53 protein-coding genes, 1 pseudogene and 1 riboswitch are annotated in these 57,050 nt (G+C 46.3%); of the genes and pseudogenes, 26 read left to right on the top strand and 28 right to left on the bottom strand.

What is annotated here, in order from left to right; translation table 11 throughout:
- Window positions 1-77: 77 nt before the first annotated feature.
- Window positions 78-542 carry a type I restriction endonuclease subunit R gene (locus tag NDI48_29465; protein ID MEP0835294.1) on the bottom strand — a complete coding sequence of 155 codons (465 nt, stop codon included), beginning with the start codon at window positions 540-542 and terminating at the stop codon, window positions 78-80.
- A gap of 249 nt (window positions 543-791) precedes the next feature.
- Between NDI48_29465 and clpB the strand changes: the two genes are divergently transcribed.
- Window positions 792-3,419, top strand: a complete 2,628-nt coding sequence (gene clpB / locus NDI48_29460; protein ID MEP0835293.1) for an ATP-dependent chaperone ClpB — start codon at window positions 792-794, stop codon at window positions 3,417-3,419.
- A 326-nt stretch (window positions 3,420-3,745) separates the two neighbouring features.
- Window positions 3,746-4,159, top strand: a complete 414-nt coding sequence (locus NDI48_29455; GenBank protein ID MEP0835292.1) for a hypothetical protein — start codon at window positions 3,746-3,748, stop codon at window positions 4,157-4,159.
- Window positions 4,160-4,210: 51 nt separating this feature from the next.
- On the opposite strand, the gene NDI48_29450 is transcribed toward NDI48_29455, so the two are convergent.
- A complete protein-coding gene (locus NDI48_29450) occupies window positions 4,211-4,849 on the bottom strand; it encodes a hypothetical protein (GenBank protein MEP0835291.1) in 639 nt (212 codons plus the stop codon).
- A 585-nt stretch (window positions 4,850-5,434) separates the two neighbouring features.
- On the opposite strand from NDI48_29450, the gene NDI48_29445 reads away from it, so the two are divergent.
- Complete coding sequence (locus tag NDI48_29445) at window positions 5,435-6,628, top strand: low temperature requirement protein A (protein MEP0835290.1); 1,194 nt, start codon at window positions 5,435-5,437, stop codon at window positions 6,626-6,628.
- 142 nt (window positions 6,629-6,770) lie between these two features.
- On the top strand, window positions 6,771-7,604 hold the full coding sequence (locus NDI48_29440; GenBank protein ID MEP0835289.1) for a paraslipin: 834 nt from the start codon (window positions 6,771-6,773) through the stop codon (window positions 7,602-7,604).
- 84 nt (window positions 7,605-7,688) lie between these two features.
- Here the strand turns inward: NDI48_29440 and folP are convergent, their stop codons facing one another.
- Both folP and tpiA read right to left on the bottom strand, forming a co-directional pair.
- Window positions 7,689-8,543, bottom strand: a complete 855-nt coding sequence (gene folP, locus NDI48_29435; protein ID MEP0835288.1) for a dihydropteroate synthase — start codon at window positions 8,541-8,543, stop codon at window positions 7,689-7,691.
- Window positions 8,544-8,655: 112 nt separating this feature from the next.
- Window positions 8,656-9,381 carry a triose-phosphate isomerase gene (tpiA, locus tag NDI48_29430; protein MEP0835287.1) on the bottom strand — a complete coding sequence of 242 codons (726 nt, stop codon included), beginning with the start codon at window positions 9,379-9,381 and terminating at the stop codon, window positions 8,656-8,658.
- Window positions 9,382-9,632: 251 nt separating this feature from the next.
- Here tpiA and NDI48_29425 point away from each other — a divergent pair, with 251 nt between their 5' ends.
- Window positions 9,633-12,419, top strand: coding sequence for a WD40 repeat domain-containing protein (locus tag NDI48_29425; protein ID MEP0835286.1), 2,787 nt, complete (start codon window positions 9,633-9,635; stop codon window positions 12,417-12,419).
- Window positions 12,420-12,645: 226 nt separating this feature from the next.
- On the opposite strand, the gene NDI48_29420 is transcribed toward NDI48_29425, so the two are convergent.
- The gene (locus tag NDI48_29420) at window positions 12,646-13,038 is read right to left on the bottom strand and encodes a hypothetical protein (protein MEP0835285.1); all 393 of its coding nucleotides are present in this window, start codon (window positions 13,036-13,038) and stop codon (window positions 12,646-12,648) included.
- Between the two features lie 476 nt (window positions 13,039-13,514).
- Window positions 13,515-13,727: a helix-turn-helix domain-containing protein gene (locus tag NDI48_29415; protein ID MEP0835284.1), complete on the bottom strand. Its 213-nt coding sequence runs from the start codon at window positions 13,725-13,727 to the stop codon at window positions 13,515-13,517.
- Window positions 13,728-13,932: 205 nt separating this feature from the next.
- Between NDI48_29415 and NDI48_29410 the strand changes: the two genes are divergently transcribed.
- The 6 genes from NDI48_29410 to NDI48_29385 all read left to right on the top strand — a co-directional run bounded on the left by NDI48_29410 (window position 13,933) and on the right by NDI48_29385 (window position 19,116).
- Window positions 13,933-14,133 carry a hypothetical protein gene (locus tag NDI48_29410; GenBank protein MEP0835283.1) on the top strand — a complete coding sequence of 67 codons (201 nt, stop codon included), beginning with the start codon at window positions 13,933-13,935 and terminating at the stop codon, window positions 14,131-14,133.
- A gap of 153 nt (window positions 14,134-14,286) precedes the next feature.
- Window positions 14,287-15,564, top strand: a complete 1,278-nt coding sequence (locus NDI48_29405; GenBank protein ID MEP0835282.1) for an FGGY-family carbohydrate kinase — start codon at window positions 14,287-14,289, stop codon at window positions 15,562-15,564.
- 355 nt (window positions 15,565-15,919) lie between these two features.
- A complete protein-coding gene (locus NDI48_29400; protein MEP0835281.1) occupies window positions 15,920-16,987 on the top strand; it encodes a restriction endonuclease in 1,068 nt (355 codons plus the stop codon).
- Window positions 16,988-17,016: 29 nt separating this feature from the next.
- The gene (locus NDI48_29395) at window positions 17,017-17,418 is read left to right on the top strand and encodes a hypothetical protein (protein MEP0835280.1); all 402 of its coding nucleotides are present in this window, start codon (window positions 17,017-17,019) and stop codon (window positions 17,416-17,418) included.
- Between the two features lie 79 nt (window positions 17,419-17,497).
- A complete protein-coding gene (locus NDI48_29390; protein ID MEP0835279.1) occupies window positions 17,498-18,604 on the top strand; it encodes a hypothetical protein in 1,107 nt (368 codons plus the stop codon).
- The gene (locus NDI48_29385) at window positions 18,601-19,116 is read left to right on the top strand and encodes a hypothetical protein (GenBank protein ID MEP0835278.1); all 516 of its coding nucleotides are present in this window, start codon (window positions 18,601-18,603) and stop codon (window positions 19,114-19,116) included. Before NDI48_29390 ends, NDI48_29385 begins: the two co-directional genes overlap by 4 nt.
- 208 nt (window positions 19,117-19,324) lie before the next feature.
- Here NDI48_29385 and NDI48_29380 read toward each other — a convergent pair whose 3' ends face one another.
- From NDI48_29380 to NDI48_29370, 3 genes are all read right to left on the bottom strand, one after another.
- Window positions 19,325-20,743, bottom strand: coding sequence for a glycoside hydrolase 100 family protein (locus NDI48_29380; protein ID MEP0835277.1), 1,419 nt, complete (start codon window positions 20,741-20,743; stop codon window positions 19,325-19,327).
- A 157-nt stretch (window positions 20,744-20,900) separates the two neighbouring features.
- Window positions 20,901-21,542 (bottom strand): methylthioribulose 1-phosphate dehydratase, encoded by a 642-nt coding sequence (gene mtnB / locus NDI48_29375; GenBank protein ID MEP0835276.1) that lies wholly within the window; start codon window positions 21,540-21,542, stop codon window positions 20,901-20,903.
- A 722-nt stretch (window positions 21,543-22,264) separates the two neighbouring features.
- Entirely contained in the window at window positions 22,265-23,002 is a 738-nt protein-coding gene (locus NDI48_29370; GenBank protein MEP0835275.1) for an HAD-IB family phosphatase, read from the bottom strand.
- Between the two features lie 322 nt (window positions 23,003-23,324).
- Here NDI48_29370 and NDI48_29365 point away from each other — a divergent pair, with 322 nt between their 5' ends.
- Window positions 23,325-23,843: a DUF4388 domain-containing protein gene (locus tag NDI48_29365; GenBank protein MEP0835274.1), complete on the top strand. Its 519-nt coding sequence runs from the start codon at window positions 23,325-23,327 to the stop codon at window positions 23,841-23,843.
- 42 nt (window positions 23,844-23,885) lie between these two features.
- Here NDI48_29365 and NDI48_29360 read toward each other — a convergent pair whose 3' ends face one another.
- From NDI48_29360 to NDI48_29345, 4 genes are all read right to left on the bottom strand, one after another.
- Entirely contained in the window at window positions 23,886-25,046 is a 1,161-nt protein-coding gene (locus NDI48_29360) for a RuBisCO large subunit C-terminal-like domain-containing protein (protein MEP0835273.1), read from the bottom strand.
- 194 nt (window positions 25,047-25,240) lie between these two features.
- Window positions 25,241-25,513, bottom strand: coding sequence for a helix-turn-helix domain-containing protein (locus NDI48_29355; protein MEP0835272.1), 273 nt, complete (start codon window positions 25,511-25,513; stop codon window positions 25,241-25,243).
- A gap of 17 nt (window positions 25,514-25,530) precedes the next feature.
- Entirely contained in the window at window positions 25,531-25,809 is a 279-nt protein-coding gene (locus tag NDI48_29350) for a helix-turn-helix domain-containing protein (GenBank protein MEP0835271.1), read from the bottom strand.
- A gap of 263 nt (window positions 25,810-26,072) precedes the next feature.
- Window positions 26,073-26,348: a helix-turn-helix transcriptional regulator gene (locus NDI48_29345; GenBank protein MEP0835270.1), complete on the bottom strand. Its 276-nt coding sequence runs from the start codon at window positions 26,346-26,348 to the stop codon at window positions 26,073-26,075.
- Window positions 26,349-26,539: 191 nt separating this feature from the next.
- Between NDI48_29345 and NDI48_29340 the strand changes: the two genes are divergently transcribed.
- From NDI48_29340 to NDI48_29310, 7 genes and pseudogenes are all read left to right on the top strand, one after another.
- On the top strand, window positions 26,540-27,061 hold the full coding sequence (locus tag NDI48_29340; protein MEP0835269.1) for a hypothetical protein: 522 nt from the start codon (window positions 26,540-26,542) through the stop codon (window positions 27,059-27,061).
- Complete coding sequence (locus NDI48_29335; GenBank protein MEP0835268.1) at window positions 27,058-27,447, top strand: hypothetical protein; 390 nt, start codon at window positions 27,058-27,060, stop codon at window positions 27,445-27,447. The genes NDI48_29340 and NDI48_29335 overlap by 4 nt, the downstream gene beginning before the upstream one ends.
- Before the next feature lie 105 nt (window positions 27,448-27,552).
- Window positions 27,553-27,756: pseudogene (locus tag NDI48_29330) on the top strand (DnaJ domain-containing protein).
- Entirely contained in the window at window positions 27,736-28,866 is a 1,131-nt protein-coding gene (locus NDI48_29325; GenBank protein MEP0835267.1) for a tetratricopeptide repeat protein, read from the top strand. Before NDI48_29330 ends, NDI48_29325 begins: the two are co-directional and overlap by 21 nt.
- Window positions 28,867-29,104: 238 nt before the next feature.
- Window positions 29,105-30,088: a dienelactone hydrolase gene (locus tag NDI48_29320; protein ID MEP0835266.1), complete on the top strand. Its 984-nt coding sequence runs from the start codon at window positions 29,105-29,107 to the stop codon at window positions 30,086-30,088.
- A 210-nt stretch (window positions 30,089-30,298) separates the two neighbouring features.
- Window positions 30,299-31,048, top strand: coding sequence for a M15 family metallopeptidase (locus tag NDI48_29315; protein ID MEP0835265.1), 750 nt, complete (start codon window positions 30,299-30,301; stop codon window positions 31,046-31,048).
- A gap of 39 nt (window positions 31,049-31,087) precedes the next feature.
- A complete protein-coding gene (locus NDI48_29310) occupies window positions 31,088-31,693 on the top strand; it encodes a Uma2 family endonuclease (protein ID MEP0835264.1) in 606 nt (201 codons plus the stop codon).
- A gap of 94 nt (window positions 31,694-31,787) precedes the next feature.
- Here NDI48_29310 and NDI48_29305 read toward each other — a convergent pair whose 3' ends face one another.
- Window positions 31,788-31,991 carry a hypothetical protein gene (locus NDI48_29305; protein ID MEP0835263.1) on the bottom strand — a complete coding sequence of 68 codons (204 nt, stop codon included), beginning with the start codon at window positions 31,989-31,991 and terminating at the stop codon, window positions 31,788-31,790.
- Between the two features lie 116 nt (window positions 31,992-32,107).
- Between NDI48_29305 and NDI48_29300 the strand changes: the two genes are divergently transcribed.
- Entirely contained in the window at window positions 32,108-33,163 is a 1,056-nt protein-coding gene (locus tag NDI48_29300; GenBank protein ID MEP0835262.1) for a DNA cytosine methyltransferase, read from the top strand.
- On the opposite strand, the gene NDI48_29295 is transcribed toward NDI48_29300, so the two are convergent.
- Window positions 33,151-33,936, bottom strand: coding sequence for a TdeIII family type II restriction endonuclease (locus tag NDI48_29295; GenBank protein ID MEP0835261.1), 786 nt, complete (start codon window positions 33,934-33,936; stop codon window positions 33,151-33,153). The two genes, NDI48_29300 and NDI48_29295, sit on opposite strands and share 13 nt — an antisense overlap.
- A 190-nt stretch (window positions 33,937-34,126) precedes the next feature.
- A riboswitch (TPP riboswitch) is annotated at window positions 34,127-34,223 on the top strand.
- A 7-nt stretch (window positions 34,224-34,230) separates the two neighbouring features.
- On the opposite strand from NDI48_29295, the gene thiC reads away from it, so the two are divergent.
- Entirely contained in the window at window positions 34,231-35,604 is a 1,374-nt protein-coding gene (thiC, locus tag NDI48_29290) for a phosphomethylpyrimidine synthase (GenBank protein ID MEP0835260.1), read from the top strand.
- 133 nt (window positions 35,605-35,737) lie between these two features.
- Here the strand turns inward: thiC and NDI48_29285 are convergent, their stop codons facing one another.
- From NDI48_29285 to NDI48_29275, 3 genes are all read right to left on the bottom strand, one after another.
- Window positions 35,738-36,292, bottom strand: a complete 555-nt coding sequence (locus NDI48_29285) for a cupin domain-containing protein (protein ID MEP0835259.1) — start codon at window positions 36,290-36,292, stop codon at window positions 35,738-35,740.
- Between the two features lie 80 nt (window positions 36,293-36,372).
- On the bottom strand, window positions 36,373-37,356 hold the full coding sequence (locus NDI48_29280) for a 3'(2'),5'-bisphosphate nucleotidase (protein MEP0835258.1): 984 nt from the start codon (window positions 37,354-37,356) through the stop codon (window positions 36,373-36,375).
- Window positions 37,357-37,429: 73 nt separating this feature from the next.
- Window positions 37,430-38,611, bottom strand: a complete 1,182-nt coding sequence (locus tag NDI48_29275; protein MEP0835257.1) for an AI-2E family transporter — start codon at window positions 38,609-38,611, stop codon at window positions 37,430-37,432.
- A 253-nt stretch (window positions 38,612-38,864) separates the two neighbouring features.
- Here NDI48_29275 and NDI48_29270 point away from each other — a divergent pair, with 253 nt between their 5' ends.
- A complete protein-coding gene (locus NDI48_29270) occupies window positions 38,865-39,287 on the top strand; it encodes a peptidylprolyl isomerase (protein ID MEP0835256.1) in 423 nt (140 codons plus the stop codon).
- Between the two features lie 192 nt (window positions 39,288-39,479).
- Here the strand turns inward: NDI48_29270 and glmM are convergent, their stop codons facing one another.
- The 5 genes from glmM to NDI48_29245 form a co-directional block, all read right to left on the bottom strand.
- Complete coding sequence (gene glmM / locus NDI48_29265) at window positions 39,480-40,949, bottom strand: phosphoglucosamine mutase (protein MEP0835255.1); 1,470 nt, start codon at window positions 40,947-40,949, stop codon at window positions 39,480-39,482.
- A 460-nt stretch (window positions 40,950-41,409) separates the two neighbouring features.
- Window positions 41,410-41,640, bottom strand: a complete 231-nt coding sequence (locus NDI48_29260) for a hypothetical protein (protein ID MEP0835254.1) — start codon at window positions 41,638-41,640, stop codon at window positions 41,410-41,412.
- Window positions 41,641-41,811: 171 nt separating this feature from the next.
- Window positions 41,812-42,111, bottom strand: a complete 300-nt coding sequence (locus NDI48_29255; GenBank protein ID MEP0835253.1) for a hypothetical protein — start codon at window positions 42,109-42,111, stop codon at window positions 41,812-41,814.
- Window positions 42,112-42,139: 28 nt separating this feature from the next.
- Entirely contained in the window at window positions 42,140-42,733 is a 594-nt protein-coding gene (locus tag NDI48_29250; GenBank protein ID MEP0835252.1) for a DUF3177 family protein, read from the bottom strand.
- Between the two features lie 218 nt (window positions 42,734-42,951).
- Window positions 42,952-43,179, bottom strand: coding sequence for a Calvin cycle protein CP12 (locus tag NDI48_29245; protein MEP0835251.1), 228 nt, complete (start codon window positions 43,177-43,179; stop codon window positions 42,952-42,954).
- Window positions 43,180-43,553: 374 nt separating this feature from the next.
- Here NDI48_29245 and NDI48_29240 point away from each other — a divergent pair, with 374 nt between their 5' ends.
- A complete protein-coding gene (locus tag NDI48_29240; protein ID MEP0835250.1) occupies window positions 43,554-44,801 on the top strand; it encodes an FIST C-terminal domain-containing protein in 1,248 nt (415 codons plus the stop codon).
- Between the two features lie 85 nt (window positions 44,802-44,886).
- Here the strand turns inward: NDI48_29240 and NDI48_29235 are convergent, their stop codons facing one another.
- Window positions 44,887-45,990, bottom strand: coding sequence for a metallophosphoesterase (locus tag NDI48_29235; protein MEP0835249.1), 1,104 nt, complete (start codon window positions 45,988-45,990; stop codon window positions 44,887-44,889).
- Window positions 45,991-46,269: 279 nt separating this feature from the next.
- On the opposite strand from NDI48_29235, the gene trmB reads away from it, so the two are divergent.
- Complete coding sequence (gene trmB, locus NDI48_29230) at window positions 46,270-46,911, top strand: tRNA (guanosine(46)-N7)-methyltransferase TrmB (protein MEP0835248.1); 642 nt, start codon at window positions 46,270-46,272, stop codon at window positions 46,909-46,911.
- 370 nt (window positions 46,912-47,281) lie between these two features.
- On the opposite strand, the gene NDI48_29225 is transcribed toward trmB, so the two are convergent.
- Window positions 47,282-47,689 (bottom strand): hypothetical protein, encoded by a 408-nt coding sequence (locus NDI48_29225; GenBank protein ID MEP0835247.1) that lies wholly within the window; start codon window positions 47,687-47,689, stop codon window positions 47,282-47,284.
- A gap of 303 nt (window positions 47,690-47,992) precedes the next feature.
- Here NDI48_29225 and psbQ point away from each other — a divergent pair, with 303 nt between their 5' ends.
- Window positions 47,993-48,439 carry a photosystem II protein PsbQ gene (gene psbQ, locus NDI48_29220; GenBank protein ID MEP0835246.1) on the top strand — a complete coding sequence of 149 codons (447 nt, stop codon included), beginning with the start codon at window positions 47,993-47,995 and terminating at the stop codon, window positions 48,437-48,439.
- 5 nt (window positions 48,440-48,444) lie between these two features.
- A complete protein-coding gene (locus NDI48_29215) occupies window positions 48,445-49,551 on the top strand; it encodes an FAD-binding oxidoreductase (protein ID MEP0835245.1) in 1,107 nt (368 codons plus the stop codon).
- Window positions 49,552-49,827: 276 nt separating this feature from the next.
- On the opposite strand, the gene NDI48_29210 is transcribed toward NDI48_29215, so the two are convergent.
- The 3 genes from NDI48_29210 to NDI48_29200 all read right to left on the bottom strand — a co-directional run bounded on the left by NDI48_29210 (window position 49,828) and on the right by NDI48_29200 (window position 56,971).
- Window positions 49,828-53,190 (bottom strand): PAS domain S-box protein, encoded by a 3,363-nt coding sequence (locus NDI48_29210; GenBank protein MEP0835244.1) that lies wholly within the window; start codon window positions 53,188-53,190, stop codon window positions 49,828-49,830.
- 28 nt (window positions 53,191-53,218) lie between these two features.
- Entirely contained in the window at window positions 53,219-53,680 is a 462-nt protein-coding gene (locus tag NDI48_29205; GenBank protein MEP0835243.1) for a response regulator, read from the bottom strand.
- A 111-nt stretch (window positions 53,681-53,791) separates the two neighbouring features.
- Complete coding sequence (locus NDI48_29200; GenBank protein ID MEP0835242.1) at window positions 53,792-56,971, bottom strand: PAS domain S-box protein; 3,180 nt, start codon at window positions 56,969-56,971, stop codon at window positions 53,792-53,794.
- Window positions 56,972-57,050 lie beyond the last annotated feature (79 nt).

Below are 57,050 nucleotides of genomic sequence, written 5' to 3'. Positions count from 1 at the left end.
GGCTTAAGTTATCGTGACTCACACCAAGCCTGATGACACAGGCTATTCTAAAGTTTACCCCTAGTTGTCACCCCACTCTAGACTGGTGGGTTATTTCTGCCGCGCTGCACTAGTAACTGCGGCAAAGCTGCCGGAACTGGAATACTCGTCCGCTTTGACTCCACAACCAAAATCCAAAGTTGCTCCTGTACGACTAGCACATTGATAAAACCGCGAATTGTTTCTTCAGGATCGTCCAGTTCTAGTGCAATACCGTAAGGCGAACGAATGCGGAAGGGTGGATCGAGAAAACCTGCAAGTTCCAAGAGTGGCGAAACCACCACAAGGTTAATCGTACCCTCCAACAACAAACCATCGAAGCGATGGTAATCATAGCGTTGTTTAATGCGTTCGATGCCAGCCTGTTCCCGCTCATCGAGTTCAGGTAAATCTTCAACCCACTCCCTGAAAAAGCCCTCATTGTCAGCCTGACGCAAATTACAGCGAACTTGAAGATCGCTTAAGCTCTTGATAGCGTCAGTAATTCCTACACCAGTAACCATCTGCTGCTACCTACTTGCTGCCCTTAGTCTAGCAATGAGCGATCGCATCGCCGATGAGGCGATCCGTGTGAAGTGTGTCTATCAATTGCATACGATCATCTTAGAGTCCTGTGTGCAATGCTCATCCGAGGACGGCAATAACCCGTTAGGAAGGCGGGAACACCGATCCTGCGGTAGGCAAGTAACTTTTTACAATGGCGTTAGTTAAAGAAATTATCTATCTATTGAAGAGTAACCAGACAATTCATCATGCAACCCACTAATCCTAATCAATTTACAGAAAAAGCCTGGGAAGCCATAGCACGTACCCCAGATATTGCCAAAGCCACTCAACAACAACAGCTTGAAAGCGAACATTTGCTCAAAGCGCTGTTGGAGCAAGATGGACTTGCCAATAGCATTTTTAATAAACTTGAAGTGCCCGTGCAGCGAGTGCGTGAGGCAACGGAAAGCTTTATCCAGCGACAGCCTAAGGTTTCTGGCAGTAGTGGCTCCGTCTATCTCGGACGCAGCGTGGATACCCTCTTAGATCGAGCAGAGTCTTATCGCAAAGACTACAAAGATGAGTTCATCTCGATCGAGCATCTGATCCTGGCGTATCTTAAAGACGATCGCTTTGGTAAAGGCTTATTCCAAGAATTTAAACTAGATGAGAAAAAGCTCAAGAACGCGATTGACCAAATTCGAGGGAACCAAAAAGTGACCGACCAAAACCCAGAAGGCAAATACGAAGCACTGGAAAAATATGGACGTGACTTGACTCAAGCGGCTCGTGAAGGGAAACTTGACCCCGTGATTGGGCGGGATGATGAGATTCGCCGCACCATACAGATTCTCTCACGCCGCACCAAAAATAATCCAGTGCTGATTGGGGAACCTGGGGTTGGTAAAACTGCGATCGCAGAAGGGTTGGCGCAGCGGATTGTGGCTGGTGATGTGCCCGAATCTCTCAAAGACCGTAAATTAATTGCCCTAGATATGGGTGCACTCATTGCGGGTGCTAAGTTCCGGGGCGAATTTGAAGAACGTCTGAAAGCGGTACTCAAAGAAGTCACCGACTCTCGCGGTCAACTTATCCTATTTATTGATGAAATCCACACCGTTGTCGGTGCCGGTGCCACTCAAGGCGCGATGGATGCAGGCAACTTGCTCAAACCCATGTTGGCGCGAGGTGAGTTGCGATGTATTGGTGCCACCACCCTGGATGAGTACCGCAAGTACATCGAGAAAGATGCAGCATTGGAACGTCGATTCCAGCAGGTTTATGTGGATCAACCCAGTGTAGAAGATACGATCTCGATTCTGCGGGGACTCAAAGAGCGTTATGAACTGCACCACGGGGTGAAGATTTCGGATAGTTCGCTAGTTGCCGCCGCCACGTTATCGACTCGATATATTAGCGATCGCTTCCTCCCGGATAAAGCGATTGACTTAGTCGATGAAGCGGCAGCACGGCTGAAAATGGAGATTACCTCCAAGCCGGAAGAACTCGATGAAATTAACCGCAAAATCCTCCAGTTGGAAATGGAACGGTTATCGCTGCAAAAAGAAAGCGATCGCGCCTCTGTTGAACGCCTGGAACGATTGGAAAAAGAACTCGCCAACCTCAAAGAAGAGCAACGCACTTTAAATGCTCAGTGGCAGTCCGAAAAAGACGTGCTCAATCACATTCAGAGCATTAAAGAAGAGATTGACCGAGTCAATGTAGAAATAAGCCAAGCCGAGCGCGATTACGATCTAAACAAGGCGGCTGAGTTGAAATATAGCAAATTAGCCCAGTTGCAAAAATCCCTACAAGAGGCAGAGACGCAACTCGCTGCTACCCAAACCAGTGGCAAATCCCTGCTGCGGGAGGAAGTCACAGAATCCGACATTGCGGAAATTATCTCCAAGTGGACAGGGATTCCCATCAGCAAGCTGGTGGAATCGGAGAAAGAAAAGTTACTCCACCTCGAAGATGAGTTGCACGAGCGAGTTGTGGGACAGGATGAAGCGGTAACAGCCGTTGCCGATGCGATTCAGCGATCGCGTGCAGGTTTATCTGACCCCAATCGCCCCACTGCTAGCTTTATCTTCCTTGGCCCCACGGGTGTTGGCAAGACGGAACTGGCAAAAGCGCTAGCCTCTTACCTGTTCGACACGGAAGATGCTTTAGTGCGGATTGATATGTCGGAATATATGGAGAAGCACGCCGTCTCCCGCCTCATTGGTGCACCTCCGGGATATGTGGGTTACGAAGAAGGGGGGCAGTTGACCGAATCCATTCGTCGTCGTCCTTTTGCAGTGATTCTGTTTGACGAAATCGAGAAAGCTCACCCCGATGTGTTCAATGTGATGTTGCAAATCCTCGATGATGGTCGCGTTACGGATGCTCAAGGTCACACGGTAGACTTCAAGAATACTGTGATTATCATGACCAGCAACGTTGGTTCGCAGTACATTCTAGACCTTGCCACCGAGGACAGTCAGTACGATGAGATGCGGAGTCGAGTCATGGATGCGATGCGATCGAGCTTCCGTCCAGAGTTCCTGAATCGGATTGATGAAATTATTATCTTCCACTCCTTGCGAAAACATCAGTTGCGCCATATTGTTCAACTGCAAGTTAAGCGCTTAGAACAACGCCTAGCTGATCGCAAGATGTCTCTCAAGTTGTCGGAAAGTGCTCTCGACTTCTTGGCAGAGGTGGGTTATGACCCCGTTTTTGGTGCACGTCCTCTGAAGCGAGCGATTCAACGCGAACTAGAAACGCAAATTGCTAAGGCGATTCTGCGAGGTGAGTTTAATGATGGGGACACCATCTTTGTGGATGTGGAAAATGAACGGTTGGCGTTTAAGCGCTTGCCTGCTGAGTTGTTAACAGCTCAATCCACCTAATCTCAATGCTAAATACTAATTTGCAACAGGTTGCGCCACCACGTAGCCTGTTTTTTTTGATTCCAAACTCAGACATTGTGATATAGCAAAAGGCAGAAGGCACAAGGCAAAAGGCACAAGGCAGAAGATTTATTACTGGTACGTGGTCGCAAGAACCGTTAAATCTGTCCTAAACTTTATCGCGACAGCTATACTTTGAAGAAACCAAGATCGTTCTTGACAAATCTCTTACATTAACCTTGAACGATCTACAGATAAGTTGATGTGCATAAAACATTGCATAATCTTCTCCTCCAGCCTCCCCAGCTTCTCACCCTGCAACTTAAATGCTGATTAAATTATTTATGGGTGTATTGCCGTTAGGGCACGGGTTGCTAATTGCCACACTCGGCATGATTGATTATAGGCAGATAAAACGTGGGAAGAAATTTTTAATTGTAGAACTGATAAGCGGCGGTCTGCTAGTTTTGGCTTGGTTGCTGATTATTGCTACTGTTCGGTTAGAGTTGCCATCGATTGTGTCATTAGTCTGTGGGTTTTGGCTGGCGGCGGTCGCTACTCTTGTTCTAAATATCGTGGCAATTATCAAGGCCATCCAGGCATTTAAAAACCAAGGTAACTGGGTTTTGAGTACAGCTGGAGTATTACTGAATCTCCTTGCCCTAATCATTTACTTAATCTTCGCACTTTGGCTCTCCTGGTTCCTCTTGATGATGGGGCTAGGTGGTTCATATCGATAAGAGCCTGTTTCAAAAGCGGCTTTGTTTCCTCGCATGATAGAGGCGAGTTGTTTAACTCTTGACTTCACCGCCACAAGTGCCAAAGGAGTCCCATTGGAACACGGCTAACAGGACGCTACTGCCTCCCATGATGATGCCAGTGCCGAGAAATTGCATTGCGCCAACAGAGGGTAAAATCCCAATAGCCAGCAGGTGAACGAATCCTGTGATGATTAATGCGCGCGATCGCAACCCTAACCCAGTCCCCAGATAACCCAGCGCCACCAATCCTAACCATAGTGGACACAGATTGATTAATACTGCTCCCCAACCCAGGAAAATACCGAAGTCTGTCAGGGCAACTCCAAGCAACATCAAACAGACCCAACTATCGAGAACCCAGCCTAAGCCCTCTTCTCTCAACCAAGAGGGTGTCAAAACCAGCATGGCAAGCGACCCCATCAGGGAGAGGATTGACCACCAAATGGCTTGAGTCGTCCAACTCAGGGGACAAAATTGTGCTGTGCCAAAAATTGCGAGTGAGATGACGCCCCAGATTAAACAGACTTGATCGACTGCTGTATAAAACGTCGAAACAAGTGTAATACTTCCGACTTGCCAGTGACAGCGCCAAAGTCCAGGACTATCGGATAGGGTGAGGACATTGGGCTTTTGGCATAAAAGTGGTGCGTTGGGATTGAAGAATGTCATAGCGGTGTTACTGAAAATTCAAATAAATGAGGTGTTTTAATAGTTTGGTTTTAATGTTTTGTCCGAAATCAGACGAAACTTACAAACTAATAGTCTTTCAGCAGCACCATACTGGAACTCTATCGGCAGAAATGATTCAAACTTTTCAAAACTCTGCCTGTGGAGATAATCTTTAACAAAACTTCACAAATGGAAGACGAATAGGTTCTTGTTCCTGGAAGGAACGCAAAAAGACGCCACGTCTGATGACTAATGGCGTTGCAGGTAAGATGAGATCTTGCAAGAATTCAATCTTTCAATTCATTTCTTGCATCATAAATCTTATGTTCTAGAAATACGGTAATATACGAGCTATTTGCTTTTATGTCACCTATCTTTCGCTAGATTTTTCACTTCTAATGGATATCGCCAAGGGTGCCTCTAAGGCGGGCTACATGATCTAGGGCTTTACCCCCCAAAAGTTATGTACCCTAATTTTGGGTACCTACTTGTAGCCGTGATTGTATGACTGAGATGATGGCAACAACACTCCAGAACCAATAGAATTCAACAAATCAATAATCCTAGTTTTCAAGAGGTCGCAGGATGTCAAAAAGATTATGGGAACCACCTCGGTTACGTGTCAGTGCAGACAACGAAGAGGAACGACGCGCTACTTGGTTGGAACTATTTTTTGACCTAATTTTTGTGGTAGCAATCGCCGAATTAGCCCACTATCTGGACGGTCATGTTGGGTTATCCGGCTTTTTGGGTTTTGTTGCCCTGTTTGTACCCATCTGGTGGTGTTGGCTTGGCTCTACCTTTTACGCCACTCGCTTCGACACCGACGATTTAGGACATCGCCTGCTCACCTTACTCCAGATAGCACTCGTTGCTGCCTTAGCAGTGAATGTGCATCATGGTTTAGGCGAGTCTTCTACTGGCTTTGCCCTCTCCTATGCCGCCTTTCGTACCCTGCTAATTCTCCAGTATCTGAGTGCAGGATATTTTGTTCGCGCCGCCCGTCCGTTAATCAACTGGTACATCCGGGGGTTTGCGATCAGTGCATTTTTGTGGGTTGTCTCCGTCTGGGTACCCCTGCCTTGGCGTTTCGGACTATGGCTTGTTGGGTTAATTGTAGACTTTGCTACCCCCCTAACCGCTGGTCGCTTGGTGACTCAATTCCCGCCGAGTCTTTCCCACATAGCCGAACGGTTAGGACTATTTACCATTATCGTTCTGGGCGAATCAGTCGTCGCTGTGGTTAAAGGAGTTGCACAAAAGGAATGGGATGTTTCATCAGTGGTGGCGGCCCTACTTGGACTGAGCATTGCATTCAGCCTATGGTGGATTTATTTCGATAGTGTGGATGGTTCCCCTCTCAGGTCAGTAAAGGGGGGTAAGATACGTATCGCGATGACCTGGTTATATGCCCATCTTCCCTTAGCCATTGGCTTGGCCGCAACGGGTGTAGGAGTCGATCAAATTATCGCGAGTCAAGCTGGCGTTCTATCCAATGAAGCACGGTGGCTGTTTTGTGGTGCTGTGGCACTGTGCTTGAGTGTACTGGCACTCATCCATCTGATTACTTGTACGTTGGGGACAACCAGACAGCGCAAAATCCTGAGTGCCTATCGTCTGGGAGCAGCAATAATTGTTTTAATGCTCGCTGCGGCGGGTAGTGGGTTGTCATCTCTGGTTTTGGTGGCACTAGTAGCCTTTGCCTGCGTCCTCCAAGTTGTTTTGGATCTGCTATTACCTCGTAAAGCCAAAACCCTTACTGAGGAGGTTGGGGGTTAGTTCTGGTAAGGTGTAACAATTGAAATCAGAGCAAAACCTTGGTCTTTAGGTTTTTAACCACACTATTGTAGAGAGATTTAAGAGAAAATTAGAGCCGCAACCCTAGTTAATCTATTAACCTCCTAGCTGGAGCATACAAACTATGGAGTCCATACTGTCCATTCTGGCCCCCATGATATTAGTAGTCATTGGCTACAGTATCGGTTCGACAAAAATTATCACCCAGGGAAACCAAGCCCTGGTAGAACGATTGGGTAAGTTTCATAAAAAACTAGAACCTGGTCTCAACTACATCATTCCTTTTATTGACCGAGTTGCAGTAGAGGATACTATTCGTGAACAGGTTCTAGACATTCCAGCCCAGCAGGCCATCACCAAGGACAACATTTCTGTAGAAGTAGACGCGGTTGTCTTCTGGAAAGTCGAAGATTTGATGAAAGCCTATTACAACGTTGAAGATGTGGAGAGAGCGATTGAAGAGTTGGTGACAACGACACTGCGCTCCAGCATTGGGGAACTAGAACTCGACCAGACTTATTCCTCCAGAAGCGATATCAATCGGAATCTGCTAGTGCACCTCAATGAAGCGGCTAACGACTGGGGCGTTAAGGTGATTCGCGTCGAGGTACAAGAGCTGAAACCACCAGCCGATGTTTTGGAGTCCTTAGCCAAGGCACGAGCGGCTGAAACTCAGAAGCAAGCCGAGATTTTCAAAGCGCAAGGGACGGTAGAGTCCATTGAAATGCTCTCAAAAGCGCTGTTAGAGCAACCCAATAGCAAGGCCGTCTTGCAATACCTGATCGCTCAACGTTATGTAGACGCCAATCAAAAATTGGGTGAAAGCCCCAACTCTAAGGTGGTGTTCATGGACCCGAAAGCCTTGTCAGAAGCTATCACAGACTTGATCGGAACTGGTGATTCTCCCATTGATGGGGGTTATGCCAATGGTTCTTCGATTCGACCCCACGATCAATAAAAAATATGAAACAAAGTATGAAGTGTGAAGGATGAAGTGTATAGATTTTTCATCCTTTATCTTTCATCCTTCATCCTTGATGCTTTACCTGCGCCAGATCGCGTCGGCAACACGGCAGACATCACGCATTTCCAGAACATCATGAACTCTGAGGATGTCTGCTGCACCAGCGATCGCACCACAGCAAGCCGCCGCTGTTCCCCAGACTCTGCCTTTGGGGTCTGGTTGGTTGACGAGGCGACCAATGAAACTTTTACGAGACACCCCAACTAAAATCGGCACCCCTAAGGAACGAAACGTCGGCAGTTGCCGCAGGATTTCCAAGTTTTGCTCCAGGGTTTTGGCGAAGCCGATGCCTGGGTCAATGATTAGGCGCGATCGCGAAATTCCAGCACGTTCAGCCGCCGCGATTTGACCTTCGAGAAACCCATAGATGTCTCCAATTAAATCTTGATAATCAGTCAGTTGCTGCATCGTTTCGGGAGTTCCTCGCATATGCATTAACACAATGGGAACACCCAACTGAGCAACCGTGGACAACATATCCGGGTCAAAGGTGCCGCCGGATATGTCATTCACCATATCTGCACCCGCTTCAACGGCTCGTTGAGCGACAACCGCCCGTGTCGTATCCACCGAAATTGGCACCGACACATGCGATTCCCTGCGGGATAGCTTCGCTTCACGCACAACCTGCACCACCGACAGCACCCGATGGAGTTCTTCCTCAACAGAAACCTGCTGTGCACCCGGTCGAGTCGATTGTCCGCCAATATCAAGTACATCAGCCCCTGCCTCCACCAGACGTTGAGCTTGCGCCAAGGCGGCAGCTGGGGCATAAAATTCACCCCCATCACTAAAGCTATCTGGCGTCACGTTTAAGACGCCCATAAAATATGTTCGTTCTCCCCAATTAAAAGAACGTCCCCGCATTTCCATTTTGGATTTTGGATTCGAGCTATTCCCCAATCTCTCTAGTCGTAATCAGTACTCAAGCCTCGCCTTTGAGAGTGGGCGAGATCATTTTATACTTCATACTTGTTTTGAGGCTCTACTGATAATTCACGATTCGCGCAAAGCTAGCAGGCTCTAAGCTAGCTCCCCCAACCAAGACACCATCAATCTCTGATTGAGCCATAATTGCATCTATGTTGTTGGGTTTAACGGAGCCGCCATATTGAATCGGGACATCAGAAACCTTGAGCTGACTCCGAATCAAACCAATCACTCGATTGGCTTCCGATTCTTCGCAGGTATCGCCAGTACCAATGGCCCAGATCGGCTCGTAGGCGATAATAAGATTCCCTTGGTCAACATTCACCAGGTCTTTGGAGAGCTGAGTGGAAATGATCGATTCCGTTTCTCCAGCATCCCGTTGTTGCTTGGTTTCGCCTACACAAAGGATGGGCGTCAACCCATGACGCTGAGCTGCCAGGAGTCGTTGATTGACCGTTTCATCGGTTTCACCAAAATATTGACGCCGCTCACTGTGACCCACAATGACATAACGAACCCCAATTTCCGTCAGCATGGAACCGGAGATTTCGCCTGTAAAGGCACCCTCCTCCGCCCAATGAATATTCTGGGCACCCAATTGCACACGACTATTGTGCAAACTCTTAGACATCACGTCCAATGCTGTAAAAGGAGCGCACAGAATAATGTCCCGTGCTTCGGGAGTGTGCTCCAGTTCAGCCATAAATTTTTGCAAAAACTCAGAGGATTCCCTTTGAGTTTTGTACATTTTCCAGTTACCAGCAATGACAATTTTCCGCACAGCTTAACGAAACCATTTCCGAACCATAACGCACCCTTTAGTGTAAATCTTCCAGGAGCCATTTACTAAAAAACGATGAAGTATGAGGGATGAAGTATGAATTCTGATAGATGCCGGACTCGGCGATACCTCCCTGCACTAACCTTCTGCTACGCTAAGGCTCTCCTTGTGGCTAACCAGCCTCATCCTTTATCTTTGACGCTTTACTTAACCCCTCTACTCTGATGTAACAATCACAGGTGCTGTTGACTATGCCAAATTTTCCCAAGCCCAGTGGTGACCTACCAGAAATCTTGAGCCCGTTGAATCTGCGCCATTATTGGCTGATCGCTTATTGGGTCTACTTTCGTCCGACCGCGTTTCATCACTACCTCTACCAAGCTGCTCCCGATGTTTATCAATTGAGGGGTTACCGCAAATTTGTACAGTCGTGGAGAATCCCTGCCTATCGCAATATTTATCTCATGCTGCCGTTGGCGATCGCGTTAATGGCTCTACTCGTGGGGTTAGTGCTGTTCCTGTACAAATCGATCACAGTTGTCAACAATACCGCCTGGGTGAATGCGATCGCGGTGTCCTCGAATGGACAAATCGCCGTCACCGCTTCTGGCGATCGCGCCTTGAAAGTCAAAGTCCCCTCTGCTGACAGCACCCTGAAAGTGTGGAATTTGCAGTGGGGTTCTCAAATGCACACCCTGATCGGTCACGAACATGGTGTCACTGATGTAGCCATCACCTCAGATGGACACAAAGCCATCTCGGCGTCCCGCGATCGCACTCTGAAAGTGTGGGACATCCGGCGAGGTACTCAACTGCACGAACTCAAGGGTCACAAAGAATGGGTGAGCCGTGTAGTCATTACCCCCGATGGGCATCGAGCCATCTCCTCTTCGGGAGATAAAACCTTGATGGTTTGGGATATCGATCAAGGAACGCCGCTTCAAACCCTAACGGGTCATAATGATGTGATTTGGGCTGTAGCGGTCACACCCGATGGACGAAGGGCGGTTTCGGCTTCTGGCGATCGCACCCTGAAAGTTTGGGACATCGAGCAAGGAAAAGAACTCTACACCCTGACCGGCCATGGCGCTTGGGTCACAAAGGTCGTCCTCACCCCTGATGGCAAGCAGGCCATTTCGGCGTCATCGGATAAAACCTTAAAAGTTTGGGACATCGAGCAAGGGAAAGAACTCTACACCCTAACCGGTCATAATAACTCGGTCACCGATGTTGCCCTATCCCCCGACGGTACACAAGCCGTTTCTGCGTCAGCCGACCAAACGCTAAAAGTTTGGGATATCCAGCAAGGAAAATTGCTCAATACCCTGAGGGGTCATCGCGGCTGGGTGACGAGTGTAGCAATGGCCTCGGATGGCAAGCAAGCCGTTTCTGCTTCTTCTGACCAAACCCTGAAAGTTTGGGACTTAAGCAGCGCAATAGCGCTGCATACCTTCGCGGGTCATCATGCCTGGGTTACGGCGATTGCGATATTGCCAAAAACAGCACGCCTAATTTCCGCCTCCTTTGAAGGCCCCCCCAAACTCTGGAGCCTGAATCGTGGCCTAGAACAGCCAATGCTGGGCGTGATTGGCACGGGAATCGGCATGAACTTAGCCTTCGCCATAGGCTTGACTTTTATGGTGCTGGCTGGAGCTGTGAGTCTCGCTATCATTTTAGCCATTGCTGTCATTGCCTTGGGCATTATCGGCAATATTACTGCCAGCCTGCTCATTGGCCTGATCGGCAGCCTGGGATTTTGTGTCGGCTTTTTGATGGCGGATCGGATTGCTGCCGATCCAATGCTCGAAGTGGTTTACCAGGCGAGAAATATCAGCATCACCCTCACGATCATTTCTGGGATTCTCTTCGGCCTCCTCGTGGGCGTTGCCTTTGCACTTTCGAGCCGCGCAGCAACTGGGGTCTTTGCCAGCATCGTCTTTACTCTAGTTCTTGGTATAGGTGTCGGTATCGTTGTCGCTTGTGTGGTCACAGAAGCTCTGAGTTTCAATGGTCGCTTACGACCTGGAATTCGGGCAGGGGAAGCGGTCAGCATCGGCTTCAATCTGCTAGTTGCCATTGGGGCATTACGCCTCCCGATTTACCCCATTCAGTTCCTGATGGCGCTCTTGGGTCGGTTTAGGGAAAAATGGCATCCGGCTGCATGGGACGAATTACTGGTTTTGCCGGTTCCTAGAACCCAGGCATTCCTCCAAACGCACCTCCAAGCCTCGGAACCGGAAGGGCTGCGCCTTGTGGCAGATGTTGCTCGTAATCCGTTTCAGCGGGCTTGGGCACAGCGAGCCTTACAAACCCATCTACACAAGGTCTCTGCACCTCTGCATTTCCTCTATTACTTGCTGACTTCTGAGGATTTCAATACTTACCTTCTCGCACCTGTCAGGAGGGTTGATTGGCAGCTAATGCCTACAACCCGACAAGTCTTGTTAGGGGAACTGGCACATCAGCGAGTGGATGGCAGTGGTGCTGGCATGAATCAAATTGCAGAAAATCTGGTCTGGGGGTTGACCCGGTTCGTTCGCAATCGCCAGCGTTCACCTCTGACTCGCTTTGCCGATCTGATTTATGAGCTAACTTATACCAAGACTTTTGAAGCCAAGGATTTCAACCTATTCGCCTGGGAAAAAAGCTACGCTGGCTTAAGCCAGTATCCAGGTGGTGTAGAAATCGCCGACTCGTTTGAAGCGCTTGCTACGTTCTTGGCCTATGACCATCTGTCTGACTTGGCGGGGGCTAAAGATATGGTTTCGTGGCTGTCAGTTCAGGAATTTTCTATCCGTCCGACCGTGCTGAGGGCACTCCTACGCCTCGGAGACATTGGGACAAAGGTGAAGGCTTATCAGGCTGCCTCCACCACGGTTGAGCAACTGGCTACTCTGGCTCAGATCACTAGCGCCCTGGAAATTCTGGATGAGGATGTGGTGGAACAAGTCTTGGTGCCAGAACAGGTCATCTTGAGGCGGATTATTCGCCAATGGCGGTGGCTGGTGAGTCAAACTATGGCACAAGTGGGTCATTGAGATCGCTGCCTCTGAAGGCGTGAAAAGCTCGTTTGACCCAGCCTTCAGCTTGTTCGTCACCCCTTCAGCGTGGAAGCGATCGCCTCTCCTACTGAGTCAGTTCTCCAGAACAAACAGGACTGTCCTGAAGACAGCGGTCACAGTACCAGCGGTGAGGTTAAGGGGCGGAGTCCAGAGAGGCACGGCTTTAATTGGTATTAGCCTGATTCCTTCTGTTGTTTCTTACCTAACCCTTGCCAAAGAAGCGCTTGAGCGGGTTTGTGGCAATTTGCCCTAACCCTCGATTTTGGGAGCGTTGAGCGGCTTGAACCGGGTCTGAATCTGAGAAAATTTGGGCAGCGTGTTCGCTTATTTTGGCGCTGCCATCCTGATTCATAGAAACGAGTGTTGCGCCTTGGGAGCCTTTGTCCGTTTGTGTATTAGATAGAGCTACCTGGTAAGCCTGATTTAAACTCGGTACGCTGGCTGCGATGGTAGGTAGTTCCACAATCCGAGCTTCCAAATTCTGACCGATGGCATTGAGCTGCTTTTGTAGTCCCTGTGGCAAAGATTCATCTTGCTGAGCAAGGGCACTCACAAAAGCAGTAAGAATTTTTTCTTGTTGAGGGTTGAGAGACATGATTGTAAAAAGTATTTGAGTGAGGATAAAAAACGATTGTGAAAAATTGAAAGGCTATTCTTTGATACTAGAAAACTTTGTGGGCTTTGCTCTTGTTGGGTGGCATGAATCCTACTTTGGGAATAAAGCGATTTATGGCGGTTGCAGTTTTTTGGCTACGCCAGATTGCGTAAGTACTGTCTCAACACAGGCTAGGAATAGGCGAGGGATTGGCTTAGGGCGATCTCCCGTTCCGGTCTGGTCAGAGGTTGGTAGTCACGCAGGCTAATAGTAGGGAGGATCAAAAATTCTGAGTGACTACGGGGTGAAAATCTGGATGACTACCTAGCCACTGACTTACACCAAGCCTGATGACACAGGCTATTGTAAAGTTTCTCCCTAGTTGTCACCCCTTCAGGCGCTGCCGTTTACACAATCATGGTTAAAAATCCCTCTCTTTGGGGGATAAGGGGCTATCGAAACGGATTGGGTATCACCTAATCTTGCACGGTTTCAATTAAATCTTCCATCAATACATCAAACGTGCGAGCTAGTTTTTGCAGCGCCGTCACATCTACCGTTGCCATCCCCGCCGATCGCGCATATGTGGTCACTGTGCTGTAGGGAATTCCTGCCCGTGCAGCAACTTCTTTGAGCGTCCAACCCTTCTCGTCAGCCAGATCGCGTATTCGCAGCCTAACTAGACCCATCCTTTCCCTTGACGAAGAACGAGTTCTCGTTCTTTAATGTGGATAACTTCTACAGCTAAATAGAATCGCCCTCTGGACTGGAAACTAAAGGGCGATTCCAAGCAATCCTCACAAAATTGGAGGCAAATTACATGATATCAAGACCGCAGCCAATCGCAATGGCTGTACTTCGGTTGCGTCGGATTGCAGCGATAGGGAGGGACGTATGACTTACAAAGATCGACTGTCCCCTTGGTGCATTGTCCGTCACCTCCCGCAAGCACAAAGCCGTGTAGTAGCCTGCTCTCGTCGTCGAAATGATGCTGAAGAACATCTCCGGGTGCTGAGGAAAATGACACCAACTGCCGACTACAGCATTATCTTTGACCCCATGATGGAAAGTACTGACAAGATGGCAAATACTTAATAAGCTCTGGAAAACGTTCTATTCTCGTTCTCACGAATAGAGCGTGGAAACTGAGTAGCATTACGTTCGTGCAGCATCTGCGTAGCGGGAGACGGTTGCGTTTCCTGCTTTTTTATGCTTGAAAATAAACAAAGCTTTTTAATATCATTCGCGATGAATTTCTATCTGGGCATTGATTTTGGCACTTCTGGTGCCAGGGCTGTTGTGATTAACGCTGAAGGTGTGATTCAATCCGAAACGAAATATTCCTTTACAGAAGCATTATTAGCCCCAACAGCCGTTACATGGAAAGGGGCTTTGTTTGCCTTAATTGAGCAAATTTCCCAAGAAATACGCACAGAAATCAAAGCGATCGCCATTGATGGCACATCCTCCACTGTCATGCTATGCGATGCCACAGGACAACCAATAACTGAACCCCTAATGTACAACGATGATCGAGGGGTAGAAGTTATGGAGACGTTGAGAGCCATTGCACCTCCCAATCACACTGTCTTAAGTCCTACCTCCAGTCTCGCCAAACTTTTATGGTTAAAGCGAAAGGCAAAAGGTAAAAGACAAAATGACTATTTCCTGCATCAAGCGGATTGGTTGGCGTTTCTGTTGCATGGACAAGTGGGAATTAGTGATTATCACAATGCTTTAAAACTGGGATATGACCCTCAACAGTTGTGCTATCCCCATTGGATGGAACAGTTATCAGAGACATTAGTACTACCACAAGTTCTTGCCCCTGGAACACCCGTGGGTGAGGTAACAGCAGAGGTTGCCCACCGCTCAGGGTTGTCACAGGAGTGTGTAGTGTGTACAGGTACAACTGATAGTATTGCGGCTTTTCTCGCCAGTGGTGCCAAGTCTCCCGGTGAGGCGGTGACTTCTCTGGGTTCCACCTTAGTGCTGAAGCTGTTGAGTCGGACTCGTGTTGATGATGCCCGATACGGGATTTATAGCCACCGATTAGGTGATTTGTGGCTAACCGGTGGGGCATCGAATACAGGTGGGGCGGTGTTGCGACATTTCTTCAATGATGTCGAGTTAGAACGTCTCAGTTGCCAAATCAATCCGACCAAAGAAAGCCCTCTGGATTATTATCCCTTGCTTAAAGTCGGCGATCGCTTTCCCATTAATGACCCCAATCTCTCACCGCAATTAGAACCTCGCCCAAGAGACTCGGTAGAATTTCTGCATGGCTTACTGGAGGGCATGGCACGAATTGAAGCACGAGGATATCAATTATTACAACAACTTGGCGCAACTCAACTCACTCGTGTTTATACAGCCGGTGGTGGTGCCAAAAATCCAACTTGGACATCAATTCGAGAACGACATCTCAAGGTGCCTGTAGTGCCATCCAGACACACCGATGCTGCCTATGGCACAGCCTTATTGGCGAAGAGAGGAGTTTACCTGAGTTCGACATACTCAGATTAGATCACAGGCCATTTTCTGTTTACAGTGATTGAATTGAAGTAATGAGTATAGAAAAGTCTCTCTTTTTATAGATGCAATGAGTTAAGCTTCTGTCCACAGGAAAGTATCTGCCCAAAAAATAAGTTACTGCCCAATTTGCCCAATGATGGAAAGAAACACAAAGATAAGCATTCAGCGATGGTGCAATATCTGACTATTTTATTAGGTGGCACTATTAGAGAAGGATATGATAAGTTTTGAGTAATCGAAGGGTGACGTCAAGATATCGATCGCCTTTTAAAGGCAAGAAGCTTAAAATTTTTCTACAGATAATTCTTAAAAACTCAAAGAATAACTATTTTAGTTAATTACACTTATGACAAGTCCTATTCAAAAAATTATATTTGGTAGTCCCGGTACAGGAAAAAGCCGCAGTATTGACCATGAAATAATTCCTAACATTTTAGGTATTGTTCAAGAAAATTATCCAGAAAATGTTATTAAGACGGTATTTCATCCAGAATATACTTATGGTGATTTTATGGGTAAACTAATGCCTTTAACTAATAAAGATGGGAAAGTAGAGTATAAATTTTATGAAGGTCACTTTCTAAAAGCACTGGCACAAGCCTATAAAAATATTTTATCTCAGAAAGAAGATGAAGAGATCCAAAATGTAGCTTTGGTAATCGATGAAATAAATAGAGGTAATTCCTCAGGAATTTTTGGTACAGTATTTCAACTTTTAGATCGTGATGAAGATGGTTGGTCTGATTATGGCATTAATCTTTCTGATTTAGAATTAAGAACCTTAGTAGAGTTAATTGGTTTTGTTCCGGTGGGAGAAGAAAATAAGGTTCCGACGTATAAATATGAAAATAAAGGCTATGCAAAAACTCTTGAGAAGCATGAAGATACGTTTTCAAAAATAAAGATTAAATTTAAAAATGATAAAGTTATAGGAAGTTCTATTCGCATTCCTCCAAATTTATCTATTCTAGCTACTATGAACACATCAGATAATTCAATTTATTTCATGGATAGTGCTTTTAAACGTCGTTGGGATTGGGAGTTTGTAAATTGGGATGAAAGTAAACCACCAAAAGGAACATACGGGCAGGCTAAAAATGGAACGTTAAACGAGGGAGAATGGTTTAATTTTATTAATAAACTAAACACTTTTATCAAGAAGCATCATGCTTCTATTCGTGGAATTGAAGATAAACAGGTTGGCAAATATTTTATTAAAGCGACTAAAGGAAAATCAGTAACAGCACAGCAAATTCAAAATAAACTAATGTTTTTCTTATGGGATAGTGTATTTAATCGAGATAAAAAGCCTTTGGTAGAACTCTTGGAAATCAATAAAGATGAACTTGTGACTTTTGGGGATTTTATTAAGCTACATAATAAGTTGGTTGAGAAAATCATGACCAAGTATTAAATTTAATCTCTAATCTCATTTAATTAACAATGTTTGATTTTTCAGAAGTTAAGCTAATTAAAAATCCAAATGATAATTTTGTAGGGATTCGCAAGTCAGAATCAGATAATAGTTACGAATTTTTGCTACCCAATGGATTTGATAATTTTCCTGAAGGGGATTTTGATAAGGTGCGAGAACTATTTTTTAAAATGTATCGTACTTTTCGCAAATTTGAAAATGATAATAAACCTAACAGAATTAATATTAATAGACCTGATTATCAAGAAGATCAAGATCAGACAACCGTTTCTTCAGGTGGACTGTCTTTACAAACTGAAGAAGGAGAAGGTTGCCAATTATACAGCAAGCTGAGAATGATTGAGCGTGTATTAGAAGCTTATGATGATTTAGCTATTAACTCAATTCAAAAAAAAAATAAAACGAACTGATGACATTGATTATTCCCAGATTCATAAATACCTAGATCGAGCTATTTATTTAGACAATGATGTAATTTATGTTGAAACAATGGACTTACCTCGTCCAGTTTTACGTTATGAAAGTACAGATATTGTTAATCTTTATTGCTACATTCTGGATGAGATTGTTCAACAATTAGATGAAGATGTACTAGATAATGTTAAAACTAGTCTTCAGGATATACGGTTTCTTTCTCAACATTTTAAAGATGATTATTTAACTAGCGAACAATCCATTTTTGATAAAGATACTTTCCTAGAAACTACAAACATTCTCAAAGAAGCACTAGATAATATAGATAAACATAGCTATTACAAAGATGCTGATTATTGGGGACTTTATGAAGCTATTGAAACATTTTTATATGGCGAATTAAATCCTAACCTTGATGATGGCGAATACTGGGGAATTAAAGGATTTTCCTTGATTTGGGAAGATATGTGTAATACATATTTCTTCAGAAATCACAAAGATAAAATCTGCTTTGCAGATACAGATATAAGGTTATACGGTTATGTTAACCGTATAAGACAAGAAGAAGATATAAATAGAATCGGTAATTTGTCAAGAAATATCTCAGATGGGACTCATTTCTGGAAGCAATGGCTTTATTCTATTGAGTCTGATATATCAGAAGATAATAAACTATCAAAATTAAAATGGCATGAATTACTGGTTATTGAATTTGATCCAAATCCTTATAGATTAGTTTTGACAAGGGATCTCCTTAATAATAGTAATGTTATAAAACATCAAAATTTTCCAGAATTAGATTATATTGGTGATGCTGATTTAAAAATAATGCGTAAATTTTTGCGTCCTGATTTAGTATTAATTACAGGCAAATCAAGGGGTGATTATAAAATAGAAATAATTGATTATAAAGATGTTCCAATTGATGTGTACATGAATCCTTCTTCTCCTAGAGATTTTGAAAAATGTAGAAATGATATTATTAAACAACTTACTTATGAATTAGCTCTGCAACAAACACATACAATTTCAGCCAATAAATTTTTTCTTCCTCACTATTATGAAACCTCACTTCTCAATTCAGAACCTGGAAAAGTAAGTGAATCACTCAATAACGGAATTGTTATCTTTCAAGCTGATTTTCTCTTTCTTCAAAATCAATATCTTCAGGAAAACATATGAATAACATAGATATTTATTCCGAAAATCAGCAATTTGAAAGTGATTATCTTCCTTTAATATCTTTTAAAACACAGCAACAGCAAGCTAGGGCAGAAGAGTACATTTTCAATAAAGTTGATATTTTTTATGAGAAAATAATTAAGATTAAGACTGATATAAAAAAAACTCACATTGCTTATCCTAAGATAATCACCGAGAAAGACTTTACTGCAAAAGACATAAAATATTTTTATGAAAATATTTTGTTTGATTTAGGCAAACGCAATCATATAAATAATAAATTAGATTTTGCCCCTAAATGGGGAATTACATTTGATGAAAAATGCGCTCCTATTCTCATGAGTTGGTTATCCCCTAAATATAGAGTTTATGCAGACTCAAAACCAGGATATGGTATATTTCGTGAGGATGATATTCCTTATTATCGGTATGGAACAATAGATATTAACGGAACACCAATTTTTTATTATATATATTTCACATTGCAAGAGTTATTAGATGTAATTAAATAAAAAAATCTAGTAATTCTAAATTTATTATTGCCAATAGTACACTTTTCGTAGGGTGGGCATTAGTCAAAATATTTTATAAATAGGGATTTAAGTTTTCAGGGATATTTATGACAGATACCTTATATCGTTTAGAACAATGGTTGCTATAAAAACCATTTTAGTTACCCCCCTTATTAAGGGGGGTAATGGAGGTCAATACATAGATGAATTAGACCAAGTGAGAAGATGTCCAGTCAATCGACTCAAACTCTTCATCAAAACAGAATAGGCCCAAAGCCTCTGGATTAGCTATCAGGTGTTTAGCTAATAAGAACCCGGAAATAGTCCAAGTTTGATATTTCCGCGCTTGTTTGCCTACAAGTCTCCCATTTTTGCCATCATAATACTCCGGCCATTGGTCTTGACTTAAGCGTTTTTCTGCTAGTTCAATCGCAATCCGGGCAATATGGGGTCTACCCGTTTTCTGTGCCGCAGCCGCTAGCAGCCAGAGTAAAACAGGCCAATTGCCGCCATTATGATACGACCAAGGCACATTTTTGGGGTCGCAGCCAGTAAGAATCTTCCATTCCAGACCTTCTACAGCCGGAAAACAGATTTTCATCGGCATATTTCCGACCAAATCATCCCATCGTTGCTCGATCAAATCCATAATCCATTGGGATTCTTGCGGACTCGATAACGAACAAATGATTGCCATTAAGTTTCCTAGAGTAAAGAAACGGAAATCCATCCGTGCGGGGCCAAGATTCCCGGCGAGATAACCTCCTGTTTCTGGCATCCATTCCGTTAACCAGTAGGGAATTGAATCGGGATAAATATTGAACTTATTGACGGCTGTATCGCCAAATTCTTCGCCTTGATAGCGATAGATTTCGTTCAATCGCTTAATATCAAGCCAATAATATGTCCGAATATGGAAATTGAGAGTCCTCAAGCGCTGATCCACCACTAGGGTATAGATTTCACCTTGGCGATCAGGTGCTAGGAGTTCTCGCACGGCTCTCAATGCCCCATAAAATAAGGCTTGGATTTCCAGAGGATGCCCATACACTCCCATGCGACGATCAATCATAAAAGCGCCATCGGGAACCAACATCGTCGGGAACATATCAAACCGATCCGCCAAGCAAAGCTTAAGGATATGGATCAGTCCTTTTTGAAATTCTGGTTGATGAGCTAGCGCAATATCTCCGGTTTTTTTCACATAAGCCCGTAACAGAATAATCCACCAGAGACTGGAATCAACAGGTGTAACTCTGGCGATCGCATGTTCCCCAAAATCTGCTGTCAAAAATTGCTCCCCAAAGCTTGATGCCACCTTAAAACTGGCTGGCATCAAACCTTGGCCGGCATTAAAGTAATCCATCTGCTTGGTTTCGTCCTGAAGCGCCAGCGTCTCTATCAGGAAATTGCGAACAATCTCCGTTTTGCCGTTCACTAAAAATAGCAGCGCACAAGAAACAAAATCACGGACAAAACATTGATTGTAATTGAGAGGTTCTACATCGGGGTCGCGAGCCGCTACTGTGCCAACTGGGCGTCCGTAATAGTAGATAACAGAATCTTCAAGTGCTTTCCAAGCTTCTGCAAGTATATCGTCTTGCAGGATATCGCCTTCTGTTGTCATTGATTCCTCAGCATCCTCTTGCTTCACCGAAATGCTTAAACTAAAGTGTGAAGGAGCAAGCGTGAAGAATGAAGCATAAAATATGAAGTCTCAAAAACTTTACTGCCTTCATACTCTTCGCTTGTTCTCATTCTTCATCCCTCTACCTTCAGACTTTTTAATGTGTTTTTCCCAATGGCTCCTCGATGCCAACTTTTCGAGCCGCCACCATATATCGGAACATGTACTCTGCTATCTCCAAGTAGTTGCGCGCCCCTTCTGGGGAAGAAGCCCAAACCGTGACGCCATGATTGCGAATGAGCAAAGCATTGAGCGACGGCGGTACCACCTGAAATCGCTCATAGATATCACTTGCAATCTGCGGCACTTGTAAATGGTTCGCAAATACTGGCATTTCCACTTGAGGATTTTCTTCCCATACCCCGAAACCTTTGAGCATTTCCAAAGGCGGCAAAGGCAGGGAATCTCCAGTGGTAAAGTGAGAAACTAGATTAGCCTCAATAGAATGAACGTGATAGCAGGCTTGCGCCTCCGGGAATAGTGAGTAGATTGCCTGATGAATACTCGTCTCGGCTGAAGGGCGGACATCAGATGTGGGTTGCTCCAACACCTTGCCATTGGGCGCAATGCGAATGAAATCATCCATACATAGCTGCCCTTTATGGCGTCCACTGGCAGTAATCCAAAAGCTGCCATCGGGCAAGCGAGCGGAGAGATTACCCGCTGTGCCCACCATCCAGCCTAGCTGGTAAAAATGACCAGCTGCTGTCATTAAGATTGTTCTTGGATCGGTACTCATTCTAACCTCAAAAATTTTTTTAAGTAGGGTGTTGTGAGTCTGGACTTACACACTCTTTACAGAATTTCAGGGATTTTTGTGTTTTTGTATCCCTTTTTCCCTCTCCCGCTCATTTTTAACAAAAATCGCTTGGGTGCTTCTGAATTGGGTAAAAAGAGTTCAGTCAGTCCACTCAAAAAAACATTACTTCACCATCCCACCCCCAACCCCTCCCCGAAGCACAACAAGGGTGGTGACAGGAGCCTGGAGGTTTTATATCGGTGCTAAATGATTCATGAGAACCTCCCTTTGTCTCCTGGAGCACTCTCTGTGACTAGAGTGGTTGGTTAAAGAACTCTAATCTTACAAATCAGTTAGGCTTACTAAAGCTTTAATCTGGAATCCGTTTGCATTGGAATCATATTTTTTAACGATCCAGAGCGCTTTAGGGGACGCTGAGGGACGCCGAAGTTTTTGAAGAATTCGGATGCAAATGGAAATGATAGGGTTCGGTTGAGCTACTTAATCCAGCTAATTTTATGGGTGCCGTCACACCCAATCATCCCCTTACCAGAGAGAGGAGTTTGCAATTGGAGCGTAGTTTTGAATTGGTTGAAAAATGTGCAATTATAGCGAATTTTAATTCAGGAAAATACTCCAATATCGTAGAGACACGACATGTTCCCTACCCTGTACTACGCGCAACTAAGAACCGCTATAGATTACCTCATATTTAATGTGTTTCATGCGGTATCTCGCCACCGCCTCTGTAGCTGTTCGCGGATATCAAAGAAGTCATTCCAACGCATGTAGGATTTGTTGTGTTCTTCCATATATTGGATGAGGCGATCGCGTGCAAATACAATGGGGGCATGAAGTGCCATCTTCAAATCTGTGACTGAATCCCCAATCGCAATCTGCTCCTCGGCGGGGTGTCGTGCCATCACCTGAACCTTCGCCACGAGTTCTGTACCTTCTTCAAACCCAGAATTCACCCGCAGAAACTCGCCTGTCGTATCGAGATCAACGGCATAAATGGCGGCTACCCGTTCGAGTAAAGACTTTTTGGGGGAGACAGACGCCTCGCTTCTCGTACTTGCCTGACTTAACACCATTTCCACCATCCCCCGCACTCCCCCGGAAACGACAACAAAGGGAACACCCTCAGTATCCAGGAAATCTAGTAACTCGACTAATCCAGGACGGATTGCCTTGGGTTTGGCATATTCCAGGATTTGGGGATAACAAGCCGAAGGAATGGATTCCAACAGTTGCCGCACTCCTTCCCGTAACGTCAATCGCCTCGCGTACATTTCGGGCATTAGCTGTTCAGACAGTTCAGGTGCAAATGTTTTGAGCATTCCCACGAAGGTTTCTTCTGCGGTGATGGTGCCGTCAAAGTCGCAGAAGACAACGCGCTTGTGATGATTTGGGATTGTAGATGTTGGAGTTTGGATGGATGGAGTAGGGTTTTGGGACACAATTGGCGATCGCACCAACGAGAATACAGGAAATAGGATACAGGATACAGCGCAATTCCTGATCGCGAGTTTCCCAAGAATCAATCACGCGCAGAGTTAGAACTCCGATATCATCCCTCAATTTCACTTTAATGGACTGAAATTTATATAGTAAGCCTTTTGTAATCAATCAGTATTTTAAGATATAAGATTATTAATATTTGATCTGAGATTCCTATGTTATGAATTGGCAATAAGTTTTCTGAACCATCAAACCTTTGTTACATAGTCTACAGCCTGGGCAACCCTACCCTTTTGTCTTTTAGATTGAAAGTCTATAACTATGTCCACTAAAGGTTCTCTAACAGATATTTCCTTATCCGAAATTTTTGAGTTAATCGAGAAAGGACACAAAACAGGTCTACTCAAACTTTGTGCCTTCTCAAAAATCAGAACGACTCCCCTAGTTTTTTACATTTGGGTTGATCAAGGTAGTATTGTAGCTGCGGCTAATCGATTAGATCAGGCGTGTTTAGTTTCTTTAATTGCCAAACATCAGGGAGTCAGAAATCGCATCGTTGCCGAACTCGCTCAGTCATGCCCACTCGATCAACCACTGGGTTTGTGCTTGAAAAATCGTTTTGTATTAGAAAAAAAACAACTGAAACGATTATTTCAGATACAGGTATTACAAAAAGTATGTGCTTTGTTTGAACTCAAGGAGGGTCGGTTTGAGTTTGAACAAAATGTTGCCTTACCCACGCGAGAAATGACTGGATTAAGTGTACCTTTAGCGGCTATCAATCAATACTGTTTGTTAAAGGCTTCTTTAGAGGAGTTGCCGATGGTCACTGGACTCTGAGAGACGGGTTTTTGGGGAGAAGAGGGAAAAAAGTCAGAAAAATTATGACCATTTTTTTAGCGCTTGGTGCAGTGCACCTTCAGGCACAGCTTCAAGATTGAAGGGTTCACCCGATGTCACTCGTTCCAGCGCTTCAAAAAACGCCTTAACTCCCATGGCTGGGCCATCGGGGTGATCCATAATCCCAGTACCAGCGTTGAGAATAACATCCTGACCGTAATCTGCCAGCGCTTTGGGTACGATACCTGGGTGAATGCCAGCCGAGGGGACAGGGAAAACATTGCGCGATCGCAAATTATCTCGAATTCGCCTTTCCTCTTGCGCGTCAAAGGGTAAACTCCCATAATGGGCGGGATACAACACTGCATCCGCCCCACAATAGGCCATCAGCGTTCCCAACACCACCGAGTAAGCCATACCGTAATCGGGGGAACCACACAACGCCCCAGCTAAGGCGGGATGGGCAAAAATTGGCACGTTAATTTCTGGGTCAGCCGCTAAGGCGTCTAGTACCGAGTAGCCATAGGTTAGGACGTTGAGTAAGAGAGCATTTGCCCCCTCACGCACCAAAAGACGGGCTTTCTCAATTAACTTGTCGGCTGCACCCGTCACATTCACGGCATAAAGTACGGTGCGATCCGTTTGCTGCTTGACTTCATCGAGTACCTTGCGGCAAGCTTCCAGCCGCTTTAGTGTTGGGGCAACCTCCAAATCCCCCAGAATCTCATCATCTTTAATAATGTCTAGTCCTGCACCCGCCACCTCTTGCAAAATCGCCCCATGGTCATCGGCAGAAAGTCCCAAGGCTGGCTTGAAAATTGCCATAATTAAGGGGCGATCGCACACTCCTAGCCGTTCCCGAATTCCTGTAATACCGACTTTGGGAAGCCTGCCGTAGTGTTCCGGAAGGCGCACTGCCATGACTTTTGCCGCCCCAGCCATTGAGTATTTGCCGAAAATCATCGTCAGTAGGCTGGGGATATCGTTCTCCACGTTGACTTCGGGAAAACGGATGGTGACAAGACTGGAACCATCGGGTTGAGTAATACCGTTGACGACTTCACCCAGATGCGACTTCAACACGTCCTCTCGATGGGCAAAACGAGCATCCCAGGTGCCCGCTGTTTGTCCTACTGCAATGATTTTGGCTTGTTTTTGGGCATCTACACCGGGTGGAAAACGGTAATCAACTTCAATGGTCATTTTCAGGGCTAGTAATCTAGTAATGTGGATGGCTTTTTGAACTAAGACGGAGAGAGAGCTAGCTAGTACTCGTCTTTAAGATTTTATCGATTTTCGCGCCAAAACCGAGTTGATATCTTTCTTGGGGCTGATGGCAAAAAAAGTTAATCCCACTGTTAGTTCATGAGCGATCGCATCCTACCCATCTAAAGCACCTAACCCTCATCAAATGACTGGGACTGGTTCGGCGGACTAAAGTCATCAGGTAGCTCATCAATACGCTCAATTCCCAGCAGTTGGCACAGCTTCTTAAGTTGCGGAATGCTCAGTTTAGCCTCAGTCTTTCCAGCAATCCACCGTTGGTAAGTAGAACGGGGAATGCCGCAGTGTACCGCTAACTCGTCTTGGGTTAAAGTGGTTCGTTCAATTCTCAACGCTTCCCAAGCTGAATCGCTTGCCTGTTTTCGCCTTTTATTTTTTTGAGTCATTGCATACTAGCTAAGCATCATTCCTTGGATATTTGGTTTATTGGCCCAAAGTCATCCGGTATTTCGTCAAGTGACTGGATTTGCAACAGTTGCATCACTGCTTTCCATTGAAGAGGCGTTAGTTTTGCTTCCGTTACTCCGGCAATCCACCGCTGATAGGTACGCAATGGAATGCCGCACTGCACTGCAAATTCAGTCTGAGATAAATTTGTCCGCTCAATCCTCAGGGTCTCTATAAGTGACTCACTTTCTTGAGGTCTTCTGTCTTTCTTCATTCTATAACTTTGACGCGACATATTGACATCTGCTGTAATGCCACGACATAATGGCGTTATTGATCAGAGCAAAGGGCAGACAGCCTGAATTAAAACAGGTGCAGAGCTGCCCTTCGTTCTAGTGTCTCATTTTGTCGTAGTTCACCATTTCGGATTGTTCGCTTTGCCAGCACAGTGAACTACTGTGTGGTGTCAACTTGCCTGAGCGATCGCATGAAAACGGGCGATCTACCAATCAGACCATCATTAGCCAAATTTTTCCTATGAAACACTACAGGGTTCAATTACTCAATGTCATCAGGAAGGTCTTTGATCGATATGCCTGCTTGCTCCATCAGCTCAACTAACCGCTTTATTTGAGAAGCGGAAAGCGTAAGACGGTGATGTTCGCCCCGCTCGTACCGACCAATCGTATTGCGTGATAAACCGACCGCTTGCGCGAACTCTTCCTGAGTCATTCCCAGGCGTTCGCGAACTTGCTTCCAAGTTGGCACATTGGGGTTGAAATTTAAATTCTTATCGTCTACCATTTTAGCTATTGATGACCCACCCTGGGTCATTAACCAACAAGAAAACAAGGGGGAAACTAGGCGAAGTTGATCGCTTCTTGTTTCCCCGTCTTCTCTACGAAAGGTATCACCATTTCGGATTGTTCGCTTTGCAAGCACAGTGAATTGCTGTGTGGTGCAACCTGCATGGGCGATCGCTCTTTTAAATGCGATCGCTAGACCTTTATTATCCAAATTTTCCTATGAAACACTCTGACTGGCTGCGCCTCCAATCAGATAGCGCAGCGTTAGCGAGTCTTCGAGCGTCAGGCGACTGCATTTGTGCAAATCTACGCCAACACGGATACCAATGCCGCAAACAAACTCGACGCCTATCCTGGAAACTCTCCAAAGAGGGTCAGGAAGATTACATTCTCACATTCGCACCCTCGCCGATCGCGGATTGGAGCCTCATCCCCAATGAGACCAGCTCAGCCAGAACCCAACTGTGGCAACTCATTGAAAACACCTTAAACCGCATCAGAGGGGAAATCAAGACAACATCATCTCAACACCTTTCGCAAGCAGAAGATTACTCTCGTCCTTGGGCAATTATTCGACTCCTACCCGACGCCCGACGGTACACAGTTGCCAGGTTTCGTAACCGCCAGGATGCCGAAGACCATCTCAGATTCCTGAAGCGCTATATCCCTGCGGCTGGATTTGAAGTTCTTTTTGATGTACCCAACGAACTCACATCTACAGATGAAGTGAAGCCATCATGACCCCTTTATTTCGCCGTCTCCAACCCGCTCAAAAATTCCGCATCACCGTCAGTTGCATCGCCAAATTGCTAAAAATGCCCAAACACCAAATTGTGCGCGTCGAATGTTGGGCATACGTCCTCTTCGTCCATCGCACTGATAAGGGCGGACAATTCATCAGCTATCGCAAATTACGACAGTGGCTTTATGCCGTTGCTTGTCAGATTCAAAAGTGTTCCACCTGGCAACAACTGCGCTGCTTGTGGCTTGCGATTGAAGACGACTACAAACAGCACAAAAAGCAGTACGACGAGGAATATCACCCATGTTTGTGCAAAATTTGGACAAAACGCTGGGATAAATTTTGGAACGAGCAAACATCAGGCGACTCAGCCCTCGGATTCTGAATCCTGGTCAATTGTATCGAGCGATCGCATCCTACCCATGAACTTTGCCGATTTTTACCCTAATGTGACACCCTGGTATGTAAAGCGACCCCTTCCCAAAGCCACATGCAGGACTCTCGCGACTACTACAAAATTTTGCAAGTTAAAAGAAATGCCACTGCCGAAGAAATTAAAGAAGCGTATCGGCGACTGGCGCGGGAACATCACCCAGACTTGCATCCAGGAAATCCAGCCGCAGAAGAGCGATTCAAAGAAATTTGCCAAGCTTACGAAGTCCTGTCTGACTCCGTGCAGCGAACTCTGTACGACCAAAGATTAAACCCAACCTTCAGGGAATCTCATAAATCGGGGAAGAGTCATCAAGATTACTATGTTCGGGCTGTCGCCAAAGCTCTAGAGAAAGATTATCAAGGGGCGGTGGCGGATTATACGGAAGCGATTGAACTCAATCCTCACTTTGTCGAAGCTTACATCAAGCGGGGTGCAACACTTTACAAAATGGGCGATGCGCGGGGGGCGCTGAAAGATTGTAGTCAGGCACTCCGCATTAATCCTAACTCCTCTGGCGCTTACTATTACCAGGGCAGAGCGCGTTACAAATTGGGGTATACTCAGGCCGCGATTGAAGCGTATACTCAGGCGATCGCTAAAGAACCCGATTTTGCTCAAGCTTACTACCATCGAGGTCTAGCCAACAACGATCTCAAGGAATTAGCTAACGCGGCTGAAGATTTGAAAAAAGCCGCAAAACTTTTTCACGAGCAAGGGGATAGGAATGGCTACAGGCTGGCACAGGACACCTTGAGGTCGATCACCGGGAATTCAGTGAAACTGAAAAAATCTTCCCAGAAAAACCCAATCCGGTGGGTGAAGACAGTCTTGGATGATACACTCAGAGCCTTTCTCTCTCTAGCACTGAATCCGGCGGGAGGAATGCTGCCAGGGATGCTGTATCTGGACAAGCCACGGGCGATGGCTGTGGGAATTATGTTTGAGGCGATCGCTAATTTATCTTTTCTGGGTGGCGCTTATTTAGGATGGCGTGAGCAATTTAACTCTTCCCTATTCGAGTTATTTCTTGTCGGCTTGGTGCCCTTTGTCACGCTGATACTGCTCGTTGGAATTGCCCGTTTAATCGGTCGTTGTCGCGGTAGCTTGGCAGGGGATATCTTTCTTGCAGGTGCTTCTCTTTTACCTGCCGGGTTTCTAGCACTTGCCAGTGGAATCTCTCCCCTTTTGGGTAGCCAGATTATGTTAATACTCACCGTATTCTTCAGTTGCTACACCATTCTTATGCTTTACAGTGGTTGTACTCAAATTGCTAATTTATCCGAGAAAGCGGCGGCGCTATTAGTTCCGATGTTGTTGCTGGCGAGTGGCTGGCTTTCCTATTTTGCTTTTACTGCAATACAGCCTTAATAATTGTTATAGCTATCGCCATAAAAGTTAAGACCGATTAAACGCTATATCATGGGTATTGGGGCTGTTTTACTCCTGAATTCATGTGACCTCAACAGAATGGGATCAATTGCTGGGTTGAGTCAAGTCATCCGGTCGGGCGGAGGGAATCGCGTTAGGTTCGAGTGCGGTATAACGAAAGCAGAGACGGTGTTAGACCGCATTAATACTGAATTTGAGTAGCTGAAATCTACATATTATGAACGTTCGATCACTTTTCCGAGCTGCTACAGTTGAAGATGCTTCTTCCCCCTACAACACTATTCACCTCAAGGTTTTCTACCCAATCCAGATGTCAGACAGCGACCAAGAACAGAATCTGGGTATTGTTCCTGCTGATTCTCAACACTCGCCATTCAAGGTCGTCATTTTTTTCAACGGTATTAACTGTGGTTCTGAACTGTATCAATGGCTGGCTGTTAAATTGGCTTCGCGTGGGCTTGTGGTCGTTACGTTTTCCTGGGTTGCAGAAAATTTACCTGGGATGGTGGCTCTCACTCCAGGGGTTGACATTAAGATGTTGGCTCCACACCTCTATGGCACAGGACCGACAGCCTCCGCGTTACCAACCCTGATAGCAGCATTAGAGCAATTACAAGTTGAAGGGATTTTAGCTGGCTTGCTCGACTTAAACCACATTATTCTAGGTGGACATTCTGCGGGAGGTAGAGTCGCAATTGAAAGTGCAAACGAACGTTTTTTCCCACAAGTTGTAGCCGCTTTTGCCTATGGCGCACATACAGCAGCGACTGTACAGCTCGGATATGAACCAGGCACAATCTTACCCTTGCCTGATTCTTTGCCATTACTACTCATTGGAGGAACCTGCGATGGAGTTATTTATAATAGCAGCCATCGTTATGGACTGATGTGGGAACAACCTCAAACTCCAGTTATCCGTACCTTTCGGGAAGCACTCGCGGGTGGCAGAGGTGATAGTTATCTGCTCCTTCTGGAAGGAGCGAATCATTTTTCTGTTGCCCATCCAATTGATGCCACCACGGGTACCGTATTTTTAGACTTTCCAGCTAGCAAACCAGAAGAACAACTGCGAAATTTAATGGCCCAAGCGATTGGTTTATTCATTGATGCTCATGTTCGTTCCCAGGCAACCGCCATCGTTACTTTAAATCAACTATTAACCTCTAACAATTCTTTGATTGCATCATTTGATCGAAAGTAGTTGGAATTGAATTATTGTGCTGCCTATCTACACCCACAAACATGCTTTACTTCCAAGCCAATGCTGATTTCTGCAAACAGACTGATATCATGTCCGGCTAATCCGTTAAAAATTGTAGGTTGGGTTGATCTGTAGCTCACCCCAACCTACGTATTTAGTAAAACTGCTATATCTTGAGATATCACAATGATGAATCGCGGATCAAAATGGATGGTAATAAGCTTCATACTAGGCTTAGTTAGCGCTTTATTAACTTCATTTAGCCTGAGTCTTAAGTCTGAGGCTTTATCCATTGCTACAAATAATACTCTCATAAGCACACCGACTCAGGCAGAGAGTGTGAGTGAATCAGAGTTATCCTTACCTCTGATCACTTCACCTCAGCAGGTTGCTCAAGCTCCTCTTCCTTATGATGCACGACTCATTGATATTCGCAAAGTTAATTCTAAGATTGCTCTCGATATTCGCTATGCAACGACCAATAATTTTTTGAAGCGCAAATTGTACCCAACGGCAAGATGTGTGCTTAGAGGTGCAGCGGCAAGAAGACTCTCACAAGTTCAACAAGATTTGGAAAAAAAAGGATTGGGACTGAAGGTTTATGACTGTTATAGACCTCTTTCGGTGCAAAAATTAATGTGGCAAGTTAAGCCTGATTCTCGCTATGTGGCGAATCCCAAGAATGGCTCTCGGCATAATCGCGGAGCTGCTGTTGATCTAACGCTAGTTGATCGGAATGGCAAAGAATTAGAAATGCCAACTGGCTTTGATGATTTTACAGTGAAAGCGCACAGAAATTACGCAGGTGCAAGCGCTCAAGCGAAGAAAAATCGTAAGGTGCTTGAGGATGCAATGAAAAAATATGGGTTTATACCTTTACCGACAGAATGGTGGCATTTTGATGCACCCGGTTGGGATAAGTTTGTGATTCTCGATGTGTCCTTTGGAGCCATTCCTTAATTTGTAACACCATCAGTCTATAAAGGGAGTATTAATTTCATGAATCCCCAACTTTTAGATAAACCCGCCCGTCAGCCAACTGAGGAAAAACTTGTGACTCTGTATGGTATCACCTGGGAAAAGTTTAAAGCGATAGAAGCACAGCTAAACGACAACCGAGATGTCAAACTGTCATATTTATCAGGGGTGTTAGAAATTAGGTCACCCATTGGTGAAGAACATGAGGATATCAAAAGTACTCTTGGTTTGCTGTTAGAAGCTTACATGAGAGAAAAGCGTATCCGATTTTACAAGCGTGGTGGATTCACTCTAGAATCACCTGGGTATGCCTCCGGTACACCTGATGATTCTTACAGTATTGGCAGTAAGAAAGATGTTCCTGATATTGTTATTGAAATCATCGTCACCAGTGGGACTATCACTATACGAGAACTATTTAAGCCGATGAAAGTTCCTGAAATTTGGTTCTGGAAGTCTAATCAGCTAAAAGTTTTCCGCTTGAAAGAGGGAGATTATGAAGAGGTTTCCCGGAGTACCTTTTTTCCAGATTTAGATTTAGCTTTGTTACTGCGTTATCTTGGACAGCCTGATCAGTACGATGCCGTGCAGGAGTTTGAAGCTGTGATTCGGGGTGAGGGAGGTTGAAGAGGATGCTTGATTTGTGCGATCGCGTATTGTGGAAAGAATACGTTGTTACTGGAATTCTTGACAAGGTGTTCAGTTCCAGTAATCTAGATACTTATATTTTGTAGCTGCCGCCCCGCTCCCTAGCTCTCTGTACAGGCTTATTACTTGCCTCCTCTTCAATTTTTTTCCAATTCGCTTGCTCTAATACTGCATCTAGCACGTCTGAGATTTGACACCGTTGCTCATAGGCGATGCGTCTTAAGATATCGTGGTGTTCGGGCTGTACATATACAGGCTTTCTTTGCGTCTGTGCCATTTGCCCTATTTGAGTGAACAACTTTGCTTCTCAGTATACCTTAGCTAAATAGCTGCGTTGACAATTAGCTAATTAGCTAATTTAATAAATGATATACAGTCCATCCCTGCTTGAGTATGTACCAGCAGCTAGATTTGTTTGAACTGCCCTACGCAGATCAAAAGGTTAAAGCACCAATTACTACGACAGCAACTGTCATTGAGCTATTTGCAGGGGCTGGTGGTTTAGCACTTGGACTGGAAAAAGCTGGCTTAAAAGCTAAAGCACTCATCGAAATTGATAAAGATGCTGTAGCGACGCTTCGACATAACCGTCCAGATTGGAATGTGATTCATGCTGATGTTTCTAAAGTATCTTTTGAAGGCATGAGTGCAGATGTTGTGACGGGAGGTTTTCCTTGCCAAGCCTTCAGTTATGCAGGTAAGGGTTTAGGATTTGAAGACACCCGTGGTACTTTATTTTATGAGTTTGCCCGTTGTATTAAAGAGATACAACCTAAACTTTTTTTAGCGGAAAATGTAAGAGGTTTAATCAGTCATCAAAACGGTAAAACTCTCAAAACCGTTCTATCTGTCCTGGGATCTCTAGGTTATAACGTTCAGTATCGTTTACTGAATGCCGTTAATTATGACGTTCCACAGAAGCGAGAAAGAATCATTATTATTGGTACTCGCCCAGGTATTCGTTTTCAGTATCCTGCACCCTCTCCAAAGATTCTTACTTTAAGAGATGCCCTAAAAGATGTTCCACCTTCTGAGGGAATGAAATATAGCCCTAAGAGAGCCAAAGTTTTAGCTTTAGTTCCACCCGGTGGTTGTTGGCGAGATTTGCCAGAAGATATCCAAAAAAGCTTCATGATGAAAAGCTATTATCTCACAGGTGGGCGAACAGGTATGGCACGTCGAATCTCTTGGGATGAGCCAAGCCTAACTCTTACTACTTCACCGTCACAAAAACAAACGGAGCGTTGTCATCCCGATGAAACTAGACCGTTTACAGTAAGAGAGTATGCCAGAATTCAAACATTTCCTGATGATTGGGAATTCATAGGTGGTGTAGGCTCTAAGTATAAGCAAATTGGCAATGCCGTTCCTGTGAATTTTGCTAATCATCTGGGACGTTCTATAGTTAATGCTCTACTCAGTGGCTCACATGAAGATTACCTGGGGTAAAAAATATCGTTAAATTGCTCGCCAAAATTTTCTTGCCCCAGTTGCTCAAAAACATGTAATATATCAACCCAAGTATTACTGTGACCTGAGCAAAAGTCCCAGAATTCATCTTGAACCCACGCATCTTTTCCTTTCTCAAGTGGATAGGCTCTTTTGCCTTGATGATTCCACCAATCATCTGAGTATGGATTGAACGGAAAAGCTATACGAGCTTCAAAATTTGCAGAGGGATCTTGGCACAGCCTGTAAGCATACCACTCAAGAAGCTGTGAGTTGAATTTTAGTCCGTCACCTTGATTGGGTTGGACAGTTTTTATGTCGAAAACATATTCTCTTCCATCTTTAGATAGATAGACATCTACCCCCTTGCCCGCTGGTGGAGCTATATAGCTTAAATTACTTCTATCAATTCTCTGTGCTGCATTTCTCATCTGTTCGACACACTCATCCATTGATATCCATGTAGACTTACTTTCGCGAAGCCGTCTTAACTTATCGATTGCTTCAGATAAGACTTGTGGAAAAGGTTCTGGCATCAAAAGCTTCCTGTCTTCAATTGTGAAATCATTGGCTTTCGCTAAAACTTTTGCGACTGGTTCCCAGACAGTAGTACCCAGGCTAGTTTCTAAGCCCCCTATTAGAGATCGGATTCGCCGTTCTACAGGGAAAATAAGGTCAAGTACATGAGTAACCTTGACCTTCTTGCGTTGAAAAAATCTTCGGATAGAAGCTTCAATGCTCTGCTTGAGTTCTGCTTTCAACTGTGCATCCATATATATGCATTCACAGATTGGGCTAACTTATCTTCCCTCAACTTTAGCCTGATAACTCAATGCTCACCAAAATGCGATCGCCCTCCATCATCCCAGACTCCCAAACACTCCCCCCTATTACGAATTACCTCAATTCGTTAAAAATTCCCCAACCTAGTCCAATCCGCCCAATTAGGGTGATACAATCCTCAACCATAGCTAGGGGTGCCTGAGCAACCAGGCTGAGATTACACCCTTTGCACCTGAGTCCGGTTAATACCGGCGGAGGGAAGCTCTTAATAGAGGGAATCAATAATGCGGACAGAATGGATCGCCAAGCGGCGTGGGCAGAGTAATGTTTCACAAATGCACTATGCCCGCCAGGGTGTTATTACTGAAGAAATGCACTACGTTGCTCAACGGGAAAACCTCCCACCTGAGCTGATTCGAGACGAGGTGGCACGGGGGCGGATGATTATTCCTGCCAACATCAACCACACCAATCTAGAGCCAATGGCAATTGGCATTGCCTCAAAGTGTAAGGTGAATGCCAATATCGGCGCTTCCCCCAACTCCTCCAATCTCGATGAAGAAGTCGATAAGCTGAAGCTGGCGGTAAAATACGGTGCCGATACCGTCATGGACTTATCCACTGGTGGTGGTAATTTGGATGAAATCCGCACCGCTATCATCAAGGCTTCACCCGTCCCCATCGGCACAGTGCCAGTTTACCAAGCCTTAGAAAGCGTCCACGGCACGATTGAAAACCTCACTGCCGATGACTTTCTCCACATCATTGAGAAACACGCCCAGCAAGGCGTGGATTATCAAACCATCCATGCCGGGATTTTAATTGAGCATTTGCCCTTAGTCAGAAACCGCATCACCGGGATTGTCTCTCGTGGTGGCGGTATTCTCGCACGGTGGATGCTGCATCACCACAAGCAAAATCCCCTCTACACCCACTTCAACGACATCATCGAAATCTTCAAAAAATATGATGTCTCGTTCAGTTTAGGGGATTCCCTGCGTCCCGGTTGTACCCACGATGCCTCTGACGAAGCTCAACTCGCTGAACTCAAAACCCTCGGACAACTAACCCGTAAAGCCTGGGAACATGACGTACAGGTGATGGTGGAAGGGCCAGGGCATGTGCCAATGGATCAAATTGAGTTTAATGTCAAGAAGCAAATGGAAGAGTGTTCAGAAGCACCCTTCTATGTGTTGGGGCCATTAGTAACCGATATTGCCCCCGGTTATGACCACATTACCTCAGCGATTGGTGCGGCGATGGCGGGGTGGTACGGTACGGCAATGTTGTGTTACGTGACACCCAAGGAACATTTAGGGTTACCCGATGCCGAGGATGTGCGAAATGGGTTGATTGCCTACAAGATTGCGGCACATGCTGCCGACATTGCACGGCGTCGTCCGGGCGCACGCGATCGCGACGACGAACTCTCCAAAGCGCGGTACAATTTCGACTGGAACCGTCAGTTTGAACTTTCCCTCGACCCCGAACGCGCACGAGAATATCACGACGAAACCCTCCCCGCTGACATCTACAAAACGGCTGAATTCTGCTCGATGTGTGGGCCTAAATTCTGCCCGATGCAGACGAAAGTGGATGCTGATGCTTTAACAGAATTAGAGAAGTTTCTAGCTAAAGAACCAGTTCAGCAAAGCTAGAAAAACAATCACAAACTCAAGTTTTTAAGGGGCACGAATTAACTCGTGTCCCTATTGGTTATATAACGGAAACTTCTGCCTTCTGCCTTCCCTCTTCTGCCTTCTTCAATGCAAATCGGTGTGAGCGATCGCCTCAAACAACGGCGGCAGTGCGGAATTTAATGTCGCTATCCGTGTACTCTGGAACCCAACCTTCAGTCGTGGTGAAGTAACGTACCGCTTTAATCCGTCGTGATGAAGTCAGATAAAACCAGTGTTCCGTGTTGGCGGGAACATTGATGTATTCTTCCGGTTGCACCGTCACTTCCACCTGGCTACCATCCGGACGCACAAAGCCAAAGACGCCCTCACCTGCAACGATATAGCGAACTTCGTCATCAGCGTGGTAATGACAACGGTCGAATTTGGACAGGAGGGTGTCGAGATTCGGTACTTGTGGATGCAGCACCACTAAGTCACGGGATTGATAGCCAGCCGAAATTTTGAGTTGTTCAAAGTACTTATCCAGTGCTTGGAGTACCTGTTCCTTCTGTTCATCGCTCAATGCGTCTTTCGCGAGTAAGGCGTGAATTTCTGGATTATCCCCGATCGGCCATCGATTGAGCTGAACATTCAGAGGAGCCAATTCCCGGTCAAGATCATCCAGCTCAGTGTAGGTTGTCCCATCTTCCAGTCGCAAAATTGCCACAATACACCTCCAGGTTGCAAGAGTTAGGCACCATCTCTCATGATAATTGCTCGACATTAGAACACAGGGTAACCTGACGGCTAGGATTCCTTTGCCATCTTCGCCACGGCTGCCAATACAGCCTCATGAATCAACCCATTACTGGCTATAATTCCCTGATTATTCACCAGCTTGGCTCCGAAGGAAAAATCTAAAGGCTGACCATACATATCCGTTACCCGTCCCCCCGCTTCTTCGACCATAATCACTCCGGCGGCATGATCCCAAGTATTTTGCCGTTTTTCTGAAGTAATCGGAAAAGGTAGACGGAGATAGAGAGCCGCTTCACCTCGTGCGACTACACCATATTTTGCTTGAGAATCGAGCTGCCACGGGGGAGCCGTCAGTCCTATAGCTTGCACCACCGCTTCTTGTAACGTGGGATTACTATGCTCCGATACAATACTCTTGGCTAATCGGCGTAAACTCTCCTCCGAAGCGTCGGTAACGCGAAGCGGACGTGGCGCACCTCCGGCTAAGGGAATCATCGTGGCTCCCTGACCCCGCACGGCTACAAACAGAACACCCCGTTCTCCATCCGGTTGGGTCAAATCAACGGGTAAAGCAGGGCAACCTAAAAGACCGAGTTTTAACTCACCCGCCTCAACCAGCGCTAAGGCGATCGCATATTGGTCACCTCGGATATATCCTTTTGTGCCATCAATGGGGTCTAAAGTCCAGTATCGAGATTTGACTTGAGCATTCCCTCGATCAATCCAAGTCGCAACGGACTCAGGCGTCGCACTGGGTAGGTAAGCCTGAACGTATTGGGTCACCCGTGCCAACTGATCGGTTTGGGTTCGCAACAAGGTGGAATCTTCTTCACCAATCACGGGGTCATTGGGAAACGCTTCTCCTAGGGCTTGACAAATTATCGCTTGGGCGCTGAAGTCAGCCACAGTTACAGGAGTGCGATCCGGTTTGGCGATTGCTAACGAGCCTTGTTCTCGACGCACTTGTTCACATAACTTGCCAGCCGTCACCACGGCTGCTATGGCTACCTGTTTCTCTCGCTCGTACAACATGATGAATGCTCTTCTCTGGATTGGTCGATGCTACAACGTCCAATCAGACTATCCTACTGAACAGAAGATGAGTTTAATCACTGATCGTCCCGCTATCACGTTTGGACTCAAGGCGAGTCGAAACCGTATACCCCTGGTTCTCTGCCTGTTTACCCAGAGCTGGAGCGAGCGACCGCTTGAGGCTATTGTTGCTCAGAGGATTGTGAAAGAATGTGCCAGTTTGCGGGGGTAGTGTGGGGTCAAGGACAATCTCGACAAGGCTTTTTACCACACCTGTTAAGGGAATCGCCAAAATCACTCCCAAAAGCCCTCCCACTCTGGCTCCCAAAAGCAGAGATATAAAGATAATCACGGGGGATAAACCCGTTAAGTTGCCCATAATCCGGGGCGCAATTAAATTATCTTTGACCTGTTGGATTGCGATCGCAATTCCCAACACTTCCAGCGCTAACCACCAGTCGATAAACGCCACCACAATCACCACGGTGGCAATCCCCAAGGTCGCGCCGATAAACGGAATGACTTCCATTAACCCGATAAAAACGGCAAAAAGCAGGAAAAAAGGAACATTGAGCGCCCAAAAGGTGGGTGTGAGGGTCACGGCCATAAACAAACCCAACAGTAGCTGACCCGTAACAAACCGTTGTAAATTGCGCTCCAGGGATTGGGTTAACTCATCTCGAATGGTTGGGGACAGTAAACTCGTTAGACCTCGCCAAACCCGCTCACCATCAATGAGCATGTAAAACGAAATCACCAGGATTAAAATCAAATCCAAAAACCAGTTAAATGTACCGACGACTAAGCCGACACCCGTAGACGCGATCGCTTCTGCTTGAGCTTGTACCCGCGCCAATAGTTGGGAGGCTAGAATCCGCACATCAAACGGCAAATTGTGCGCCACACTCCAGTCTTGGAAGCTGGCCAACTGTTGTTGACCTTGTTCCAGCAGCGAGGGTAAGTTCGTTACCAATTGTCGCCCTTGGTTAAATACAGGCGGTACAAGGGTTAGGGCAATGAACACAACGGCAATCGCCGCTCCTAAATAGACGAGTACAGCCGCCAAACTCCGAGGCAAGAAGGGTTCAACAACAGCGACAGCATAGTTGAGCAAAAAGGCAACTAGAGCCGCTGTGAGCAAAATACTGATTAATTCACCCACATAGCTCAGGGCATTCAGCGTTACCCAGCCTGTCACTAAGACAAGTAGCCAAGTAATCAGTAACTGTTGGACAGGTGAAAAGATAGACTTCATCGAGGTTCTGTTGTTTGGCAATCTACTCCCCTTAAGGCAGTAGTTCGTAGCATAATCACCATCACCCTATTATGAGGTATGGCTCAGGACTACAAAATACTAATGGCGATTAGCTCCAAGGTTTGAGGTTAGCCACTGGAAAAATTAGATAAAGTTAACCTAGAGTTTTTTGGCTCTAGCGCCATTTAGCTCTAGGCTATTGCTAGCAACAATATCTGTCAATTATCGAATCAGCCCTAGAGGAGGGGAAACCATGACTCTTGCCATTATGGAAACGGAGAAAGGCACCATCAACCTGGAGTTGTTCGACCAGGATGCACCGAATACGGTGAAGAATTTTGTAGACTTAGCTGAAAAAGGGTTTTACGACGGCCTCACCTTCCACCGCGTCATCCCTAACTTTATGATTCAAGGTGGCTGCCCGCAGGGAACGGGAACGGGTGGCCCTGGTTACCAAATTAAGTGTGAAATTAATTCCAATAAGCACTTAGCGGGTACTTTGTCAATGGCTCATGCGGGTCGTAATACGGGGGGGAGTCAATTCTTTATTTGCCACGCTCCTCAACCCCATTTAGATGGAGTACACACGACTTTTGGTCAAACGAAAGACATGGATGTTGTCAATGCGATCCGTAAGGGTGACAAGATTCTTTCGGTCAAGATTGAACAAATTTAGCCATACCTAAAGATGGCTAAGTGAGGTAGACCGTCGGTTTCACGGTTGTAGTTTCGGACATGCGATCGCTACGGCAACTGTTCACGTAGGGAGTACCTAGCGATCGCATACATGCTGTTTAGAATAGCTGCACCCTGTAATCTTTCCCTTTCATCAGGGAGTGGGTTCGGTCATTTCCAAGGGTAAAAAACCCTAACCTAAATGTTGCTGAACGACTCGAACCAATTCAGATGTCCAATGTTCGGCAACGTCAGCCGACTCGGCTTCTACCATCACCCGGATCAGCGGTTCTGTACCCGAAGCGCGGACGAGAATGCGTCCAAGACCTGCCATTGCGGCCTCCGCTTGTGCGATCGCGGAATTCACCGCATCACAATTGTGCCAGTTCAGTCGGCGTTCGCGGTCTTCCACTCGTACATTCCGTAACAATTGGGGGTAGGGTTGGAAGCTTTGATCCACTAGCTGAGTTAAAGGCACTCCCGATTGGCGCACTAAAGACGCCAAATGTAAAGCCGTCAACATCCCATCGCCCGTCATATTGTAGTGATGGCAGAGAATATGTCCCGACTGCTCACCACCCAGCATGGCTCCAGTGCGCTGCATTTCCGCCTGAACATACTGGTCGCCCACCGCCGTTCGTACCAGGGAACCGCCCAACTCATTCCAGGCTCGTTCAAAGCCTAGATTAGCCATGACGGTTGCCACAATTAAATCTCCCGGCAGCTTTTGGGCTTGTCGTAAGGCTTGACCCCAAAAATAGAGAATGTAATCCCCATCGATCACCCGACCCTTGGCATCGACCGCCATGACGCGATCGGCATCTCCATCAAAGGCAAAACCCATATCAGCTGAATACTGCCGCACCGCTTCTTGCAAAGGCTGGAGGTGAGTCGAGCCACAATTAACATTAATGCGATCACCATCCGCTTCGTGATGCAAGCAGATCACCTCTGCCCCTAACTCAGTAAACACCTGATCTGCCAGCGCTACAGACGCCCCCCAAGCCAAATCCAACACAACCCGCATACCGCGTAAATCGGTCACCTCTTGCAGAGGATGACGCAGCGATTCCACATAATTCGTGAGCAATTCAGGTCGATAGTAGTACTGTCCCTGCACATTAGCGGGAATCGCCTCTCCAGAAAAACCTCTCAAGCCTGCTTCAATCTGCTTTTGCAACGCGACTGGTAGCTTTGTCCCTTCTGAGGCAAAAAATTTAATTCCATTGTCTTCTGGTGGGTTATGACTGGCAGAAATCATCACTCCTCCAATCGCATCCGTCATACGGGTGAGATAGGCAATGCCAGGAGTGGGGCATAACCCCAAGTTCCACACCTCTAAACCGGCTGCCGTGAGACCGGCTGTCAGTGCCATTGCCAACATATCGCTGGAGTTTCGCGAGTCTTGTCCCACAATCACGGGGCCAAGTGCAGGTGTCTGTGTTTGCAATACCTGACCGGCCCAGAAACCAACTTGTAACGCTAAATCGGCATTGAGTAAATCTCCTACTCGTCCCCGAATGCCATCGGTGCCAAATAAGGCAGTCGTCGGTAGCGTTAGAGACCGACTCCCAAGGCTGACACTGGTCGAGGATGCCTGCTGATGTCGAGGCAATACCTCTAAACGAGAGAAGCCCTGAGTCCGGACTGGGGATGTAACCATAAACCAATTTTCCTCACACAACACACTCAATGTGGAGGATAGCACTTTCTACTATAGAGTTCCCCTATTGTTACTCTCGATCCCTCTCAGGGAAGAGGTGACCATGAATGAAACAAGGAAGAGAAGTGGGCAATCACAGATGACCGCCGCCGGAGATGACCGGAGTTTTAGTGAGGATGAGGAAGGGAGGGAAGATTTTATCTAAATAGCTTCTGATCCCTAGGGCCTGTCGTTGTCATCCTACAGGTTTGTGTCACTCCATCCAATTCATCTCAGATGTAGCTCGGAAAAAATTTAATCTTAAAAAATTAATTTATTGGTGTTATAAAATTTTTTATCCGTTGCTGTGCTTCCTAAGTATATGGAAGATATACCTTAGGAGGCTATTAGCTAAAAGCTTTCACAGACCTAGCTTTGTTTCTGGGCAAACTATTAAAAATTAGTGATTAGTGACAGCGACTCAAATATCGTCGAGCTTGCCAACTTCGGAGCCACTGAGGAGTTGATAGACGGAAACGCCTCCCCTGTACAGACCGCTCAGAACCTGAAGCACTACTAAGATAGGGATAGCAAACAAAGCTACACCCAGACCACAGAAGACAATAGCGAATCTCTCAGATAAAATCCCTGATTGGGGTTGATCGTTAAACTGGCTATTAGGGGTCGTAGAAGCGTCCTGAAAAGCTATCATTTTGGTTTTCGCTCTCATCTAGGGTTAGTTTGGTTAACTATCCCTAATTATGTCTAAAGGTAGAGAGCTTTTTATCAAGGGATAGTATAGATGGTTGGCGACTGTATAAAGTTTGTGTAAAATCTTTCCTCTGTCACTCAGAGGAATCGGGGATAGGAAGCGTGGAGGATATCACACCCCAGCTTCTGATAGGAACGGTTGCATTGTGTCCCAAGTCAGACCTTGCTGAAGATAGCGAGGCGCATCAGGGTTGTAAGGACTGGCAACTCGGTCAATTGAGACAATGTGTGCTTCTGGAGGTAGGACAGGGATATCCGGATCAAAAGCGGTTGGGCGCATCAAAGAACTGGAAAATCCTTTAAAAATCGCAATCTGGTCTTCTTCCCCATCTACTTCAACCGTGACAATCAAAACTTCCTGTGGACGCTTAATCGTGTATTGCTCTAGACGCCGCCCCATGGAATTAGTCATGCGAATCGCTACTCAATGTATGGCGTACTTATTGTTCCATTGCTGAACGCCCTTGCTTGCCCAGCCGAATCAGGACGAAATAGCTTAAGTAAAGGACGTAGACGATTAATCCTGTCATTCCCAGAAAACCGAGAAATCCCGGTCTGGAATCGTTATGGAAATACTGTTTGAATAACAAGGGTGGCCCTAACCAAACTTGACAAAAAGGCGTCTTGACTGACCCTGCCAAAAAGGCACAGCTAAGAAAGGGAATACTTGCTAAAGCGCCCAAGATACAATATGCAGTAATAGCCCAGCGCCATGATGTCAGTGCCAACTTTAAAGGACGCTGCGGTTGATCCTCAATATCTTCGTTCACATCCACCCAAAACCACAGGGCAATGGGAATTAGGATACGACCGAACCAACCCGAAACAAAACCAAGCGGCAAACCGGCAATAAATAGGTAAACAGTAATCGCCAAGAGACTGGCAACACGCCAGTAGATGATCAATAGGCGTACCATCGAATCCACTTTCTGAACAAAAGCCCAAATAAGCAGAATCAACGGGATGATCACCGTAATCAAAACTGCTAATCGGTAGTCTGTCCAAACTAGGGATCGAAGAAGTTCGTCTTGCATTGCTCGTTGCCGAAAAGACCTTTATCTATGTTATGCCAGTAGGGGCAGGTTTCCCCCTATCTGGCTGGATAGCATTCGGCTGTGTTCGTGTGCTACCCCCAGTATCAAGCCCCTTTTTTACAACAAATAGCTGGAATCCTCAGATTGGGAGTTCCAGCTACTTGCGCCCATTGGCTGATGTGCCTAAACCAACTGAAGCTGACTTGAGGCAATGAATCTTAGTCTTCGTACACCCGACATTCATCGGCGTCAGGGTTAGCGTCGCAATATTGCTCAAAAGCGTTTTTCTTGGGAGCTTTTTGGCGTTGGTGCGCGGCTTCAGCTTGTAGTTCTTCTACTACATCCCACGCTGCTGCACAGGCTCCGGAATCTGCACCGTTTACATCACAAGCAGCTCTAGCTGCTTCGCGCTCTTGTTGGATTTTTTCTTCAATGTTGTTGCTCATTTCCTTACCTTTTCCTGCGTACTGTACTTAAGTACAGCAAGTTGCTTAGTCGAGAGGGAATCATGATTAATCTAGTCTTAGCGCCAATTGGGTTCTTAATCACCCGATTAATCCGGATTTTTTAAGATTGTGCCAATTTTTGCCTGCCGACGGTCAGTTCGTCTCTTACAGACTTAACTGATTTCACTGCCTACATATTAACTTATGTGAAGCACAATCGCTAGCCATTCAGTCGCCCTGTCAGGATAAAGGCATGTGTTCGGTATCTAACCTTACCTTATAGAGTTGCCCCTGGTAGCGCTATCATAAGGCTTAAACCGCCTGCCAACTCCTAAGGGCAAAAATCGGCATCGGGATTGAATTCGGCAAAACCAATGGCTAATCCAATTCAGTGGGCAAATGCCTTATCTACCTGTCCATCTTTGGAAGCAGCAATCGCGGAAGTGGTAGACCGCGTCCAAAAGTCGTTGACCGCCACACCTGATTTAGGGTTGGTGTTTATCTCGTCTGCCTATGCCAGCGAGTATTCTCGACTGATGCCCTTACTGCGAGAGCAGTTGTCGGTGCCAGTGATCATTGGCTGTGGGGGTAGCGGCATTATCGGTATGAACTCCCAAGGTGAAACCCAAGAAATCGAGGGAGAACCGGCTCTGAGTCTCAGCTTGGCTCACCTGCCTGATGTTCAGGTTCAAGCTTTTCACATCCCTGGAGATGGCTTACCCGACCTAGATAGTCCCCCCAATACCTGGGTGGATTTGATTGGTGTTGCACCCCAGGAAGAACCTCACTTTATTTTGTTAGCAGACCCCTTTTCCGCCATCAATGATTTGCTGCAAGGGCTGGATTTTGCCTATCCAGGGTCAAGCAAGGTAGGAGGAATGACCAGTGCTGGCGCGATGGGTGTGCAAAGTGCCCTATTTTGTAACTATAAACTCTACCGCGAGGGCACCGTTGGAGTCGCTTTGAGCGGCAATATTGTTTTAGAAACAATTGTGGCTCAAGGTTGTCGTCCGATTGGTCAAACGTATCAGGTGACGGCCTGTGAGCGGAATATTGTGTTGGAATTAGCCACACAGGATAACGTCGAGAAGACCAGCAGCGAGATTGAGTCCCGTCGCCCATTGGAAGTTCTGCGAGATTTACTGCAAAGCCTCAGTGAGGAAGACCGACAACTGGCACAGCATTCTCTGTTTGTCGGTGTTGCCCGCGATGAATTTAAGCAACAACTGGGTCACGGAGACTTTCTGATTCGCAACTTGTTGGGCGTCGATCCCAGAGTGGGGGCGATCGCAATTGGCGATCGCGTTCGACCCGGTCAGCGTATCCAGTTCCACCTGCGGGATGCCCGTACCTCCGAGGAAGACTTAGAACTGCTCCTCCATCGCTATCAAAAGGATACCTCTGTTACTTCAGAGGCGGCTGGTGCTTTAATGTTTTCTTGCCTAGGTCGGGGAAAAGGACTCTACGGAAAGCCTGATTTTGATTCCCAACTGTTTGGTCGCTACTTGAGTAACATTCAACTCAGTGGCTTCTTCTGTAACGGTGAAATTGGCCCCGTGGGTGGTAGCACGTTTCTGCATGGCTACACCTCAGTTTTTGGGATTTGCCGTTCAAAACGTTGAACGTTGGAAAGTTGAACGTTGAAAGTTACAGCTAATCTTCAAGCCTGCAACTCTTTTCAAACCTTCAACCTACCAACTTCAACCTTCATTTCAATAACAGCGTCGTATGGTTGTCGATCAGAGCCGGTTCACCGTCGCTGCTGATCGCGCTAAATGCCTCGAAGTAGCGGCGAGCTTCTGGGAAGAACTCTGGGAAATCAAATAGGGAGTCACCGGCAGCAATGTTAGCCCAGAAGTAGCGCAGACTAGGGACAAGTTTTTCAGCGTCTGCTAGGGGTAAGTTTAACGGCTCCGTGGTGAGAAGTTTCAGCATGAACGGATGGGAGCGATCGCCCATTAATTCTCGTGATTTCTGGGGCAAATTCTCCCAACCGGGCACTGACGTCACTCGATGAGACTCAATCTGTAACCATTGTTGTCCTTGCTCGTCCGTTCTGAACTCAAATATCCGATAAGGGTGAGGATAGCTCACGAGAGAACCAGTTGTGATGTCGTAGACGCCCTCATGGTAGGCGACATCCTGAACGTGTAAGTGACCCGTAAACACCAAATTTACCCCAGCCTGCTTGAGGATTTTCAGCAGCGCCGGAGCATTGTCCAACATATATCGCCGTCCCATGGGATGGCGAGATTGATAAGGTAGATGCTCTACAACATTGTGATGCACCATGACCAGTACCAACTTATCCTCGCTCTCTCGCAGTACTTGCTCAAGCCAGACTAATTGCTGTTCATCGAGACACCCCAATTGTTTACCCGACGCATCAAATTGATTGGAATTCAACCCAATTAACTGGACTCCCGGTAGGATTTCAGTGGTGTAGTACAACTGGTCTGGATTGTCATAGCCCAATTGATGGTAATAGTAGGGAAAGTCTTTTAATCCAATCGAGTGTTCATTCGGCAGTAGATTTGGAACATCATGATTCCCTGGCACCACGTACACCGGAAAAGGCAACTGGCTCAACCGCTTTTGCAACCAGGCATGATTATCTCTTTCACCATGCTGAGTTAAGTCTCCAGGTAGTAGCAGAAAATCAATATTTTGCTGCTTCAAGTGTTCCATAATCAGCTCTAGGGCTGGAATACTAACTTCCACTAAATGGAACCGATTGGGATGATCCCAAATGGTATGAGGTAGCCCGATGTGCGGGTCGCTCACTACCGCAAAGCGAAAATTTAGACCCATGATATAAACTTTATTAAAATCCATGCAAGGCATAATTAAAATTATCCCTCATTCCCTTGTTCTTGTTGCACTTAAATAGCAAATCTTATTTTTTCTTATCACTTTATGCTCAAAAATATGCTTAAATTGGGAAGGATTATTAGATTTTCAGGAACATAAGTGCTAACCCTTGAGCCAGCAATATATTATTAAAAATTAAGAGAAGAGTCTAGGATTAAGTTTAGTTCATAAAGTATAGCGCCACTGGAAAAATCAGTAGTAATACAGGAGGTATAAACGTTGCCAAAAGTCCGAGTTCGTCAACACGTCAATCCATTGAGTAAGAAATACCAAACGCCGGTGCAACCCCCGATTTGGGATCGTGTTTATGCTCAATCGGCTCAACCCTTACATCTGGATATTGGCTGTGCCAGAGGGGAATTTTTGTTGAGTATGGCAACACTACAACCCCATTGGAATTTTTTGGGATTAGAAATTCGGGAGCCATTAGTAGAACAGGCTAATGCTAAAGTTTCAGAGTTGGGGTTGAGAAATCTCTACTATTTGTTTGCCAACGTCAATAATTCCTTAAAACCCCTGTTGGAGTCTTTTGAAGCGGGGACATTGCGGCGTGTTACACTCCAATTTCCTGACCCTTGGTTTAAGAAACGACAAGCCAAACGACGTGTAGTGCAGCCCGAATTAGTCGATACTCTATCGACTTATTTGATGGATGGAGGAGAGGTTTTTCTGCAATCGGATGTGGAGGCAGTAGCGGTGGAAATGTGCGATCGCTTTGAGGCTCATCCAGCTTTCCAAAAACAGGGTGCTGAGCTTTGGCTAGCTAGTAATCCTCTGCCAGTTGCAACTGAGCGAGAAATCTCTACTCTCTCACGAGGTGAGCCGGTTTATCGTGCTTTGTTTGTTCGTTGTCAGCCTTGACAAGAGTGTCTAATGCTGGAAACACCCTCCCCATCCCTCCCGTGGATAAAAGGCTTCGTCCTCTGCCTTCTCCCCTTTTAGAGGAGAACGAGAGGGGTGGTACGGGAGCAAGAAATATTCGCTCATATCAAAGGGATTGAGCCGGCTCTCATAAGAGTACGGGAAGTTGACTTTTGCAAGAGACGACCATGAGCAAAAGCTCACAGTCAAGGATGAAAATAGGGATAAAAACGATTTCGCATTGTTTCAGTCCCTATTTCCCAAACATGTCTACTGCTCATTTACTTTTGTACTGGCTTAGATTATATTCAACCCAAGCAATAGTACTCACTGAGAAAAACAATTTTTATTCACAAAGCTGATTGAAAACTTACTGTGTTTGCGCTTCTGTTTCTCTTTGAGGCGGGCAGGAAAGACTACTGATTACAACTTCATCCTTACCCACATATCCGGTAACCAGCAGCGAATCAAAAATTGGGTTATCGACACGAACTATCCTCTCAAAATAAATTTCTGTTTCGTTCTCATCAGGCACAAGATATTTAAATTCTAAACCCGAAAAATTGGCATCATATTGTAAATAAGTTAAGGCCGCAAAAAAGGCTGGAATGAACTTAATATTAGGATTCCCGTGATTATCCTTATTGAAAGCGATAAAATGATAGGAGTATTTAGAGGAATCATCTTGACTCACTGGGTTCACATGAATTTTCAGGCTGTAAGGAAAATTTACTTCGCCTTGGTGAAAAGATATAGAAAACGAATGACCTTCATCCATGATTTTAAAGATGTCAAATTATTTTATTTCTTATTATAAAGAGCAAACCAAGTATTTTGGCATAAAAATCTCTTTTGGCATAAAAATCTCTTTAATAGATATTGTTAAGTCCGTTTAAATTCCCTGAATTACAACAAAAACACCTCAACAGCCAAATAGCTCCAAAGGTATACTCTCCCGACTGAGACAAGCGGGGTAAATCCTGCAAATCCTACAGGAGTAGTAAGCAAAACCAGCGATTTTGAGGTATATTGCAGGCAAAACCCCATAAATTCTCTGATTAGTTGGTGGATTAAGAAACAAATGCTTAAGAAAAGTTACCGATCACTTCTGGCTGTCATGCTGACCCTGGTGATGACGTTTTTAGTTAGCTGTAGTAGCCCTACAGCCACAAAGCCACCTACCTACACGCCTGACAAGATTGCCCAGATTCAGAAATATGCTTCTACCGTAACGGCTCTGCGCGAGACAATGCCCAACTTGGCAACCAGCATTCAAAACCGCGACTGGACAGAGGTCGGTTCATTTATTCACGGCCCCTTCGGCGAACTGCGGCAGAAAATGAGCTATATCACTCGCGAACTCCTGCCCCAAGAGCAAAAGGCAGCGAAAGAGGCGGCACAAGACTTGTTTACTCGTTTGGAGAATATTGACCTTGCCACTGAAAAAGGCAACTATCAGAAAGCCGTAGACAATTACCGACTCGCCATCAAAGACTTTGATGCGTTCTTACAACTAATTCCTGAATAAAGCCAATGAGCCGAGTTGCCATCATTGGGTGTGGTATTGTTGGGGCAGCTATCGCCTACGAACTGAGTCTCATTCGTGGCTTAGAAATCACGGTTCTGGAACGGCAATACCCGGCACGAGAGTCTACAGGTGCCGCCTTGGGCGTCCTGATGGGTGTGATTAGTAAAAAAAAAGGCAGGGCGTGGCAGTTGCGGCAAACGAGTATGCAGCGCTACGAAACCTTGATTCCTGAATTAGAGGCACTCACTGGGCGTCCGATTTCCTTTAATCGGCGTGGCATCGTCAAACTCTGCTTTGCCGGAGATGACTTGGCCTCTAGGCAGGAGTTAGTCCAAACTCGCCAGTCCCAAGGTTGGCAACTAGAAATCTGGGATGCACAAGAATTACAATCCCATTGCCCTCAATTGCATCCTGATAATATCGTCGGTGCCATCTATTCTCCCCAAGACCGACAAGTTGACCCAACCCTTCTCACCCAAGCATTGGTAACGGCAGCACAGAGCAACGGCGTTACCTTTGAGTTTGGTGTGGCAGTCGAAGACGTGCAGTCTCAGGTGCTAGATAACAGTGCGACGCGAGAATGTACCCAGCTTCACTCTAAGGTCGGAAAAATTGATGTAGATTTTGTCGTGGTGGCGGCTGGATTGGGTTCAACCCCAATCACCCTGGCATTAGAGCAAACGATTGATATCCGACCGGTTTTAGGTCAAGCCTTGCATCTGCGGGTTGAGCATCCCTTGGGGCATCCGGATTTCCAACCCGTGATTACGGGGAATGATGTCCATATCGTACCAATCGGTGAACAGGAATACTGGGTCGGGGCGACGGTTGAGTTTCCGGATGCTACTGGAAATGTGGTGGCACAACCGACCTTGCTGGAGCAAGTGAGGCAGGAAGCCATGGCTTTTTGTCCGGCTTTAGCCCAAGCCACGATTCTTCGCACTTGGTCAGGCCATCGTCCTCGTCCCGAAGGGCGTCCTGCTCCCATCATTGGTCAACTGCCCGGTTACAACAATGTTCTATTAGCGACAGGTCATTATCGGAACGGGGTTCTCCTCGCACCTGCCACGGCACTAGCGATTCGTGATTTAATCGTGTCAGTGATTTCTTAGCACCGCTGGATACACTCAAAAATAAAAAAATTTTAAAAATTGTATAAAGGACGACTGATAAAGTTTAAGTTTTATCAGTAAAATTAACGAAAGTTAACAAAGGTCAGCTTAAATAAAGACCCTGAGCATGAAACTGCAAATAGGGTCAGCTTAAATAAAGACCCTAACCATACATAAGTTGGGTTTAATTTTTCCAATGGGGTCAGCTTAAATAAAGACCCTAACCATAGACAAGTTGGGTTTAATCGGAAGTCCTCCTTCAGGGGAGGACTTCTGTTATTGTCTATCTTCAGCTAGCTGTGGCACCAAAAGTGGTAACTGCACAGTAAACGTTGATCCCATGTCCTCACCTAGACTGAATACCTCAACCGTACCGCCGTGCTGTTCCACAAGATAGCGCACCAGAGACAGACCAAGTCCCAATCCACCGTAAGCTCGAGTACTGCTGCTGTTTTCTTGACGAAAACGGTCAAACACATAGGGTAGGAAATCCGCAGAAATTCCCTTCCCAGTGTCGGTGATTCGCATTTGGGCATAGCAGTTAGAAACTTGAGCCAGTGAGCTGTGATCAGTGACTCCTGACCCCATGGCAGACGGGGATTGGCACTCCGATGGAAACCCACTATTTATAGAAGAAGTAGCGGGCTTAGGAATCCGGTGATCACGAGTGAGTGGGTCAGTGTTGACGGTTTCCTGGGTAACGGTTCGTGGATGGTTCCCCTCAACCTGCAACTCTTGCACAGAACGTTCCACCTGTTCCACTCGCTCCAGCCTAATCTCGACACGCCCTCCTTTGGAAGTAAACTTGACGGCATTCGAGAGTAAATTCCAAACCACTTGCTGCAAGCGATTGGCATCGCCCCAAACGAGTTGAGCGGAGGCGTCGAGGCAGCAGTCAATTTGAATCAGCTTTGCTTCAGCGGCTGGACGGATTGTCTCAATCGCGGCTTCAATCACGGATATTAGTTCACAGGGAGCAACCGAGAGCTGAAGCTTGCCCATCATAATCCCTGAGATATCCAGAATATCCTCGATCAGTGCCGCCAAGGACTTGCTATTACGGTCGATTGTCTCCAACGCTTGAGCCATCTTAACCGGATCGAACGTCCGGGTTCGCAGCAATTGCATCCATCCCAGCATGGCATTCAGGGGTGTGCGTAACTCATGGGAGAGCGTGGCTAAAAATTCATCCTTCATCCGGTTCGCCGCTTCGCTATCGGCTCGTGCCTGTCGTTCAGCAGCGTAAGCGCGGGCGCGTTCAATTGCTTGAGCACACTGCTGCGCTAGAGCCTGGATAAAGGCGCAGTCCTCTGGCGTCAACGTCTGAGCATGAAGAAAGCTAAACCCAATCCCTCCTAATGTATGACCATCAACATTTAAGGGGATAGCCGCCCAGGAATGATGCGGACTATCAGTATACTCACTGGTCAGGTGTGGGTAGCGTTCAGCCAAGACTTGGCGGGATTCGATGAAGATGGCTTTATTTGTCTTAACGGCATCCGCGATGGGTACTTCAGCCGTGAGCGAGAAACGGTTCCAATTTTTAAGTAGTTCCTGAGGATAGCCGAGAGTATTCACTAACTCTAAGGTTTGATCGCGCTCACTCAAAAGTGCAATAAAACCCGCGTTTGCGTTCAAAGCTGCCAAGCCTTGATTGACAACAACCTCACCCACTTGCGTCAAGGAAAGCGCTTCACTTAAGGAGGCGGTGAGTGATTGCAGGCTGGCTGTGCGTTGAGCTGTTTCTTCGGCAATTCGTCGCGCTTCTTGAGCGTCCCGATAGAGCTGTGCGTTATCCACTGCCATCGCGGCATGATACGCTAAATCTTCCACCACAGAGAGTTCATCTGAACTATAGTGACGCCCGGACTCAGCCGTGCCAAAGGTGATAGCTCCTAGAGTCCGCCCACGAGCCACCAGGGGCACCACGATATAGGACTTTAAGCTGAGTTCGCGTAGGCTTTGCAGATGTTGGGCATCTTCAGCCACAGCAACTAAGTCAGAGTCCAAAATCTCGGAAGCAATCGCCTTTGGCGCTACCCCTTGGATAATCGCAGATTCTCCTGTCCTTAATAGAGTCGCTAACCCATTAAAGCATTCTGGATAGCGTCGGTTGAGTTCCCAGGCTAGCTCCACTTTCGCCGGATCGAGATGGGCGATCGCCACACGACGAATTGTCTGGTTTTTCTCTAAAATATCGACAGCGCACCAGTCAGCGATAAACGGAACGGCTAACTTCGCCACACTTGCCAAGGTAATTTCGTAGTCCAAGGAGGAAGCCAGAACCGTACTCGCCTCTGCTAAGAAGGCCGATTTGAGTCCTTGTACCTCTGCTTCCAGACGAGCCGCCTGTTCCCGAATAAGCTGTTCTTTCTGTTTTTCAGCTCGTTTACGCTCTGTGATGTCGCGATTGATACTCAGGAAACCGACAGGCAATCCTGTCGCGTCGTAGAGGGCTTTCCCCGTTGCTTCGATGGGCACCTCAGAGCCATCTTTGCGACGGCAAATCATCTCTGTGCAGAAGGTACCTGTTTCCTGAATGGTTTTAATAATCCTCTCCGTCATGGTGGCGGTGATATCGGAGCGAAGGAGAAAAGTTGCGTTTGTGCCGATCGCCTCTTGGGCGGTGTAGCCAAACAACTCTTCTGCCTTTCCCGTCCATTTCTGGATGTTAAGCTCCAGATCGGTGAGTAAAACAGCATCGGGCATTTGCTGCAAGATTTGATCAGAAAGGCGTAGAGCGTTTTCTGCGCGTTTGCGATCGGTAATATCCCGTTCCACGGCAACCCAATGGGTATACCATCCCTCTGCATTGGCGACGGGGACAATGCTAATTTCCACCCAAAACTCGGAGCCATCCTTACGATAATTGAGCAACTCCACCACCGTGGGTTGCCATTGTTTCAACGCAGAGCGGAATTTATCGAGCTGGGTACGCTCACTTCTGGGGCCTTGTAAAATCCGTGGCGTTTTACCGAGTACCTCTTCTTTCGTATATCCCGTCATCCGAGTAAACGCCTGATTGACATATATAATCCGAGGTCCGGGTTCGTCAATCGGTTCTGCTTCGGTAATCATAATGGCATCGTTCGCCGTAACTGCTACCGATTCCAGAAGTCGCAAGCGTTCTTCGGTTTTCTGGCGCTCAGCAATTTCCGCTTGTAAAGACTGATTCGCCTGGGCTAACTGCGCTGTTCGTTCCTCTACGCGTCGTTCTAACTCGGCTGTCAGTTGACGGAGTTCTTCCTGAGTTCGCTGACGTTCAACCCGTTCCTGAGTTTCACGCAACGCCCGCTTTACGGCTGGAACCAGTCGCTCTAAACGTTGTTTGAGTACGTAATCAGTTGCACCCCTTTTTAAGGTTTCAATCGCGAGTTCCTCGCCGAGGGTAGCTGAAACAAAGATAAAAGGTACATCCGGGCAAAGGGTTTGTGCTATGTCCAGAGCTGCAATACCATCAAAGGCTGGCAGGGAATAATCGGAGAGAATTAAGTTAAAAAAACTTGTTTTTAAGGCGTTTTGAAAGTCAGTACTCGTCTCAACCTGCACTAACTCACCCTCAATCCCTCCGTTGGTCAAATACGCCTGGATGAGCTCTGTATCGAGCAGACTATCTTCGAGCAGGAGGATACGCAGCATTTCTAAGCGTTGTTTACCTAAAACTGAATTAAATAGTGCGTCGGGAGGGAACCGATCCTGGAGGTGGCTGATTCACCACAGCCCAGAACAGCCCCAGTTCCTTGATGGCGTCAACAAATTCATGGAAATTGACGGGCTTCACGACGTAGGCATTCGTTCCTAAGTTGTAGCTGTTGATCAGATCCTGCTCCTCGCGAGAAGAAGTCAGAACAACAACAGGCACAGCCTTGAGTTCGGGGTCAGATTTGATTTGTGCTAAAACCTCCAGTCCATCGACTTTAGGCAGCTTCAAATCCAAAAGTACAACCACCGGATTGCCTTCCATCCGCAATTTGAAAACTCCCTTCCGATAGAGATAGTCTAACGCTTCTTCTCCATCCCGCACCACTACCACTTCATTGGCTAAACAATTTTCTGAGAGCGCCGTCAATATTAATTCGACATCGTTAGGGCTATCTTCAACTAGCAAAATTCGCTTTAATTCATGCATTTATATTTTTTAAAAAAGATGAGAATTGTCCATTTAAAAATTGCACTTTATCAGGTTACTTCAATTTTGACAAATTTGGGCAAATTTTCACTTCTTTCAATTTTCAAACCTTCAATTGTTGTGGTTTACTTGAGGAAGTGAGAAGTAAAAAGTCGCTCCCTCTTCAACCACAGCTTCTGCCCAAATTCGACCGTTATGACGGTCAATAATTCGTTTGACATTAGCCAATCCAATTCCAGTTCCCTCAAATTCTTGGACACTGTGTAAGCGTTGAAATACACCAAACAGTTTGTGGACGTAGCGCATGTCAAATCCTACGCCATTATCTCGAACGAAGAAGACGAACTCATGCTCGGTTTGGGTGCTACCAATTTTAATCTCAGCGCGATCGCGTTTTGAGGTGTACTTAACCGCATTTTCGACTAAATTATGGACGACCAAGCGTAACATACAAGGATCGCCATAAACTTGGGGCAATTCCTCAAGTTGCCAAGTTATATTACGCTCACCGATATCTTGTTCAATGTCGCGCTTAACTTCTTGTACCAATAGAGTCATGTTGACCCTCGTGTAGCGCATTTCCGTGCGCCCCATGCGAGAAAATGAGAGCAAGTCATCAATGAGTGTTCCGGCTTGTTTCGTGGTTTCAATGATAATATCCAGATAACGCAGACTCGTTTCATCTAAGGTGGTAGCGGCTTTTTTTTGTAGTAAATCTACGAAACCACTGATATGGCGAAGGGGTGCACGTAAGTCATGGGAAACAGAATAGGAAAAGGATTCTAGTTCTTGATTAGCGGCTTCGAGTTGGGCGGTGCGCTCTTTAACCCGTTGTTCAAGGCTTTCGTTGAGTTGGCGGATTTGCGCTTCTGCCTGCTTGCGCTCCGTGATGTCTAAAAATACCCCAACACATCCTCTGGACTGACCCTGTTCGTCAAAAAATGGTGTAGCGTATTCTAAAAATTGGGCAGTCTCTCCATTTTCATAGATGATATCAACTTCCAGCTCCAAAACTTCAACACAATGAGCCGCCGCATACTGCATGGGGAGTTCATCCATCATGAGTTCTCGACCATTACTGTAAACTTTAAAGTTTGCAGGTCTTTCGTGTTCTGGAGCGCTCAGGGAAGCATTATCCTCTGGGGCAATCCTCAACATCCGAGCCAAAGCGGGATTCGCCCGAATATGGTGACATTGAGCATCGTCCGCGATACCAATCCCAACCGGAATGACTTCCAGTAAGGTTTCTAGCTCATGAATGCGGCGATTGAGAGATTGGTTGAGTTTAACGACTTCTTCCTCAGCTAATACGCGATCGCTAATATCGATACAGGAACCGATGTAGCCGAGAAAGTGACCATCGGGTGTAAAGCGGGGAATTCCTGTATCTAAAATCCAACGGTACTCGCCATCAAAACGTCTGAGGCGGTAATCCATCTTAAACGCTTGGCGGACATCAAACGCATTCACGTAGGTGTCTAAACAATGCTGGTAATCATCGGGATGAACGCCTTCAGCCCAACCATTACCAAACTCTTGTTCCATCGTCCGTCCGGTAAAATCTAGCCAGGGTTGATTAAAGTACGTGTAGAGCTTGTCAGTGCCAGACATCCAAATCAAGACGGGTGCTGTATCTGCCATATTGCGAAATCGTGCTTCACTTTCCCGGAGTTCCGCAAGAGCCTGTTTGCGATCGCTTAAATCCAGGATAAAGTTGACGGTTCTCTCTCGCTCCCCCTCTAACAGCGCACCTATGAGCAGAACGGGAACGCGGCTACCATCCTGGCGAATGTACTCCTTCTCAAATGGAGTACATACTCCAGAGGTTCTCAATTCTTCGATGGATAGCTCATCGAGAGGTTTATATTCGGGTGGGGTCATCGTATCCCAACGCACTCTTCCTGCTCGCAAATCCTCCCGCGTGTAGCCTACCATTTCTAAAAAAGCATCATTGGCGTCTAAAATGTTGCCACTTAAATCCGGGAAAATAATCCCAACGATATTGGCATCAAACAAACGCCTAAACTTAGCTTCGCTTTGCCGCAGCTTATCTTCTAAGCGCTTGCGATCGCTGATGTCAAGTGACATGCCTGCAAGAAACCGTCGCCCCCTGGCGTCTATGAAGGGAAACTTAAAGGATAACCAAAAGTGGACGCCGTCTTGGTCTACAGACGTTTCTAACAACTGTACCGCCTTGCCTCCAGCCAGGACAGCTGTATCATTATCCCGCCATTGCTTTGCCTGCTCTGCTGGAAATAAATCGAAATCTGTCTTACCCAACCAATCAGCTAACGGGCGATTCCAGGTACGCTCAAGTAGTGAGTTGACGTAAACGAAGCGCCCCTGTTCATCTTTAATGAAAGCTGTTACAGGAGTGTGGCTCATGAAGCGCTCGAACAACTCTTGGCTCTCCCGCAAGGCTTCTTCTACTCGTTTGCGCTCAATTGCTATAGCAAGCACATTAGCAACAGCCTGGATGAAATTGATGTCATCCTGGCTGAACTTCTGTTTTCGGGTTGTGTGTACTCCTAACACACCAAACGGACGGTTTTGCCCGTAGATAATCACGCTCATGCCGCTGATGACCTGATGGTCGTGCAGGAGTGGAGGCCCGTTAAACCGCGTTTCTTTCCGGAGATCTTCAACAATCACGGGCTGGCTGGAAAGCAGGGTGTATCCAGCTTGCGAATAGGTTTCGCTGCCCACTGTGGCATGGCCTACAAGCCCTGGATGCCAACCCACACCTGATCGCAGGAGCAAAGCCTTACCATCGGGAAGGAGTTCTAAAACTTTGCAATACTCAACATCAAGGCTTTGAGCCACAAGCATGGGAACTTCATCCATGAGTGTGGAAAGCTCGATACCGGAGAGCGCACGCTGACCTAATTGGGCTACGACGGCCTGCTGTTGTAGGCGACCCTCCAGAGCTTTCTCTACCCGCTTGCGCTCAGAGATGTCCTGGAATACCAATGCACAGGTCGCTGGATGACCGTACATTGGCACTAACGTATCGGCAAACACGATTAGAGAGCGTATGCCCTTAGGTGTGTGCCAATCCATTTCAAACCCGTCTAGACGCTCACCTTGCGCCACCCGCACTCCTGGCATCTGCTCGTCCGGGATTCGCTCTCCCTTGGCGTCGGTGCAGTAGTAGACGGTGTGGTACTCCTCACTGGGTTTATCTTTGGGAAATTCGCCCCCAGCCATTTCATCCGCCGCTTGGTTGGCGAACGTGACTCGTGCCGTTCCTGGTTCAATCAGAAGCAGTGGAGATGGCAGGAAGTTCAGCACAGATTCCAGCCATTTTTGCTGATTTTGCAGGGTTGCCGCTTGCTCGCGGAGAGTTTCCTCAGCTTGTTTGTGAGCGCTC

It is taken from the genome of Microcoleus sp. AS-A8 (genome assembly GCA_039962225.1).
GTDB lineage: Bacteria > Cyanobacteriota > Cyanobacteriia > Cyanobacteriales > Coleofasciculaceae > Allocoleopsis.
The sequence above is the reverse complement of the archived record's forward strand: the minus strand, read 5'-3'. Positions and strand labels throughout refer to the sequence as shown.

Bases quoted from the DNA above. Each gene is read 5' to 3' on its own strand.
- NDI48_29305 (MEP0835263.1), bottom strand. From the start codon at position 31,991: ATGGCACAGACGCAAAGAAAGCCTGTATATGTACAGCCCGAACACCAC.
- NDI48_29235 (MEP0835249.1), bottom strand. From the start codon at position 45,990: ATGGGTCTAAATTTTCGCTTTGCGGTAGTGAGCGACCCGCACATCGGG.
- NDI48_29445 (MEP0835290.1), top strand. From the start codon at position 5,435: ATGTCAAAAAGATTATGGGAACCACCTCGGTTACGTGTCAGTGCAGAC.
- NDI48_29360 (MEP0835273.1), bottom strand. From the start codon at position 25,046: ATGACCATTGAAGTTGATTACCGTTTTCCACCCGGTGTAGATGCCCAA.
- folP (MEP0835288.1), bottom strand. From the start codon at position 8,543: ATGGAAATGCGGGGACGTTCTTTTAATTGGGGAGAACGAACATATTTT.
- NDI48_29315 (MEP0835265.1), top strand. From the start codon at position 30,299: ATGGTAATAAGCTTCATACTAGGCTTAGTTAGCGCTTTATTAACTTCA.
- NDI48_29310 (MEP0835264.1), top strand. From the start codon at position 31,088: ATGAATCCCCAACTTTTAGATAAACCCGCCCGTCAGCCAACTGAGGAA.
- NDI48_29425 (MEP0835286.1), top strand. From the start codon at position 9,633: ATGCCAAATTTTCCCAAGCCCAGTGGTGACCTACCAGAAATCTTGAGC.
- NDI48_29240 (MEP0835250.1), top strand. From the start codon at position 43,554: ATGGCTAATCCAATTCAGTGGGCAAATGCCTTATCTACCTGTCCATCT.
- NDI48_29385 (MEP0835278.1), top strand. From the start codon at position 18,601: ATGAATAACATAGATATTTATTCCGAAAATCAGCAATTTGAAAGTGAT.
- NDI48_29250 (MEP0835252.1), bottom strand. From the start codon at position 42,733: ATGCAAGACGAACTTCTTCGATCCCTAGTTTGGACAGACTACCGATTA.
- mtnB (MEP0835276.1), bottom strand. From the start codon at position 21,542: ATGAGTACCGATCCAAGAACAATCTTAATGACAGCAGCTGGTCATTTT.
- NDI48_29455 (MEP0835292.1), top strand. From the start codon at position 3,746: ATGCTGATTAAATTATTTATGGGTGTATTGCCGTTAGGGCACGGGTTG.
- NDI48_29355 (MEP0835272.1), bottom strand. From the start codon at position 25,513: ATGACTCAAAAAAATAAAAGGCGAAAACAGGCAAGCGATTCAGCTTGG.
- NDI48_29320 (MEP0835266.1), top strand. From the start codon at position 29,105: ATGAACGTTCGATCACTTTTCCGAGCTGCTACAGTTGAAGATGCTTCT.
- NDI48_29390 (MEP0835279.1), top strand. From the start codon at position 17,498: ATGGACTTACCTCGTCCAGTTTTACGTTATGAAAGTACAGATATTGTT.
- NDI48_29345 (MEP0835270.1), bottom strand. From the start codon at position 26,348: ATGACCCAGGGTGGGTCATCAATAGCTAAAATGGTAGACGATAAGAAT.
- NDI48_29225 (MEP0835247.1), bottom strand. From the start codon at position 47,689: ATGGATGAAGGTCATTCGTTTTCTATATCTTTTCACCAAGGCGAAGTA.
- NDI48_29215 (MEP0835245.1), top strand. From the start codon at position 48,445: ATGAGCCGAGTTGCCATCATTGGGTGTGGTATTGTTGGGGCAGCTATC.
- NDI48_29260 (MEP0835254.1), bottom strand. From the start codon at position 41,640: ATGATAGCTTTTCAGGACGCTTCTACGACCCCTAATAGCCAGTTTAAC.
- thiC (MEP0835260.1), top strand. From the start codon at position 34,231: ATGCGGACAGAATGGATCGCCAAGCGGCGTGGGCAGAGTAATGTTTCA.
- NDI48_29395 (MEP0835280.1), top strand. From the start codon at position 17,017: ATGTTTGATTTTTCAGAAGTTAAGCTAATTAAAAATCCAAATGATAAT.
- NDI48_29295 (MEP0835261.1), bottom strand. From the start codon at position 33,936: ATGGATGCACAGTTGAAAGCAGAACTCAAGCAGAGCATTGAAGCTTCT.
- NDI48_29270 (MEP0835256.1), top strand. From the start codon at position 38,865: ATGACTCTTGCCATTATGGAAACGGAGAAAGGCACCATCAACCTGGAG.
- NDI48_29335 (MEP0835268.1), top strand. From the start codon at position 27,058: ATGACCCCTTTATTTCGCCGTCTCCAACCCGCTCAAAAATTCCGCATC.
- NDI48_29210 (MEP0835244.1), bottom strand. From the start codon at position 53,190: ATGCTGCGTATCCTCCTGCTCGAAGATAGTCTGCTCGATACAGAGCTC.
- glmM (MEP0835255.1), bottom strand. From the start codon at position 40,949: ATGGTTACATCCCCAGTCCGGACTCAGGGCTTCTCTCGTTTAGAGGTA.
- NDI48_29405 (MEP0835282.1), top strand. From the start codon at position 14,287: ATGAATTTCTATCTGGGCATTGATTTTGGCACTTCTGGTGCCAGGGCT.
- NDI48_29275 (MEP0835257.1), bottom strand. From the start codon at position 38,611: ATGAAGTCTATCTTTTCACCTGTCCAACAGTTACTGATTACTTGGCTA.
- psbQ (MEP0835246.1), top strand. From the start codon at position 47,993: ATGCTTAAGAAAAGTTACCGATCACTTCTGGCTGTCATGCTGACCCTG.
- NDI48_29450 (MEP0835291.1), bottom strand. From the start codon at position 4,849: ATGACATTCTTCAATCCCAACGCACCACTTTTATGCCAAAAGCCCAAT.
- NDI48_29415 (MEP0835284.1), bottom strand. From the start codon at position 13,727: ATGGGTCTAGTTAGGCTGCGAATACGCGATCTGGCTGACGAGAAGGGT.
- NDI48_29410 (MEP0835283.1), top strand. From the start codon at position 13,933: ATGACTTACAAAGATCGACTGTCCCCTTGGTGCATTGTCCGTCACCTC.
- clpB (MEP0835293.1), top strand. From the start codon at position 792: ATGCAACCCACTAATCCTAATCAATTTACAGAAAAAGCCTGGGAAGCC.
- NDI48_29300 (MEP0835262.1), top strand. From the start codon at position 32,108: ATGTACCAGCAGCTAGATTTGTTTGAACTGCCCTACGCAGATCAAAAG.
- NDI48_29205 (MEP0835243.1), bottom strand. From the start codon at position 53,680: ATGCATGAATTAAAGCGAATTTTGCTAGTTGAAGATAGCCCTAACGAT.
- NDI48_29365 (MEP0835274.1), top strand. From the start codon at position 23,325: ATGTCCACTAAAGGTTCTCTAACAGATATTTCCTTATCCGAAATTTTT.
- NDI48_29400 (MEP0835281.1), top strand. From the start codon at position 15,920: ATGACAAGTCCTATTCAAAAAATTATATTTGGTAGTCCCGGTACAGGA.
- NDI48_29280 (MEP0835258.1), bottom strand. From the start codon at position 37,356: ATGTTGTACGAGCGAGAGAAACAGGTAGCCATAGCAGCCGTGGTGACG.
- NDI48_29440 (MEP0835289.1), top strand. From the start codon at position 6,771: ATGGAGTCCATACTGTCCATTCTGGCCCCCATGATATTAGTAGTCATT.
- NDI48_29245 (MEP0835251.1), bottom strand. From the start codon at position 43,179: ATGAGCAACAACATTGAAGAAAAAATCCAACAAGAGCGCGAAGCAGCT.
- NDI48_29380 (MEP0835277.1), bottom strand. From the start codon at position 20,743: ATGACAACAGAAGGCGATATCCTGCAAGACGATATACTTGCAGAAGCT.
- NDI48_29420 (MEP0835285.1), bottom strand. From the start codon at position 13,038: ATGTCTCTCAACCCTCAACAAGAAAAAATTCTTACTGCTTTTGTGAGT.
- NDI48_29340 (MEP0835269.1), top strand. From the start codon at position 26,540: ATGAAACACTCTGACTGGCTGCGCCTCCAATCAGATAGCGCAGCGTTA.
- NDI48_29465 (MEP0835294.1), bottom strand. From the start codon at position 542: ATGGTTACTGGTGTAGGAATTACTGACGCTATCAAGAGCTTAAGCGAT.
- NDI48_29350 (MEP0835271.1), bottom strand. From the start codon at position 25,809: ATGTCGCGTCAAAGTTATAGAATGAAGAAAGACAGAAGACCTCAAGAA.
- NDI48_29255 (MEP0835253.1), bottom strand. From the start codon at position 42,111: ATGACTAATTCCATGGGGCGGCGTCTAGAGCAATACACGATTAAGCGT.